This is a genomic window from Photobacterium pectinilyticum (assembly GCF_024357955.1).
GTDB classification, from domain to species: Bacteria; Pseudomonadota; Gammaproteobacteria; order Enterobacterales; family Vibrionaceae; genus Photobacterium; species Photobacterium pectinilyticum.
This window is the reverse complement of sequence record NZ_JANEYT010000014.1, coordinates 1-57,671: the sequence shown is the minus strand read 5'-3', so window position 1 is coordinate 57,671 and position 57,671 is coordinate 1. Positions and strand designations below refer to the sequence as shown.

At 45.2% G+C, this 57,671-nt stretch carries 52 protein-coding genes and 1 pseudogene; 23 read left to right on the top strand and 30 right to left on the bottom strand.

Features of this window, described 5'->3' with window-relative positions; translation table 11 throughout:
* Positions 1-47 precede the first annotated feature (47 nt).
* Complete coding sequence (locus NHN17_RS08455; protein ID WP_255041846.1) at positions 48-641, bottom strand: DNA-3-methyladenine glycosylase I; 594 nt, start codon at positions 639-641, stop codon at positions 48-50.
* Between the two features lie 366 nt (positions 642-1,007).
* On the opposite strand from NHN17_RS08455, the gene NHN17_RS08450 reads away from it, so the two are divergent.
* On the top strand, positions 1,008-1,289 hold the full coding sequence (locus NHN17_RS08450) for a hypothetical protein (protein WP_255041845.1): 282 nt from the start codon (positions 1,008-1,010) through the stop codon (positions 1,287-1,289).
* A gap of 193 nt (positions 1,290-1,482) precedes the next feature.
* On the opposite strand, the gene NHN17_RS08445 is transcribed toward NHN17_RS08450, so the two are convergent.
* The 5 genes from NHN17_RS08445 to NHN17_RS08425 form a co-directional block, all read right to left on the bottom strand.
* The gene (locus NHN17_RS08445) at positions 1,483-1,830 is read right to left on the bottom strand and encodes a hypothetical protein (protein WP_255041844.1); all 348 of its coding nucleotides are present in this window, start codon (positions 1,828-1,830) and stop codon (positions 1,483-1,485) included.
* 137 nt (positions 1,831-1,967) lie between these two features.
* The gene (locus NHN17_RS08440) at positions 1,968-3,155 is read right to left on the bottom strand and encodes a cystathionine beta-lyase (protein ID WP_255041842.1); all 1,188 of its coding nucleotides are present in this window, start codon (positions 3,153-3,155) and stop codon (positions 1,968-1,970) included.
* A 155-nt stretch (positions 3,156-3,310) separates the two neighbouring features.
* Positions 3,311-4,207 (bottom strand): protein translocase subunit SecF, encoded by an 897-nt coding sequence (gene secF, locus NHN17_RS08435; RefSeq protein WP_255041841.1) that lies wholly within the window; start codon positions 4,205-4,207, stop codon positions 3,311-3,313.
* Between the two features lies 1 nt (position 4,208).
* Positions 4,209-6,029: a protein translocase subunit SecD gene (gene secD, locus NHN17_RS08430; RefSeq protein ID WP_255041840.1), complete on the bottom strand. Its 1,821-nt coding sequence runs from the start codon at positions 6,027-6,029 to the stop codon at positions 4,209-4,211.
* 250 nt (positions 6,030-6,279) lie between these two features.
* Positions 6,280-6,813: a hypothetical protein gene (locus NHN17_RS08425; RefSeq protein WP_255041839.1), complete on the bottom strand. Its 534-nt coding sequence runs from the start codon at positions 6,811-6,813 to the stop codon at positions 6,280-6,282.
* 311 nt (positions 6,814-7,124) lie between these two features.
* Between NHN17_RS08425 and NHN17_RS08420 the strand changes: the two genes are divergently transcribed.
* On the top strand, positions 7,125-8,006 hold the full coding sequence (locus tag NHN17_RS08420) for an NAD(P)-dependent oxidoreductase (protein WP_255041838.1): 882 nt from the start codon (positions 7,125-7,127) through the stop codon (positions 8,004-8,006).
* Between the two features lie 736 nt (positions 8,007-8,742).
* On the opposite strand, the gene NHN17_RS08415 is transcribed toward NHN17_RS08420, so the two are convergent.
* The 3 genes from NHN17_RS08415 to NHN17_RS08405 form a co-directional block, all read right to left on the bottom strand.
* Positions 8,743-9,951 (bottom strand): NupC/NupG family nucleoside CNT transporter, encoded by a 1,209-nt coding sequence (locus NHN17_RS08415; RefSeq protein ID WP_255041837.1) that lies wholly within the window; start codon positions 9,949-9,951, stop codon positions 8,743-8,745.
* 588 nt (positions 9,952-10,539) lie between these two features.
* The gene (locus NHN17_RS08410; protein WP_255041836.1) at positions 10,540-12,474 is read right to left on the bottom strand and encodes a monovalent cation:proton antiporter-2 (CPA2) family protein; all 1,935 of its coding nucleotides are present in this window, start codon (positions 12,472-12,474) and stop codon (positions 10,540-10,542) included.
* 2 nt (positions 12,475-12,476) lie between these two features.
* Positions 12,477-13,097: an NAD(P)H-dependent oxidoreductase gene (locus NHN17_RS08405; RefSeq protein ID WP_255041835.1), complete on the bottom strand. Its 621-nt coding sequence runs from the start codon at positions 13,095-13,097 to the stop codon at positions 12,477-12,479.
* Positions 13,098-13,590: 493 nt separating this feature from the next.
* Between NHN17_RS08405 and NHN17_RS08400 the strand changes: the two genes are divergently transcribed.
* Positions 13,591-14,208 carry a hypothetical protein gene (locus NHN17_RS08400; protein WP_255041834.1) on the top strand — a complete coding sequence of 206 codons (618 nt, stop codon included), beginning with the start codon at positions 13,591-13,593 and terminating at the stop codon, positions 14,206-14,208.
* A gap of 98 nt (positions 14,209-14,306) precedes the next feature.
* Here NHN17_RS08400 and NHN17_RS08395 read toward each other — a convergent pair whose 3' ends face one another.
* The 4 genes from NHN17_RS08395 to NHN17_RS08380 form a co-directional block, all read right to left on the bottom strand.
* The gene (locus tag NHN17_RS08395; protein ID WP_255041833.1) at positions 14,307-15,074 is read right to left on the bottom strand and encodes an amino acid ABC transporter ATP-binding protein; all 768 of its coding nucleotides are present in this window, start codon (positions 15,072-15,074) and stop codon (positions 14,307-14,309) included.
* A gap of 19 nt (positions 15,075-15,093) precedes the next feature.
* Positions 15,094-16,191, bottom strand: coding sequence for an amino acid ABC transporter permease (locus NHN17_RS08390; protein WP_255041832.1), 1,098 nt, complete (start codon positions 16,189-16,191; stop codon positions 15,094-15,096).
* 1 nt (position 16,192) lies between these two features.
* The gene (locus NHN17_RS08385) at positions 16,193-17,467 is read right to left on the bottom strand and encodes an amino acid ABC transporter permease (protein ID WP_255041831.1); all 1,275 of its coding nucleotides are present in this window, start codon (positions 17,465-17,467) and stop codon (positions 16,193-16,195) included.
* Positions 17,468-17,732: 265 nt separating this feature from the next.
* Positions 17,733-18,722: an amino acid ABC transporter substrate-binding protein gene (locus NHN17_RS08380; RefSeq protein WP_373689552.1), complete on the bottom strand. Its 990-nt coding sequence runs from the start codon at positions 18,720-18,722 to the stop codon at positions 17,733-17,735.
* Between the two features lie 1,287 nt (positions 18,723-20,009).
* Here NHN17_RS08380 and NHN17_RS08375 point away from each other — a divergent pair.
* Together NHN17_RS08375 and NHN17_RS08370 are read left to right on the top strand one after the other, a co-directional pair.
* A complete protein-coding gene (locus tag NHN17_RS08375; protein WP_255041829.1) occupies positions 20,010-20,474 on the top strand; it encodes an SRPBCC family protein in 465 nt (154 codons plus the stop codon).
* Positions 20,475-20,598: 124 nt separating this feature from the next.
* Complete coding sequence (locus NHN17_RS08370) at positions 20,599-21,147, top strand: GNAT family N-acetyltransferase (protein ID WP_255041828.1); 549 nt, start codon at positions 20,599-20,601, stop codon at positions 21,145-21,147.
* Here NHN17_RS08370 and NHN17_RS08365 read toward each other — a convergent pair.
* Positions 21,140-21,661 (bottom strand): GNAT family N-acetyltransferase, encoded by a 522-nt coding sequence (locus NHN17_RS08365; protein WP_255041827.1) that lies wholly within the window; start codon positions 21,659-21,661, stop codon positions 21,140-21,142. The genes NHN17_RS08370 and NHN17_RS08365 overlap by 8 nt on opposite strands.
* 604 nt (positions 21,662-22,265) lie before the next feature.
* Here NHN17_RS08365 and NHN17_RS08360 point away from each other — a divergent pair.
* The gene (locus NHN17_RS08360) at positions 22,266-22,574 is read left to right on the top strand and encodes a DUF4198 domain-containing protein (protein ID WP_255041826.1); all 309 of its coding nucleotides are present in this window, start codon (positions 22,266-22,268) and stop codon (positions 22,572-22,574) included.
* A gap of 68 nt (positions 22,575-22,642) precedes the next feature.
* Here NHN17_RS08360 and NHN17_RS08355 read toward each other — a convergent pair whose 3' ends face one another.
* A complete protein-coding gene (locus tag NHN17_RS08355) occupies positions 22,643-23,194 on the bottom strand; it encodes a hypothetical protein (RefSeq protein ID WP_255041825.1) in 552 nt (183 codons plus the stop codon).
* A gap of 186 nt (positions 23,195-23,380) precedes the next feature.
* On the opposite strand from NHN17_RS08355, the gene ovoA reads away from it, so the two are divergent.
* From ovoA to NHN17_RS08330, 5 genes are all read left to right on the top strand, one after another.
* Positions 23,381-25,507 carry a 5-histidylcysteine sulfoxide synthase gene (ovoA, locus tag NHN17_RS08350; RefSeq protein ID WP_255041824.1) on the top strand — a complete coding sequence of 709 codons (2,127 nt, stop codon included), beginning with the start codon at positions 23,381-23,383 and terminating at the stop codon, positions 25,505-25,507.
* A gap of 110 nt (positions 25,508-25,617) precedes the next feature.
* Positions 25,618-25,923, top strand: coding sequence for a DUF1289 domain-containing protein (locus tag NHN17_RS08345; protein ID WP_255041823.1), 306 nt, complete (start codon positions 25,618-25,620; stop codon positions 25,921-25,923).
* A 233-nt stretch (positions 25,924-26,156) separates the two neighbouring features.
* Positions 26,157-26,393 carry a hypothetical protein gene (locus NHN17_RS08340; protein WP_255041821.1) on the top strand — a complete coding sequence of 79 codons (237 nt, stop codon included), beginning with the start codon at positions 26,157-26,159 and terminating at the stop codon, positions 26,391-26,393.
* Positions 26,394-26,497: 104 nt separating this feature from the next.
* On the top strand, positions 26,498-26,944 hold the full coding sequence (locus NHN17_RS08335; RefSeq protein WP_255041819.1) for an META domain-containing protein: 447 nt from the start codon (positions 26,498-26,500) through the stop codon (positions 26,942-26,944).
* A gap of 80 nt (positions 26,945-27,024) precedes the next feature.
* A complete protein-coding gene (locus NHN17_RS08330; protein WP_255041817.1) occupies positions 27,025-28,128 on the top strand; it encodes a hypothetical protein in 1,104 nt (367 codons plus the stop codon).
* Between the two features lie 52 nt (positions 28,129-28,180).
* On the opposite strand, the gene NHN17_RS08325 is transcribed toward NHN17_RS08330, so the two are convergent.
* On the bottom strand, positions 28,181-29,950 hold the full coding sequence (locus NHN17_RS08325) for a bifunctional lysophospholipid acyltransferase family protein/GNAT family N-acetyltransferase (RefSeq protein ID WP_255041816.1): 1,770 nt from the start codon (positions 29,948-29,950) through the stop codon (positions 28,181-28,183).
* Positions 29,951-30,326: 376 nt separating this feature from the next.
* On the opposite strand from NHN17_RS08325, the gene NHN17_RS08320 reads away from it, so the two are divergent.
* On the top strand, positions 30,327-30,803 hold the full coding sequence (locus tag NHN17_RS08320) for a CreA family protein (RefSeq protein WP_255041815.1): 477 nt from the start codon (positions 30,327-30,329) through the stop codon (positions 30,801-30,803).
* A 254-nt stretch (positions 30,804-31,057) separates the two neighbouring features.
* On the opposite strand, the gene NHN17_RS08315 is transcribed toward NHN17_RS08320, so the two are convergent.
* The 5 genes from NHN17_RS08315 to NHN17_RS08295 all read right to left on the bottom strand — a co-directional run bounded on the left by NHN17_RS08315 (position 31,058) and on the right by NHN17_RS08295 (position 36,987).
* Complete coding sequence (locus NHN17_RS08315; protein WP_255041814.1) at positions 31,058-32,224, bottom strand: ABC transporter permease; 1,167 nt, start codon at positions 32,222-32,224, stop codon at positions 31,058-31,060.
* Complete coding sequence (locus NHN17_RS08310; RefSeq protein WP_255041813.1) at positions 32,221-33,366, bottom strand: ABC transporter permease; 1,146 nt, start codon at positions 33,364-33,366, stop codon at positions 32,221-32,223. Before NHN17_RS08310 ends, NHN17_RS08315 begins: the two co-directional genes overlap by 4 nt.
* On the bottom strand, positions 33,363-34,352 hold the full coding sequence (locus NHN17_RS08305; RefSeq protein WP_255041811.1) for an HlyD family secretion protein: 990 nt from the start codon (positions 34,350-34,352) through the stop codon (positions 33,363-33,365). The genes NHN17_RS08310 and NHN17_RS08305 overlap by 4 nt, the downstream gene beginning before the upstream one ends.
* The gene (locus NHN17_RS08300; protein ID WP_255041809.1) at positions 34,349-35,797 is read right to left on the bottom strand and encodes a TolC family protein; all 1,449 of its coding nucleotides are present in this window, start codon (positions 35,795-35,797) and stop codon (positions 34,349-34,351) included. The genes NHN17_RS08305 and NHN17_RS08300 overlap by 4 nt, the downstream gene beginning before the upstream one ends.
* A gap of 176 nt (positions 35,798-35,973) precedes the next feature.
* On the bottom strand, positions 35,974-36,987 hold the full coding sequence (locus NHN17_RS08295; RefSeq protein ID WP_255041808.1) for a helix-turn-helix domain-containing protein: 1,014 nt from the start codon (positions 36,985-36,987) through the stop codon (positions 35,974-35,976).
* Positions 36,988-37,243: 256 nt separating this feature from the next.
* On the opposite strand from NHN17_RS08295, the gene NHN17_RS08290 reads away from it, so the two are divergent.
* Positions 37,244-38,479, top strand: a complete 1,236-nt coding sequence (locus tag NHN17_RS08290) for a cation:proton antiporter domain-containing protein (protein WP_255041807.1) — start codon at positions 37,244-37,246, stop codon at positions 38,477-38,479.
* Positions 38,480-38,485: 6 nt separating this feature from the next.
* On the opposite strand, the gene NHN17_RS08285 is transcribed toward NHN17_RS08290, so the two are convergent.
* Complete coding sequence (locus tag NHN17_RS08285) at positions 38,486-39,223, bottom strand: hypothetical protein (protein ID WP_255041806.1); 738 nt, start codon at positions 39,221-39,223, stop codon at positions 38,486-38,488.
* 185 nt (positions 39,224-39,408) lie between these two features.
* On the opposite strand from NHN17_RS08285, the gene NHN17_RS08280 reads away from it, so the two are divergent.
* Entirely contained in the window at positions 39,409-39,633 is a 225-nt protein-coding gene (locus tag NHN17_RS08280) for a hypothetical protein (RefSeq protein ID WP_255041805.1), read from the top strand.
* A gap of 89 nt (positions 39,634-39,722) precedes the next feature.
* On the opposite strand, the gene NHN17_RS08275 is transcribed toward NHN17_RS08280, so the two are convergent.
* The 3 genes from NHN17_RS08275 to NHN17_RS08265 form a co-directional block, all read right to left on the bottom strand.
* On the bottom strand, positions 39,723-40,187 hold the full coding sequence (locus tag NHN17_RS08275; protein WP_255041804.1) for a hypothetical protein: 465 nt from the start codon (positions 40,185-40,187) through the stop codon (positions 39,723-39,725).
* A 176-nt stretch (positions 40,188-40,363) separates the two neighbouring features.
* Entirely contained in the window at positions 40,364-40,933 is a 570-nt protein-coding gene (locus NHN17_RS08270; RefSeq protein WP_255041803.1) for a porin family protein, read from the bottom strand.
* Between the two features lie 157 nt (positions 40,934-41,090).
* Positions 41,091-42,011, bottom strand: a complete 921-nt coding sequence (locus NHN17_RS08265) for an AraC family transcriptional regulator (protein WP_255041802.1) — start codon at positions 42,009-42,011, stop codon at positions 41,091-41,093.
* A 254-nt stretch (positions 42,012-42,265) separates the two neighbouring features.
* Between NHN17_RS08265 and NHN17_RS08260 the strand changes: the two genes are divergently transcribed.
* Complete coding sequence (locus NHN17_RS08260; RefSeq protein WP_255041801.1) at positions 42,266-43,417, top strand: iron-containing alcohol dehydrogenase; 1,152 nt, start codon at positions 42,266-42,268, stop codon at positions 43,415-43,417.
* Between the two features lie 200 nt (positions 43,418-43,617).
* On the opposite strand, the pseudogene NHN17_RS08255 reads toward NHN17_RS08260, so the two are convergent.
* Positions 43,618-44,223: pseudogene (locus tag NHN17_RS08255) on the bottom strand (murein L,D-transpeptidase catalytic domain family protein); the annotation flags it as partial.
* Between the two features lie 220 nt (positions 44,224-44,443).
* Between NHN17_RS08255 and NHN17_RS08250 the strand changes: the two are divergent.
* Positions 44,444-45,076, top strand: coding sequence for a D-Ala-D-Ala carboxypeptidase family metallohydrolase (locus NHN17_RS08250; protein WP_255041799.1), 633 nt, complete (start codon positions 44,444-44,446; stop codon positions 45,074-45,076).
* 129 nt (positions 45,077-45,205) lie between these two features.
* The gene (locus NHN17_RS08245) at positions 45,206-45,859 is read left to right on the top strand and encodes a helix-turn-helix transcriptional regulator (protein ID WP_255041796.1); all 654 of its coding nucleotides are present in this window, start codon (positions 45,206-45,208) and stop codon (positions 45,857-45,859) included.
* Between the two features lie 74 nt (positions 45,860-45,933).
* Here the strand turns inward: NHN17_RS08245 and NHN17_RS08240 are convergent, their stop codons facing one another.
* Positions 45,934-46,830: a LysR family transcriptional regulator gene (locus NHN17_RS08240; RefSeq protein WP_255041795.1), complete on the bottom strand. Its 897-nt coding sequence runs from the start codon at positions 46,828-46,830 to the stop codon at positions 45,934-45,936.
* Positions 46,831-46,979: 149 nt separating this feature from the next.
* Here NHN17_RS08240 and NHN17_RS08235 point away from each other — a divergent pair, with 149 nt between their 5' ends.
* The 4 genes from NHN17_RS08235 to yidA all read left to right on the top strand — a co-directional run bounded on the left by NHN17_RS08235 (position 46,980) and on the right by yidA (position 51,486).
* The gene (locus tag NHN17_RS08235; protein ID WP_255041794.1) at positions 46,980-47,195 is read left to right on the top strand and encodes a DUF1656 domain-containing protein; all 216 of its coding nucleotides are present in this window, start codon (positions 46,980-46,982) and stop codon (positions 47,193-47,195) included.
* An 18-nt stretch (positions 47,196-47,213) separates the two neighbouring features.
* Positions 47,214-48,095, top strand: a complete 882-nt coding sequence (locus NHN17_RS08230) for an efflux RND transporter periplasmic adaptor subunit (RefSeq protein WP_255041793.1) — start codon at positions 47,214-47,216, stop codon at positions 48,093-48,095.
* 9 nt (positions 48,096-48,104) lie between these two features.
* Complete coding sequence (locus NHN17_RS08225; protein WP_255041792.1) at positions 48,105-50,297, top strand: FUSC family protein; 2,193 nt, start codon at positions 48,105-48,107, stop codon at positions 50,295-50,297.
* A gap of 376 nt (positions 50,298-50,673) precedes the next feature.
* On the top strand, positions 50,674-51,486 hold the full coding sequence (gene yidA, locus NHN17_RS08220) for a sugar-phosphatase (protein WP_255041791.1): 813 nt from the start codon (positions 50,674-50,676) through the stop codon (positions 51,484-51,486).
* Between the two features lie 775 nt (positions 51,487-52,261).
* On the opposite strand, the gene NHN17_RS08215 is transcribed toward yidA, so the two are convergent.
* Both NHN17_RS08215 and NHN17_RS08210 read right to left on the bottom strand, forming a co-directional pair.
* Complete coding sequence (locus NHN17_RS08215) at positions 52,262-52,978, bottom strand: hypothetical protein (RefSeq protein WP_255041790.1); 717 nt, start codon at positions 52,976-52,978, stop codon at positions 52,262-52,264.
* Between the two features lie 569 nt (positions 52,979-53,547).
* Positions 53,548-54,525, bottom strand: a complete 978-nt coding sequence (locus tag NHN17_RS08210; protein ID WP_255041788.1) for a SphA family protein — start codon at positions 54,523-54,525, stop codon at positions 53,548-53,550.
* 136 nt (positions 54,526-54,661) lie between these two features.
* On the opposite strand from NHN17_RS08210, the gene NHN17_RS08205 reads away from it, so the two are divergent.
* Complete coding sequence (locus NHN17_RS08205; protein WP_255041786.1) at positions 54,662-55,597, top strand: CorA family divalent cation transporter; 936 nt, start codon at positions 54,662-54,664, stop codon at positions 55,595-55,597.
* Entirely contained in the window at positions 55,597-56,139 is a 543-nt protein-coding gene (locus tag NHN17_RS08200) for a mechanosensitive ion channel domain-containing protein (protein ID WP_255041784.1), read from the top strand. Before NHN17_RS08205 ends, NHN17_RS08200 begins: the two co-directional genes overlap by 1 nt.
* Positions 56,140-56,194: 55 nt before the next feature.
* On the opposite strand, the gene gltS is transcribed toward NHN17_RS08200, so the two are convergent.
* Positions 56,195-57,421, bottom strand: a complete 1,227-nt coding sequence (gene gltS / locus NHN17_RS08195) for a sodium/glutamate symporter (RefSeq protein ID WP_255041888.1) — start codon at positions 57,419-57,421, stop codon at positions 56,195-56,197.
* Positions 57,422-57,671 lie beyond the last annotated feature (250 nt).

Genomic DNA, 57,671 nt, shown 5'->3' with positions numbered 1-57,671 from the left:
GAATATACTACGAGTCATCCCACTGACAAACCAGTTCATTAGCCCTATTACTTCGATAGGTCTGACTTATTCATTACCTCTGAATGGTAATAACAAGTCACTAAATGATCATTGACCATTCCAACGGCTTGCATGAAAGCATAACAAGTCGTCTCACCCACAAACTTAAAACCTTTCTTTTTGAGAAAGCGACTCATTTCTTTGGAGGTTTCAGTGAAAGCCGGAATATCGGCCATGGTTTGCCAGTGATTAATAACTGGCTGGTGATCGACAAATTGCCACAATGCATTTGCTAAACTGCCATACTCATAAATTAGCCGCTGGGCAGCCCGGGCGTTATTAAATACCGAGCTAATTTTCCCTCGGTGCTTGATGATATCGTAGCTGGCAATAATCGCCTCTATGTGATCATCCTCATATGAAGCTAACTTTTCGATATCATAATTGTCGAAAGCAGCCCTGTATGCTTCTCGGCGTTTTAAAATGGTGTACCAGCTCAGCCCAGCTTGTGCACCTTCAAGTGTCAGGAACTCGAATAAATATGTATCTGATTTATTTACCCGCCCCCACTCTTGGTCATGATATTCCCGTTCAATAGGCTGCTTCATAGCCCATGCACATACACTCTTTTCCACAGCCATTCCTTACATTTTGTTAAATTTTTAATAGTAAAATTTAGTTACAACAATGATATTTCGCCAACTATCTGAACATGAAAGCAATTTGTCACGAGCACCCCAAAAGGGGTAGTTTTGGTCGTTAACCCCCTTGCTAATATTCTCCTGGGGAATTATTCTGACAACACTTACTGATGAGTTTATCGACTATTAAGGGTTGATGTGACCGGAAAAGTGAATTTAATTCTCATACATACATGTAATTTTCAATTTTATGAAACCAGCATCACATAAACCTAGATGAGCTGTGTAATTCAAATTGAAAACTAACAACTTAGTTCCATAATGGGGAAGTCAATACACAGCTATTGATTAGGGAAAAGGACTTTTATGAGAAATATCGCCGATTTTATCGAGCAACTAGAAAAAGGAGATAACCCATTTAATGTTTGGGTTTACTCCAGTAAAGGTCAATATAGTCAGTTTGGCAAGCAAGGTAATAAGATTTCAACCCCGGCTCTTCAGCGTGCGTTGAACAAGTACCTACAAATTGTGGTAGAAATGAATAATGAATCGGATGACGATGCATTTTTATTACTGCCCGAGGTGCATGCCGCCGTGCCTGTTTCGTTCCGAGACGGCCAAGTACAATTACTGACAAGACAAAACTAAATAAGCCATAGCATTTTGTGACTAACGATTAAGAACGATACCTGGCTAGGTCAATCTTCAACACAAAGTGATAGTGACTTAACCAAAAACAGACCTTTACGGTCTGTTTTTTTATGGCTTTACAGCAGCCACATCCGCTTTCTGTCATACCAATCTGGATAAGTAGTTGATCGAGTATTTATGTAGGTTGGTATCACTCATAACTGTATCTAAAACTCTGATAAGGATTGATAAAGGATGTCTGCATTAGCACTCGTCTACCAGACTGACAGGCTTTGTTACCTTCATCCCAGCCTTGGTTAAATTTTGTGTCACTACCATCCAGGGTTTCATCCTTACCAAAAACTTTCCCATAATTGCCGGTAATGCCCAGCGCACTGTCACAACCTTGGTTATAGCCATAATGGTAGAGACTGTCGTAAGGCACATCGTAAACATAATCATCTGGAAAAAGCTGATAGTTTTCCAGATCTGAGCTTGAACAACCCAGCATTGTCATTGGAAATATGACAATAGCAGCCCAATACCCTGTCTTTTTCATAACGACCCCTCTAGTATGGCGTTTAGTAAATAGTAGCTAAAACCTACACACACTGATGCTCAGAAAGATAATTAATTCAGATAAAAGCCAGCATTGCTGGCCTTATCATTAGAACAGGTTAAGTGCGGATTAGCTGATTACTTGTTCAATACCGCATTCAAACGCTCAAATCCGCGTTCTAGATCAGCGATCAGATCGTCTGCCGACTCCAAGCCAATATGCAATCGCAATAACGGGCCTGCAAAATCTTTCTTGGCAACCGTGCGTAGCGAATTAATATTTTCGTTCGCGAGGATCAAGCTCTCAAAGCCACCCCAAGAGTAGCCCATGCTGAAATGCTCCATACCATCGAGCAATGCCGTCAGCGCCTCGGAATTACCGCGGTTCAACACAACAGAAAACAGACCGTTACACCCTTTAAAGTCACGCTTAAAAAATTCGTGCCCTTCACAGCTTTCAAAAGCCGGATGGCGCACATGATCAACTTCTTCGCGCTCTGCCAACCACTGTGCAACTTTAAGGCTATTCTGCTCATGCTGCTTCAAACGTACGCCTAGAGTACGAAGTCCTCGCATGGCAAGGTAGATATCATCCGCAGAGGTACATTGACCAAGCAGGTAACTGTTTTCTTGTAACTGTGCCCAACAGCGTTCATTAGCGACTGCAGTCCCCAGCATGACATCAGAATGCCCCACAATATATTTGGTTGCAGCCTGAATCGAGATATCAACACCATGATCAAAAGGCTGGAAGTTAATTGGTGACGCCCACGTATTATCTAGCATCACAACCAAATCATATTCATGGGCAATACGAGACAAAGTCGGAACATCTTGAACTTCCATGGTGATTGAACAAGGTGACTCAAGGAACAATACTGTTGTATTCGGCTTGATAAGGTCACGGATCCCCTCACCAATCATTGGATCGTAATACGTGGTTTCCACGCCCATCTTATCGAGGATTTTATCACAGAAATCACGGGTCGGTTCGTAAACACCGTCGACCATCAAGATGTGATCTCCTGCTTTAACGAACGACAGAATAGCGCTGGTAATCGCTGCCGTCCCACAAGGGTACACGGCACAGCCTACACCGCCTTCTAACTCAACCATGGCATCTTGAAAAGCAAAGTGAGTGTTGGTACCGCGGCGGCCATAAAACAGGGCTTGGTTCTTTCTGTTAGCCGTTGCCTGCTTCATCTCTTTCACCGACTCAAACACTATGGTCGAAGCTCGGCTAACAGGTGGATTAACCAGCGACTGTGTCCACTTTGCAGAACGCCCAGCAGTAACGATCTTGGTCTCTAATGATTTCTTTCCCATGTTGTGTCTCTTTCCTTTCATTCTCGGCGCTAGTCTCCATTCATTTGACGTTATCACAGTTGGACGCTAAATGGGTAGCCATGAAAAAAAGACAACAAAAAAGGGCACGAAGGCCCTTTTAACTCTATAAAGCAGCCGTATATACAGCTGCCGCCTTATGGCTCTTGTGAAACAGGCTGCAACTTATAGTGTGAAGAATCCAGCTTAAATAACTCAGGTAGCGCTGTGCCCACAGAGACTGAAGACCAAGTCCCCGTCAGAATGCCGATAAACATCGCGATGGCAAACCCTTCAAGAGGACCGCCACCCAATAACCATAAAGAGCCAACTGTCAGCAAAGTCGTACCGGATGTGATCATCGTACGGGAAATCGTCGCCGCTATCGCTTCATTGTTGATATCTTCAATCACTTGATTCGGTTTCGAAATCAACAACTCGCGAATACGGTCTGCAATGATGATTGAGTCATTCAGCGAGTAACCCAAAATAGCCATCACAGCTGCCAGCACCGTCAAATTGAATTCCATCTGAGTCAGTGCAAAGAAACCCAGAACAAAAATTACGTCGTGCGCCAGAGCAAAGACTGAACCCGACGCCAAACGCCATTCAAAACGGTAACTCAGGTAACCGAGAATACACAGCACAGCGACCAACAGTGCCAATCCACCCTGCTCTGCCAATTCCTGCCCCACTTGTGGACCTACAATGCTGGTATTTAGCACCTGTACTTGTGAATCAATAGTATGCAGTGCAGCGGCAATATCCGGCGCTTCACCGTGCTGTGGAATCGCATAGCGTAATACCCAGCGTCCCGGCTCACCGGCCGCAATCACGCTGACATCCTGACCCAGTTTATCGTCCAGCAGTTGATCGATTTCATGGCTAGTTAACGCACTGTTGGTTTGAACTTCAGTGACAATACCACCGGTAAAATCTAATCCCCAGTTCAAACCTTTGACCGAAATAGCCACTATGGAACCAATCAGTAAAATAATAGAAATGACACTCGTAACGTGACGCCATTTTGTTGCATTTGTCATAGTGATAAACATATTAAATTCGCACCTCACGACGAGCATCACGACCCCACACCACATTAATAATGGCGCGAGAAGCAAAAATACCGGTAAACATACTGGTCATCAGTCCCAGCCCCAATGTCAAGGCGAACCCTTGAATAGGACCATTACCAATTGCATAGAGAACAACCGCTGTGATCATGGTGGTAAAGTTAGCATCGAAAATCGTACTGAAGGCACTGCTAAAGCCCCGGTCGATTGCTTGAGCTAAACTACGGCCTTCTCTTAGCTTGTCGCGAATACGTTCGAAAATAAGTACGTTAGTATCTACCGCCATACCGACAGTCAACACCAAGCCAGCAATCCCCGGCAGTGTCAGTACCGCCCCAGGGATCATAGCAAGCAGACCAAACAGCATCACCATATTGGAGACCAGTGCGACATTCGCTACCCAGCCAAGGCGTCGGTACCACAAAGCCATAAAGATCAATGTCAGACCCAAACCCAATGCCAATGCCGCAAAACCATTTTGAATATTCTCTGCCCCCAGTGTTGGACCAATCGTGCGCTCTTCAACAATTGTCACAGGTGCTGTTAGTGAACCTGCACGCAGTAACAGCGCCAACTCTTGCGCATCTTGCATTGAGCCAGCGCCGGTAATTCTAAAGCGATTACCCAATTGGCTTTGGATCGTCGCCACACTGATGATCTTGTTCTCTTGTACCGCATTGCCTTCGCTGTTCCGGCTGTACTCGCTAAAAGCGGTGGCCATTGGCTTGCCGATGTTCTGGCGTGAAAAGTCAGACATAATCTTGCCGCCAGCACTATCAAGGTTGATGTTCACTTCGGCCATACCCATCTCACCAAAACTGGCACGAGCATCAACGATATGGTCACCACTCAAAATAGGCTTACGCGCTACGCGTACAGGCTGTCCATCCTCATCATTGATGATCATTGTGCTACCACTACCCAGTTCTCGAACCGGATAGAAAGCCAAGCTGGCTGTTGCACCGATAACACTTTTGGCTGCCGCGGGGTCTTGAACACCAGGCAGTTCGATTCGAATCCGGTTTTCACCTTGGCGCTGCACCAAGGCTTCGGTGATCCCCAGCTCTTCAATTCGGCTACGCATGGTTTGCAAGTTTTGTTGAACCGTTAGGTTACGAAGCTGTGTTTGCTCATCCGCTCTCAGAGCCAACTTAACGCCATGGCCAGCATCATTGGTTACTTGCCATTGAGGGTAGTTATTACGGATAAACTGGCGAACTTTACCATTGGCTTCGCCATTAGGTAGACGCACGGCCAAGGTATCTGAAGCCACTGCTTCAATTCGGGTATTTCGAATGCCTTGCGTGCGAAACTCCTGACGCAATTCATCTTGAAGCAATTCGCCCTGTGCTTGATACACCTGATTCATATCTACATCTAACAAGAATTGAACACCGCCACGAAGGTCCAAACCAAGCTTGATAGGCGCAAAGCCCATATCCTGCAACCATGCAGGTGCTGCAGGTGTCATGGCCAATGTTAATTGCGAATCACTTTTAGGTCCCATTTTCTCCGACAGAACTTTACGGGCTTGGGTTTGCTGTGAATCGTCGGCAAGCACAACCAACGTACTATCTGGCTGCTGATCAATACGCTTAACTGCAATATCATACTGCTTCAATGTGTTTTGCAGTTGAACAACATCAGGCACGGGCACGCCTTTGGCAGAAACTTGCACGGCAGCATCTTCACCGTACCACGTCGGGATTGCACTGAGCATCATCACCACCAAGGTGACGAGAAGGACAACATATTTCCAAGCGGGGTAATGGTTCAACAAACGTTGAGGGGCTTTCTTTCTCATATTTTTTACCACTGTTTTTGTTGCACCCCCATGTCGACAGAGGCACAACTCACTGCTGTTTCAATCAAATTGAAAACAGTCTGAATCGCCCTACTCGTTAAACACTTTGTAGCCATGAGCTAAAGACGCGCAGTATCAATACACAAGTAGCAATACCTAAAGCGAAGCAATACTCAGAGCAAAGTAATAACAAGCAAGGTTTTATAGTCCTACTTTTACAAGGCAGGAATAGATCGATGACAGGCTATGTCTATGAGAGGCGGTGGTGGTAAACCGTATAGAGCAAGTTAGATTCCTTCCAACCGGAAATCCGGCCTGAAGGGGGGGAAGTGTTCAGGGCCCAATCTAGCGCTGGCTGCATATCGACGCGGTAGTCCTTGGCAAAACTCGGGACAGGTTCGATAGGCAACTCAATCGCCAATTGATAAGCAGGTTCAACCTCTTCTGGATCATGGCGCAACAAGCTGGCAAAACGATTAGAACTAACAATAGCGAGGTCAAGACTGCGGTCATGCTTGGAGTGTTGATTGTTATTCGATTGGGAGCTGCTGTGAACGTCTATCGCATCAACGAAGTCAGTCTGATCCAATTTAAACAGCGCATTGAGCTCTGTTTGAGAAGCCTGAAGATGTAAGTTCTGGCTTGCTGTAGCAAAAAAGCGATCAAAAGAAGCGGACTGAGCCAATTGTTGTGAAAAGAGCATCGGCATATAACGAGTGAAAGCACTGTCGACACCGCTATAAACATTATGCTGTAGTCCTGCTGTCACACTTGATACAGGCATGACTGAGCCTGCATGGCTAGGCCATACAAATCCCAAACACACTATCAACATCAAAACTCTCAGCACAGAAACTAGCATAAAACAGCCATTACAGAATAACTTTCCGCATCATAGGGTCCGAGCCAGTGATTCACAAGAAAAGAATGCGTTTGCCTACATTTTTTTAGTTATTTTTTGACAAGCTCATCTGTGCTATATATCGAAGCAAATCATTAGGCCGTGTTAACCTATTGCCAAGATAGTTAAAAACCACATATTCACTATCCATTTTTACCGTTACTCAGTAGCGCTTATGTTAAGGGAAGCAAATCATGACATCACATAAAATTGCATTTATCGGACTGGGCACCATGGGCTTCCCGATGGCTGGCCACCTCGCCAATGCTGGCCACCATGTGACCGTATACAACCGTACCACAGCCAAAGCAGAAAAATGGGTCGAGACTTATGCTGGCAGCTACGCCCTAACGCCTGCTGAGGCGGCTGAAGGGGCTGACTTTGTCTTTACCTGCGTTGGTAATGATGATGATTTACGCCAAGTATACTGTGGTGATGATGGCATCCTTGCATCAGCAAAACCGGGAGCGGTGCTCATTGATAACACCACCGCCTCTGCAGAGGTTGCTAAAGAAATTGCTGAAAAAGCCGTGGATTGCCAGCTTAACTTCCTTGATGCGCCAGTTTCCGGTGGTGAGGCTGGCGCTGTAAATGGTTGTCTTACCGTCATGGTTGGCGGAGATAGCAAGGTATTTGAACAAGCAAAACCTATTATGGGTAGTTTTGCTAAAGCCACCACCTTGATGGGTGGGATCGGCTACGGCCAAGTGACCAAAATGGCTAACCAGCTTTGTATTACCGGTATTCTGCAAGGGTTATCAGAAGCGATTACATTAGCGAAATCTGCAGGGCTTGATATCGAGCAGATGACAGAAGTACTCAAGCACGGTGCAGCAGGATCTTGGCAATTGGAAAATCGCGCTCAAACCATGGCAGAAGATACATTCGACTTCGGCTTTGCCATTGACTGGATGCGTAAAGACCTGAGTATCTGCTTTGAAACCGCGGAGAAACTTGGGGTTGAACTTCCTATCGCCAAACAAGTTGACCAAAAATATGCTGAACTACAAGCCCGTGGCTACCAGCGTGCCGATACCTCCGTGCTTATCAAACAGTTCGATAACGATAAGCGCTAATACACAGCAAATACTTTTCTTGATGAACGTTTTCAAGTGATTTATTCCCCAGTTTCTAGGGCATAAATACCAACAAAAGCATAGGCTACTAACCAGCCTCTGCTTAGGGACTCAGATGTGCAGGCTGATTGGGTCCCTAGCATGGCAACAGATACAAGACGACAGGGGATATGATTAAGGGCAAATACAACCAGTTTTAACTTGGGAAAATGGAAATAGATTTCATCAACTCATCGATATAAATATATTATCCAACTATAGCGAAAAAAATTTAAAGTTACCAATTAACAATAAATAATACTTAATACGCATATTTATTGTTAATTGAAATTCCGCTGTTAATATTAACATCAACAATATACATCAACTCTAACCACATGATTAAAGCTTATGCTTACTTGTCTATGAAAAGACCACATATCCACATATTCAGCGTAACATCAACATTTCTTCTTTTTGCTTTTTGTTGTTACCAATTGCTCGCTAATGAAAGGATGACTTTTGGGTTAGGGTTAATTTTCGTTGGCATCATGGTCACCTTGTTCAGCCAAGCTTCTTCTTATCGCCAGAAGTACTTAAGCCGTGACTAAACTAAGACTCAATCACCTAAGGTAGTTTTGGTATATGACCCAAAAAAACCTCTTTCAATGAAAGAGGTTTTTATAACGATAACTCGTCATTTATACCAACCTACATAAATATTTGATCAACTACTTATCCAGGTTGGTATTAGTCTTTAAAGGCTAATGAAAATCCCCGCCAAAGCAGCACTCATCAAGTTGGCTAGTGTTGCAGCTAATACTGCTTTAATACCCAGGTTCGCAACATCACCACGACGCTCTGGGGCCATTACACCAATAGAGCCAATCTGAATAGCGATTGAACCTATGTTGGCAAAACCACACAGGGCAAAAGTAATAATCACCTGGCTGTTCTGAGATAATGTTTCTTTGATGCTGACGAAATCGAGGAAAGCAACAAACTCATTCAGAATCATTTTCTGGCCAATGAACGCACCAGCCTGAAGCATTTCAGACGCAGGCACACCAATGACGAACGCTAGCGGTGCGAATAGGTATCCAAGCATACCTTGCAAGGTTAGGTGCTCGAAGCCTACCCAAGAACCTACGGTTTCTAGACCCGCGTTAGCCATTGCAATCACGCTAACAAAAGCAATCAACATAGTACCGATAGCCACAGCCACTTTCATACCGTTCATGGCCCCTGCAGCTAGAGCATCAATCGCATTACTGTGATCACTTTTCGCCATTTCAATATCAGTTTGCTCAACCGCGACACTCTGCTCTGGTACCAGCAATTTAGCCATCATCAAGCTACCTGGCGCAGCCATAAAGCTTGCAGCAATTAGGTACTTCAGATCCACACCCAAACCTGCGTAACCGCCGAGAACACTGCCGGCAACCGATGCCATACCACCTGTCATTACTGCGAACAGTTCTGAGCGTGTCATTTGAGGCAGGAATGGTTTCACCAACAGTGGGGATTCACCTTGTGATAGGAAAATATTACCTGTAGCAACCAAAGATTCAGCACGGCTTGTACCCAACGCACGCTGAATACCACCACCGATCACTTTGATGATCCATTGCATCACGCCAAGGTAATAGAGAAGGGAAATAAGAGCACTAATAAAAATAACAAGCGGAAGGACGCGAACAGCAAAGATAAAACCGGAAGTCGCTAGATCACCAAACAGGAACTTGATCCCTTCATCGGCAAAACCCAATACGCTAGCAACACCATTACTCATTGCTCCCAGCAGCTTTTGCCCAATAGGAATATACAAGACCAAAGCGGCAAAGCAGGCCTGTAACAACAATGCCCCACCAACCGTGCGCCAATTGATTGCACTACGGTTTTCAGAAAGCGCGTACGCGCACAATACCAGTACCAAAATACCGGCCAAACTAATTAACAACTGCATTATTTCGTCCTGTTGCTTTGACTATGTGTTGGAAAGTCGAAAAATGAAGGTGTTACTGTCTGCAATACCAATGGGGACATCGCCTTCGGAGAGAAAGCTAAACATGGAAGGTCCTGAACAAGATTGCTCAAAAAATGTGGAATTGCCCGTCCATTTGTAAAACATACAAATCACCTAATTAACAAGCTAAGTAATGCCGGTCCAACTCCGTGGGTCATTCACATGTCCATGGTGACAGCTTGTTAATACCAAACTAAGTAATAGTCTCGCTGATAATTCGAGTTATGACTTTGTTAGGTATAGGTGGCTGAACGCTATGGTTCTGGCCGGAAGCGGAGTATATAGAGATATAAATCACATTAAAAACCCGAAAGGGTGTTTTTTTTGTGAACTCGGCTTGATTGAGCAAAAACTCGTCAAACGTAAGAAAAGATTTCCAACTGTCAATTTCGTATATAGAAAAGCAAACGATTACTAATTTTTTGACGCTGTATTTCTGCTTTTTATTCTGGTAATTGCTTAAAAGCGCAGCCAAGAAATAGGTTTACTCAGCTACGCCTAGGTTCAAACTTGTCATCTCAATAGAGATTAATCTTGCTCTTTTTGCATTTTCGCGATGATATTGATGTAGTCTTTTGGTGGCGGTGTCCACCCCCGCTCGGATGAAGCATGCTTATGATGCCGGTCTGTTTTCATTTCGTTGCTGAGTACTTCCTCTAGTTGTATAAACAGATCACGATACGTTGCATTGAATTTGCTTTCCTCAGTATTGTCCTTCCAAGCTTGGTACAGCACTTCTTTACTTCTGGCTTCCGTCTCAACAAAGGTTTGCCGCAACTTCTCGGCTCTAAATGGGTGAACTCCCAAATCTTTCAGAGCTTGAGTCCCCATCGTCAATGCGGAGTGGTAGGTTTCACTGATAATAAAGTCAGCACCGGCAAAGCGAAGTGCGTAGTGATGGCCCCGATCATAAGCCCTCGCTAAAATACGAACATGGGGGTAGCTATGCTTCACATACTCTGTAAGCTCTACCGCACGCTCTTGATCATCAATGGCAATCACCAACAGTTTTGCCTCTTCAATACCAGCGGTATGCAGTAAATCAGGGCGCGTCGCATCCCCATAATAGCTTTTGATTTTGATGGCCCGCATATTATCTATCTGGCCAGCTTCATGATCGAGAACAACGGTTTTGATCCCGTTAGCGACCAACAAACGGTTAATAATTTGCCCAAAACGACCAATCCCTGCGATGATCACCGTCCCGGTTTCATCAATTTTATCCGCTTCTCGCTCATTGCTCTGCTCTACAAATTTCGGCACTACCACTTTATCGAAGAAAATGAACAAGCCTGGAGTCAGGAGCATGGAAATGGCGACGACCAGGGACAATATCTGTGCAATGCCTGCAGGCAGTACATGGTTTTGCATTGAATAACTCAGTAACACAAATCCAAATTCACCCGCCTGAGCCAAGCTCAATGTCAGCAAATAGCGATCACTTCCCTTTACTTTAAAAATCAACGCGAGGGAAAATAGCACCGCTGCTTTAATCAGCATAACCCCCAAGGTAATACCCAGCACCAAACCCACATTGCTCATCAACACCGAAAAGTCTATGCCAGCACCGACGGTAATAAAAAACAAACCGAGCAACAGCCCCTTGAACGGTTCTATGTTCGACTCAAGTTCATGGCGAAATTCACTGTTTGCCAACACAACGCCAGCCAAGAAGGTGCCCAATGCAGGAGACAACCCGACCAAACTCATCAAAGCTGCGATACCAATAACAAGCATCAGCGCGGAAGCTGTGAAGATCTCTCTGAGACCCGCACTAGCAACAAAACGGAATAATGGCCGGCTAAGGAAGTGCCCTCCCACTACCACAGCACAAATAGCACCGACAACAACCAACGCATAACCCCAACCAGGCAGCCCTTCAACGAGACTTAGCTCCTCATGATGTTCAGCCGCTTTATGCACCAATTGCTGAGCTTTTTCCACCAGTTCAGGCAGTGCCAACAAGGGGATCAAAGCCAGCATAGGAATAACCGCAATATCTTGGAACAACAAGACAGAGAAAGCATTCCTACCTCCTTCGGTTTTGGCTAACCCTTTTTCGTTGAAGGTCTGCAAGACAATCGCGGTTGATGACAGAGAGAAGATCAAACCTATCGCCAACGCCATAGTCCAGCCTAGCCCAAAGAACATCGCTATCGCCATCACAATCAAGGTCGTTAATCCGACTTGTAGCCCCCCCAAACCCATTAATCGATGGCGCATGTCCCATAACATTCTGGGTTCTAATTCCAACCCGACCAGAAACAGCATCATAACTACACCAAACTCGGCAAAATGCTGAATGGCCAAGGTTTCTTCACCCACCAAGCCCACCACAGGACCGATGACGACACCAGCAATCAGGTAACCTAATACCGAGCCCAGGCCAAGACGTTTAGCAATAGGAACGGCAACCACGGCCGCACACAGGTAAATAAATGCCTGAATAAAATAGATGGTCATGCCTACCCCTCCCTAATCAGCACATCGAGGTGGTCGTTGAGCTTGGTTACCGCACCTGCCTGCTCAAAGTCAATCCGGTCATCCCGCAATGCCAGCAGCAATCGCTGCCAGCCTTCAATATGCTTCCCTACCCGCTTTTCCTCTGCAGCCGTCCGAGCACCGAACAATGCATAGGGTGCAATATAGTGCATGCCTGTTAACACTGCGGTTTGTTCCAGAGGATGCAGTAACTCGCGGAGGGTGTAGTGGTTGAAGCCATCTTCGCAGTAAGCATTTGCTGGCCCACCAGCGGTGAGCGCACACAAAAATTTCTTACCCTGCAGTGCGGTTCCGTCCTCACCGTAGGCAAAACCATATTCCAATACCAAATCCTGCCACTCTTTTAAAATTGCGGGAGTTGAATACCAATACATAGGAAACATGAACACCACAATGTCATGCTCTCGGAGTCGCTGCTGCTCCCGATCGATATTGATATGGAAGGTTGGGTATTCTTGGTAGAGATCAACCGCTGTCACGCCACCGATACCCTGGGAGGATCGGAATAAAGGCCAATTTATCTCAGAACGATTAATAGATGGATGGGCGAAAAGAATAAGTACTTTGTTCTTGGTCCCTGACATAAAGCTCCACACTCCGGGAATCATAACGACAAGCGACGGATAAGCCGTGTCCCACAAAAATGTCACAAAGTCGCGATAAGACAATAGCCTAGCCGCGATACCTCTTTGGCATTAAGTGTAGACTGACAAATAAAAAAAGGGCGCCTGGAAGAGCGCCCAAAAGGAAGTTGTGTGCTAATTGCTTACATCGTTTCCAAGCTCGGTATCCAAGGAAAGGGCGCGATGCCCTAGGGGAGGTATAGATACCTTGCTTGTTGCCCGAAACGTATAATTAATAAAGCAATGGATATGCCAACTTTTCAAATTAAGACTGTTTTATTTAAATGTAAGGAATTTCGACCTCTTGGGCTTGAAATATGGCGGTTTGGGCTAGTAATCACCATTTTTATTGGAGTACATTTCCACTACAATGCATTGATTTTTAGCCGTTAAGTGATTGCTAAGCGTGCACGGCGCACCATATTAGAGCAGAAGGAAGCCCAAGGCCCTGGTTATGAAAGGACGTTCATCAAGTACCTCATGGAAAGCGTTATCCCGAAAAGTCATTAATGAAAAATCATCTACCTTTAGGAGCACAGCAATATGGCTTCTATTGGCCTTGCTTCCACTTAGCCAAAGCACCGCTAATTCACCCCTAATTCCCCAGCAACTCCTCAACCATACAGATACTTACGGCAACATCTCACTACGCAACTCTGCCGAGATCGCGTTACCGGATCCCTTGGTTGTTAAGGGAGACCTTAATCTCGAAAACAGCCAGATACGCCAGCTTCCCAATACTCTAGCGGTAAAGGGAAACTTGAACCTTGCGTATAGCCACATCGAATATTTACCCGCTCAAATCCGCATTGGTGGCTACCTTAACCTTGCCCACTCGAATATTGCCGCGATCAATGAAGGATTACAGGTACATGGCGATCTCAGCCTGATGGGCACAACACTGACTAAGCTCCCTGCACACCTTTATGTTGGCGGCGATCTTTACCTCGCCAACTCAAGCATAACCGAACTGCCTGAATTCCTTGTTGTGAAAGGAAATGTTCACCTTGGTGGTATAGCGATTAACCGTACCCCAGAGCATGCTCAAATTGAAGGGTTCATATTCCAGTAGCGCCACAAACTAAAAAAAAGGCGCCCAGTCGGACGCCAAAGGAGGTTGAAACAGAAGTTACCGGTTATCACATGTATTGCTTGTAATGAATAGTTTGATTAATGAATAATTTGCTGCAAGAACGCTTGAGTTCGATCAAACTGCGGAGCACTAAAAAAGGCTTCTGGCTCGTTCTGCTCAATGATTTCACCTGCATCCATAAATATCACCCTATCTGCCACCTCTCGGGCAAAACCCATCTCATGGGTAACGCAGATCATTGTCATACCCTCTGAGGCCAACTCCACCATGACATCGAGCACTTCCCTTACCATCTCAGGGTCCAACGCCGACGTGGGTTCATCGAATAACATCACCTGTGGTTGCATAGTCAAAGATCGGGCTATCGCAACACGCTGTTGCTGTCCACCCGATAACTGTCCAGGAAACTTGTGTGCTTGGTCTGCGATTCTTACACGCTTTAGGTATTCCATCGCGAGAGCTTCCGCCTCTTGCTGAGGCATTTTCTTCACCCAAATCGGTGATAGCGTGCAGTTTTCCAGCACAGTCAAATGTGGAAACAGATTAAAATGCTGAAAACACATCCCGACTTCCCGACGCACCAGTTCTATGTTCTTCAGATCGTCGGTAAGCTCTGTCCCCGCCACCATAATTTGGCCACGCTGGTGATCTTCTAGATGGTTAATACACCGAATCATCGTTGACTTACCCGAACCGGATGGCCCACAAATGACAATTTTTTCACCTTTTTTCACATTTAAATCAATATCTTTTAGAACATGAAATTCACCGTACCACTTATTAACTTTCTGCAGGCGGATCACAGAGTCTTCCGGCACTGACTGATAAACGGTTTTTGTAAACATATAAACTTCCTTGTACAAGTTAATGTCGGTGTTCCGTGTTTAGCTTACCTTCCAGGTAAATACTGTATCGAGACATACCGAAACACATAATCCAAAACACCAAAGCTGCAAAAACGAAACTCTCGGTAGAAAAGCCAAGCCATGCCGGATCACTGTTTGCCGACTGGGCAATGCCAAGGACATCAAACATACCGATAATCAAAACCAGACTGGTATCTTTCAACAGGGCAATAAAGGTATTCACGATAGAAGGAATACTGATCTTCAGTGCCTGCGGCAAAATGATCAGCCTCATCGATTTCCAATAACTCAGGCCAAGCGCTTCAGCCGCCTCGAACTGCCCTTTTGGTATCGATTGCAAGCCCCCGCGAATCGCTTCAGCCATATATGCGGCATTAAACAACACCACACCAATCAATGCCCTTACTAGTTTGTCTATTTCTGTCCCGCCAGATAAGAACAGCGGCAACATGACCGATGCCATGAACAATACGGTGATCAAAGGAACACCACGCCAAAACTCGATATAAACCGTACTAAAGCTGCGCACAATTGGCATCTGTGATCGGCGACCAAGTGCTAACACAACGCCAAGCGGTAATGAGACCACAATACCAGTTAGGGCAATGACTAAAGTAATGAGCAAGCCGCCCCATAAGTGTGTTTCAACCACAGGTATACCAACCACACCTCCGTACAACAAAGCCACAGACAAAACGGGAAGCACGGATACAGAGACCACCAGTAGCCATTTTTTGACTGAGCCCTTGCCCAACAACATCCCAGCAATGATACCTAGCAGTCCCAGCATAAATGTCACTGGTCGCCATATCTCTTCGCTCGGATAAAACCCAAACATAAACTGTTGGAATCGAGCCTGAACAAATACCCAGCATGCGCCATCGCGACTACAATCTTCACGGCTAACCCCAACCCAGTCGGCATCAAGAAGTGCCCATTGGATAATGCTCGCCAATGCGATAAATGTACCACCGGCAATAACACCTGTGATAAGGGTATTTAATGCTGAAGAGAACAAATTCTCCCTAAGCCATGCCGAAATGCCGATCATCTTCGATGGCGGTGCTTCAGACGGCGAAAAATGAAAAACTTTCATATTATCTCTCCACCAAGGCCATTTTACGGTTATAGATATTCATCAACAGTGAAGTTAACAAGCTAAACGTCAGGTAAACCGCCATGGTCATCGTGATGATCTCAATCGCCTGCCCGGTTTGGTTCAGCGTTGTCCCGGCAAATACCGAAACGAGATCGGGATAACCAATCGCCATTGCTAATGAAGAGTTCTTCACCAAGTTCAAATACTGGCTGGTAAGGGGAGGAATGATGACTCTCATTGCCTGTGGGATCACCACCAACTTGAGCACTTTCGTTGATGGTAAACCCAATGCACTTGCAGCTTCAGTTTGCCCCTTATTAACCGCCATGATCCCAGAGCGAACAATTTCTGCGATAAAAGCTGCAGTATAAATAGACAGCGCAATAAGCAAAGCAAACAATTCAGGCATGACATCAATGCCGCCTCGGAAGTTGAAACCTTTCAACTCAGGATATTCAATGCCGATTGGCTTGCCGGCAAAGAAAAAAGCCAGCACTGGCAGTACTACCATGACTAATGCACTTAATCGCCATGCAGGAAGAGGGTGCCCCGTATTGTACTGCCTTCGATGGCTCGCGATGTGTATCGCCACCACACCCAACAAGCCCGCGATCACTGATATACCAACCCACACTGCACCAGAATGGAACTCCAGTGCAGGAAAGAACAAACCGCGAACATTTAAAAAGACAGAATCGGCGAAAGATAAACTATTGCGCGGTGAAGGCAATGCTTGCAAAACGACGGTGTACCAAAACAAGATCTGCAATAACAATGGAATGTTACGAAAAACTTCAATGTAAACAGCGGCAACCCGACTCAGTAGCCAATTTTTCGACAGGCGCGCTATCCCAATTATAAAGCCCAGTACCGTAGCCAAGGCAACTCCCAGCGCAGCAACCAAAGCGGTATTGAGTAAACCAACTATGAAAGTCGCACCATATGTATGAGTCTCATCATATGAGATCAACGACATCCCAATTCCAAAGCCCGCCGTTTGCCCCAAAAAGTCAAACCCGGTAGCAATCCCTCGTTGCTCCAGATTCACTAGCGCGTTATTGATAGCGCCATACCCCAAAAAGCCCATCCCAGCTAATAACAGTATCTGAAAGAAAATGGCTCTCGCTGTCGGGTTATACAGCAGCCGCTTTAATCCAGAGGTTAATGGAACTTGCGAGGGTTCATCAGCAGATGGAGCAGCAGCACCTCTATGACGGGCGGTCTTTGGCTCAGGACCAAGCCGCGAATCCAACTCTAAATCACTAATAGACATCAATGCACCTTTACCACTCAGTTAAATCCATGTGCAATAACAAATGAAAAGAGGCCAGATACCCAGCCTGACCTGGCCCCCTCTCTCCTGCCAACTTATACCAACCTAAATAAGTATTTGATCAGTTTTACTGGTTAAAATCGCTGCTATCTATGTTAGAGATTTTGTAATTAGAGCAACTAGTTACTGCAATCTCTGCCTTGATAACAACCATTTTTCCTGCGTAATACATAGATCAATTACTTATCCAGGTTGGTATTAATAACTATCGAACTGGAGGTGCATACATGATGCCGCCATCATTCCATAATGCATTCAAACCTCGAGCAATTTTCAATGGTGACCCTGTACCCACTGTTCGCTCAAAGCTATCACTGTAATTCCCGACTTGCTTTAGAACTTGATACGACCAATCATCTGTTAGCCCCAAACCTTGGCCTTTCGGCCCATCAACACCCAATAAGCGCAAAACATTAGGATCGGTCGACGTTTTCATGCTATCGACATTGGCTTGTTCAATGCCATACTCTTCAGCATTCACCATTACATTCAATGTCCACTTTGCGATATTGAACCACTGGTCGTCACCTTGAGCGACAACAGGCCCTAATGGCTCTTTAGAAATCACTTCAGGTAGTACGACGGCTGACGTTGGGTCTGCAAGCTTGATACGTAGTGAGTAGAGTTGAGACTGATCGGAAGTCAGCACATCACAACGGCCTGCTTCAAAGCCCTTAACTGTTTGATCGGATGTATCAAACACAACTGGCTTGAACTCCATGCCATGCACTCGGAAATAGTCCGCCAAGTTCAATTCAGTTGTTGTGCCTGACTGGATACACACCGAGGCACCATCAAGTTCTTTAGCCGAACCGATACCTAGCTCTTTGCTGACCATAAATCCTTGGCCATCATAATAATTAACACCAACGAAATTGATCCCAAGAGCACTGTCACGCTGCATCGTCCATGTTGTATTTCGAGACAGAATATCGATTTCACCAGACTGAAGTGCGGTAAAACGCTCTTTCGCCGTCAGTGGCACAAACTGTACCTTACTGGCATCTTTTAACACTGCCGCAGCCACCGCACGACAATACTCAACATCGATACCTTCCCAGTTACCTTTCGCATCGGTACTAGAAAAGCCTGGTAGACCTGTACTCACTCCACACTTTAAAACTCCTGCTTCTTTCACCTTTTTCAACGTTGCCCCAGAAGAATCTGACGCCGCTGTAACACTACCCGAAACCATTAGCGCTGAAGCTAATAAAGAAATCGACACACCATTTATAACTTTCTTCATATTGGACATCCTGTCTACCATTAGAGATAAGCTTTTGTTTTACTTTCCAATCTCATTATTGCAACAGGTATGCCAACATAACCCTAAAGGATTAAATCGGCACCTAAATAGAAAATATCACTAACAATAAAATTTTTATGACAGATATAGCTATAAAATCAGGAAACAAAGGATTAGATACCAACAATCAACAAACCACGGAAGGCACGCTCAGTATTAGGGCGCAATCGCTTCAAAACAGCCCCCCAATTTGGGGAGGGATTTGCACCAAAACTACTCAAGCAATATTGATATACTCGCTAACGAGTACAACAAATACTCTTTCGTTCAAAAATAATGAGATATAAAGATCAATGAGGAAATATTTGATTTAGAAGTAGCGCTCTAAAAAAGTAATCGTTTGCGTAAAGGTTTAAATGAATAATTGACGAAAAGAAGATTTAGTAAGGAAGGGGATATATGCCAGAAACACTGGATCACTTGTGCCTCTGGCTGTACTTCTACTTTAACCTATTACAATCAAGTAATTAGCGCGATTGCGCAGCAACGGAATTACTTAGACTTTGCTTTCAGGTTATTTGTTTGTGCCTGGTGGTAAAACCACTGACGGCGATTTCTATTTGACATAATACACCTCTCATTTTCCTAAACGAGTAAGGTTGATATTTCTCTTTAATAATACCGTTCTTACTCATCCCAATCGTTTTACTTTAAACTAAATCCTGTGACATCCTTATGACAATTTAGTAAAAGAAAAACGTCAATTCTCTATATGTTCCAATATCTGAATTGCCTATTCTTTAAGGCTAATTTGATATCAACATTGGAGTAACAGAGAATTTAAAGAACTGTGATATAGCTAGAGGAGAGTGACTTGACCTTAAATAATGGTTTAAGGAGCCTTGAATGGAATTCTACCTCTGTTTTGCAATCAACAGCGTTCAATATAAGAGGGTACCAAACCTTTTGCAATAGTCTTTGGCATTTTTTTTGTGATAAACATCATTATTTTTCACCCTCATATACCTTCTCTTTAGATATTCTAATCCAGCACATTGATTTATCTAAGTTAAATCTAAAATCTCAATGAAATTCCCCAATCGTAAATTTAGCAGAAACAAGAAATCTATATACCTATCAATAACAAGAAACCGCCAACAACAAAACAAAAACCTCATATTGACAAGTTCGCAACATGGAATAAAATGGCACAATAGTCCATGCGGGGTAATAACCATGGGTATACACACTATAACTCTTGATAAAAAAGTAAAAGTTCCAAAGAAAATTCTATTTAGATTACTTACCGACCACGATAACCTCGGCCGTTTTTTTGATAGCCAATATAGCTTGATCAAACCAGGCAAGCCTGAATGTAATGGGATCGGTGCTATCAGAGAGGTGTCGACTGGTTTATTTACTTTTCAAGAGCAAGTGATTGATTACAAAGAAAATGAGCATTTACACTACAAAATCATACAAGGTGTACCAATCAATGAGCACGGAGGGTGGATAAAATTCAATAGCTTAAATGCTCACAATAGTATGATCCATTACCGCATCATGTTCACACCCAAAGTCAAAGGGACTGGCTGGATAATGAAGTACCTTTTTGAAAAGCGAATAAAGCGGGCTCTCGACAGTATAGCGAGCTATGGTGAGAACAACTGGCAGCCAGAAAACAGTATTTCCTCCAAGTAACCGATTTATCACATGAATGTGCTAATTGTTTAATATATTTCCTCTAATTTGATCTGGTCGCTATCCAAGATAGCCTTTTAAGGTTTAACTAAGACTATCTAAGTACCAAGCTAAGAGGATCACTATGCAACACCAGCCACTATTAACGACTCAGCGATTACTACTCCGACCGTTGCAACTTTCTGATGCTAAAAGGGTGCAAGAACTTGCGGGTGACGAGCAGATAGCCAATGGTACAATCAATATACCCCACCCTTACACTGACGGTGTTGCTGGACAATGGATTGGCAGGCACTTAGCCGGTTGGCACCAAGGACAATCAGCCATCTATGCCATTACTCTCAAACCAACCCAACAACTCATCGGTTGCGTTGGCCTACACAACATACAAGATGGTAAAGCACAGCTTGGCTATTGGATTGGTGTGCCTTACTGGGGGTTAGGATATTGTACCGAAGCGGCTGATCGCATCGTTGAATTCGGTTTTAAGCGCTTGAATCTTGAAACTATTTATGGCCAGCATTTCAGCCGCGAGAATAACTCCGGAAAGGTAATGCAGAAGATTGGCATGAAACATGTGATGACCAGGAACCACGGGATCAGGGTAAACATGATCACAGAAAACATGGAGTACTATGAGATGAAGTGCCCTCAAGCACTTTCTGTCAGTTAACCGTTGGCGCCTCTCTGCCCAACGACTCCCTCAGCCTTGCCATTTGGTACACATCAACATATTCACCATTACGCAAGGCATAGTTTCTCGATGTCCCCTCAATTACAAAGCCAAGTTTCTCATAGAGCGCAATGGCGGATAAATTATCTGTATACACTGTTAGCTCGATACGAGTCACCCCGATCCAGTTCTCAGCAAGGTCGATCAACGCTGTAAGCAGTTGAGTTCCCACCCCTCTACCTTGGTAATCATCATGTACTGCCATACCAAACCCTGCAACATGTCGGCGTCGGGGGTTTTGCTCAACAGCAAAACCGGCCTGCCCAACAACTTTGCCATCGATTTCAGCAAGGAGGCTGTATACATTTGCAGGTAAGTTTTCCAGCCGTTGCTGCCACATTTCCAGTGACGGATGAGGTAACTGTAATGTACCGCTATAAGCATTTCGCCCAGCGTAAATATCTCGAATCGCAGGAATATCTTCCTTCTCAACATGCCTGATTTTGATCGACATTGGCTTCCTCCTTGTTTCTCCCCCCTTAATCAATCATGTAATAAAATGAAAAACAACAACTTATCAAAGATACAAACAAAATACTTACCGTAACCTATTGCTAAATATCTGACTTATAGCTTTTATGATGTACTTACACTTCAGTTTATTTATAAATTTCAGTTATTTCGAGTTTATTTTATAATCAAATTATTTATCTGATCCTTTTCATTTCTCTATAAGTATAAAGAGAGTGGTTAGCGTATTGATTTTCCAAAAATTATGAACTTATATTCTATTTTAATATAAATATCATAAACATAGACCAAAGCAGCATGAAATTTGTGCCATTTAATGGGATCCAATAGCTATACTGAAATTGAGGTAGATGGGCTAATTCGCACTAGCAACCCAAATTAACTTATGCGACAAGCTACATTTAATGCTCATGGGAAAAAAAGTTTAACTGTTAACACACTGATTTTTAGTCGATAAGAAAAAAAATAATAATCTGATGAAAGATACGATTTAAAGGCAGGTCTTATAGGTTGAACGTGAACTTAGTAACACTCATAAGTACACAAACAACAATATGGCCGAAGCCATAGATAACGAGGTGAAGATTATGTCTAGCTTAAAAGTACTAACTGCAACCGCTGTGATTGTAATGTCTTCTTCAGCCTTTGCTGATATCCGTGTGGCAGATACCCACAACGGTGCATGGGTAACCGTAACTGAGAATGGTCAGCCAGCGGCAAACGCGTCTGTCTCTGTTGCCAATGTCCCTCAACAACGTCAGAGCTACAAAACTGATGCAAACGGACGAGTTTTCATTCCATTAACATTAGAAAACTCTCGTTCTATCAAATACAAAGCAACTACTGAGGGTGGTAAACAATCTTCTCGTTTCGCTTTCCACTCTACTAATAAATAGTTGAAGAGACCCTAATATGCAAAGGCCCTCTTCGGAGGGCTTTTACTTTTGTGACCATCCACACAAAACTATCGGTAATCCTTCCGGTTAAGATCCCTTGCTAAGACAAGTGCTAAACCTAGAACTTGAAGGAATAATGCCAAGTTCCTCAGCCGGGATATGGCTTTCATCTTGCCAGCATTATCATTAATCAACTCTTGGTTAACCAGATATAAGTCATTAATTTTCTCACGCTGCCCTGTTTGCACCTCATTGAGTGCTTCCATCAGAGTTGGGATACTCTCAATGGACAGTTCAACAGGTATATCTGGAAGCCAATAACCAATATCATGTTCAATTTGCGCCGCTACCTCACCAGGCAACGAAGACTGCATCATTTCGGCCGCATTCAAGATCACCAACACATGCTCTCGCTTACGCTCGACAGTTTCAACTTGCTGCCAAATCAATTGGATCAGTTTTTCATTACCTTGCTGGCGCTGGACGATATCATTCGACAGCCTTGCTAAATCATCAATATAAAAATTCGTCAGCAAAGCCGAAACAATATTGAGAATCAAACCAATTGCGACCAGTGTCCAAGTCGGTACATGCCATTTTTTAGAAGAAGCCTGTTTCATCAAACCATCCATGCTACCGACAAATATACTCATAATTATGGCAAAAAATTTTCACTTTTATGTCGATAAAGTAACACCAAGTATTCTCACTAAGACAGTCATTTATATTAACTTCATGGCTGGCGGTTTCTTTGACTATCTTTAATTTTAAGCGGTCTAAAAATAACTGAAAAGGAATGCGATTCAATGGATAAGGTTCCAATGTATGCTACCCGTACAGTCCCTCTGACTGGTCACGACCCCGAACAAAAACGCCAAGCACTCAAACTCGCTTTTAATCACACTTGGGAGCTTTATGAATCTCTTTTTAGTGTGATCAATAATGACAAGGCTTATTTTGTCAAAGCCGAACCTTTGCGCCACCCATTGGTTTTCTACTTCGGTCACACAGCCACCTTTTACATCAACAAGCTCAAGTTAGGTAAATACATTGAACATCGAATCAATCCTAATTTCGAATCCATGTTCGCTATTGGCGTCGATGAGATGTCATGGGATGATCTTGATGACACCCATTATCAATGGCCTAGTGTCACTGAGGTCAAACAATACCGAGACAGTGTAAAAGCTCTTGTTAATCAAGTAATAGATGAACTCCAACTGACTCTGCCAATCAACGAAGAAGACCCCGCTTGGATCATCTTGATGGGAATTGAACACGAGCGAATCCACCTTGAAACCTCATCTGTCATCATTCGACAATTACCCCTTGTCGATGTTACCCCTTCTCCCCTCTGGCCAGCCTGCACTGATACCAGCAATGCGCCGGAAAACTGTTTGCTCAGTGTGGCAGGTAGCCACGTGACGCTTGGTAAGAATGATGATGAAACCACCTATGGTTGGGATAACGAGTACGGCACCCAAACCTACCAAGTTGCAGACTTCAAGGCATCCAAATATCTTGTCTCGAACCAAGAGTTTCTCGCCTTCGTCAAAGCAGACGGTTATCGTCACTCGCGCTACTGGGATGATGAAGGTAAAGCATGGCTAGCCTATACCCAAGCGAAGATGCCCCGTTTTTGGCGAGAAAGAGACGGACAATGGTACCAACGAAATTTAACAGATGAAGTGCCACTCCCGTTGAACTGGCCTGTCGAAGTTAACCAGCTTGAGGCCAAAGCTTTTTGTAACTGGAAAGCAGAACTGGCTCAAAGCCCTATCCGCCTGCTCACCGAAGCGGAGTGGTACTTGCTACGACAGAACATTGAAAGTGACTCCCCACATTGGGGTGAGGCTCCTGGCAATATTGAGCTGGGTTATTATGCCTCTTCCTGTCCTGTCGATCGTTTTGAACACGAGGGGTTTTGCGACATCATTGGCAACGTCTGGCAATGGACAGAAACGAGTATCGATGGTTTCCAGGGCTTCAAGGTCCATCCTTTGTACGATGATTTTTCTACCCCCACATTTGATGGCAAACATAACCTAATAAAAGGCGGTTCGTGGATTTCCACAGGAAATGAATCGATCAAAGCTTCGCGATATGCCTTTCGTCGCCATTTTTACCAGCATGCGGGCTTCAGGTACGTTGAGTCCCAGCAGGCACCCGAAACAATGGCGAGTTTAAATATTTATGAAACCGACGAGTTGATTTCACAATATCTTGAGTTTCATTACGGAGCAGAATATTTTGCCGTACCGAACTTCTGTATCCATGGTGTTCAAACTTGCTTGCAAGAAATCCAGCTCTCTCAGCACCAAAGGGCACTCGACATTGGCTGCTCGGTGGGTCGTGCTTCTTTTGAGCTCGCAAAAACATTTGACCATGTCGATGGCATCGATTTCTCGGCGCGCTTTATTCAGCAAGCCTACTCGCTCACCGAGCAAGGGGAAAAACGTTATACCATCAAAACAGAAGGTGACTTAGTCGAGTTCAAATGTGTCACCTTAAGTGATATGGGTTATCAAAATATCGCCAACAAAATCCACTTTGTTCAAGGGGATGCATGTAACCTCAAGCCACAATTCACTCAGTATGACTTGATCTACGCGTCAAACCTGATTGACCGATTAGCAAACCCTCAGCAATTTCTCGGTACCATCCACCAAAGGTTAAATCCCGGTGGATACCTTGTCATAACGTCCCCCTACACCTGGTTGGAAGAATATACTGACAAAGCCCACTGGCTTGGCGGGGTCAAAGTCAACGGGGAAAACTTCACCACCCTTGATGGCTTAACGGAAACCCTTTTTCCCCATTTTGAACTCATCGCAGTGAAGGAAATCCCGTTTGTGATCAGAGAGACCAAACGTAAGTTCCAACACTCACTCTCGGAGATGACCATTTGGCGAAAACGAGAGGGGAACCATTAAGCGCCCCTTTCATACCCCAGCAGCTTCAGAGGGCGTTGGGGTATATACCCAAATCACGGGGGGATATGTTATGTTGTGCGCACCCAGCAAACAACGAAGTAGTATCAGCAGTGAAAACCCCTTGCGTGGCAAAATGTAAGAATAATGAAGGTATCTGTAGCGGATGCCACCGAACGATGACTGAGTTAACAGCGTGGCATACCATGAGTGATCCAGAACAAGAACAGAAGATAGCAGAGATCCAAGGGCAGCAATCCACGCATACCTGCAACCAGTGCGGCCAGCCGGCATACTGTGAGATCAGCGCGGGAAAAACGACTTGCTGGTGCTTCGAGCTTACCAAGCGTGATACGTCAGGGTTGCCGCCAGGCTCTTGCTTATGCCGCCACTGCTTAGAAAAGCTTCCGCTTCTCTAACGCTTTCAGCTACTCCCTTTCGCAGGCATGCACCAAACTATCAATAACCTTTAAAACAATAACATAGCTGTTAACTTGCTTTTATTGAACAGCGTATTATAATTCACCCCATCAAAATCAGGCTCACAGAGATGACTGCTTTAAGAATATTATTCGTTTTATTTTTTGTTTCATTGCCACCGCTCGCATTCGCAAGCAACATAAATGTGCAGCCCGACAATGAACAAATATGCATGAGAGAAATGGAAACCTTACTCGGAAAGCAGCAGATACTATTCAGTGATAGCCAAGCAACTCCTGATGTACGCAGAATGGCAGAAAGAGCCATAGACACGAGCCGTGAGGCCTTTGCCCAGCACGGCAGTTACTGTGACGCACAGCGAGCACTACAACATTTTGATGAGGATAAAGAGAGTGGATTCCATGACCAGCAAGGCGAAGTCAACTTTTTTGGTCGGGGTCACTATTGATATTTCAAGATAACTGATTGGTAGTGCTACTATAATTCAAAACAACTCTTTAACGATATCGTTGATTAAAGTCCTTAATACGGCAAACCTTTGAGGTAATGTATATGAAAAAGTGGCTATTTATCTTGGTACCCTTGTTATTTGCTCTAACGGGTTGTGATACGAATTCAAAGCAAGGTTTTTCAGCTAAGAACCTACAACAGAGCTGGGTACTGACCAAGGTTGACGGTAAAGACATTACCATTACAGAACCCCGCACCGTACCGGGTATGGCTATCGACGCTGACCTGAAAGTCTCAGGATTTGGTGGGTGTAACCGGTTCTTTGGTCAAATTGAATTAGCGGATCAAAACCGAATTCGCCTTGCAGGTATGGGCTCAACTAAAATGGCCTGCATTCAAGATGATCAGGCGACGGTTGAAGCGGTAATGACCCAGTCTCTTCAAGAGTGGAATAATGTAGCGTTGGAAAATGATATTCTGACCCTAACGTCAGAACAGCATATTTTGACGTTCACACCTGAAGAAGTGGCCGACGAAGATAGCCAATAAACCTTTGTTCATTACCTCCCTTATCGCGCAGCTGTTTCTTGGCTGCGCGTGGTTTTGCATAAACTGTATTATGTCTAGTTATGAAAATTAATAAGCGACAAGCAAAAACCCTCAATGAGGCGATAACTCAGTGGGAGAAAAATGAGCAGATCAATGCTGATACCGCCAAGTCACTACGTAATAGCTACGAAGTAGCTGGCTTTGACTGGAAATTACTGGCTGTCTACTCATTTTGGATTGCCATTACCTGCTTTATTATCTCTATTGGCATATTGCTGGCAGATGACTACCTAATGGCTTTATTGGCCACCCTGATTGATACGCCAGCCAGTGTTCTGTCTGTCATCAGTGCAATTTTAGCCGCTGCATCATTTTCCTTCGGCATTAAACGTCGGCGTCGCTATCCAGAGAAGTACTTCAGCAATGAAGCCATGTATTTCTTTGGCGTGCTTTGGACTGCGGTATCGGTTGGGTTCTTGAGAGAAACCGCATGGTTCAGCGAAGTCCATGACGCAATCTATTTACTGATTTTGACTCTGGTATACGGTGGGATCGGGTTCCGCTTATCCAGCATGCTGGTTTGGATTTTCGCCCTGCTGAGTTTTGCCGGATGGGGACTGGAGCAGTCGAGTTATTTTGCCGAGCCATCGGGTTACTTCTTGGGCCTAAATATGGCATGGCGCCTTGTCGTTATCGGCTTGCTGGTGCTGGCTACCGCTTGGTGGTTCGGGCGTAAACAGTCCGCAGCAACAGAAGCCGCTGGCGTCCAGGTAAAAACAATATCGCCAGTTAACAAATTTGCTTATCTGCAAGATCCTACACGATTCATTGGATTGTTTTATCTGATGTTCGCGTTATGGCTAGTTTCATTTATTGGTAATCACACCAGTGCATCGACTTGGTCGAAGGTATCTCAAGTCACCTTCTTTCCATGGGCAGTGCTATCTGGGTTGGTATGCATAGGGTTGCTTTACCACGGTATCAAACATGCCGATAAGCTCACACGAAGTTTCGGTATCACCTTCTTGCTAATCAATCTCTACACCCGTTACTTTGAGTATTTCTGGGATGCTATGCATAAAACTGTTTTTTTCGCCATACTGGCGCTGAGTTTCTGGCTGATAGGCACCAAAGCTGAAAAGTTATGGCAACTAAGCCATATAAAGGAAAACGAAGACACATAATCTTCAGTGACTTGGCAGGAGGAAACATTCGCAACGTCCCCCTGCCTAAATCCTACCGCTCTACTTCAGATTGCGCTAAATATGTCTGTACTTCAGACTTACCCATATACTTACCGAGTGTTTTAGCAGGGACTGCGCGTAAATCCACCACAATCAAACCATCAAGCGCATCATTGAAATCGGCATCGACGTTAAAGCACACCAACTTGCCGTTTAGACCAAGGTACTGCCTCAACAGCACCGGAACGCCTTTACCTCCCTCAAGACGAGAGATCACCTTGGATAGCAGTTGAATATCTGCCAACGATGACAACATCTCGGTTTTCCAAAATAATGGGGCTTTCTGTACTAAAGGGTTACTCGCAGAGACCAATTCAGCACTTTCTATATCATAGTGATGTACAGCCATACTCTCGACCAATAAATGCCGAGCTTCTGAGCTGTAATCATTGCTAATACTCACAGGCCCAAATAAATGGGTGTAACGAGGATGTCGATAAACAAATGTCGCGATGCCTTTCCAAAGCAACATCAAAGCACTCAGGCTTTTTTGATAGTCTGCCGCAATGACCGAACGCCCCAACTCTATGGCACTCCCCTGCTGGCGAATAAACCGTTCATCATAATTGAACAAAGTTCGGGAATACAATCCATCGATCCCTTCAGAGTCCAATATCCTATCCACCAAGCCTAAACGGTAGGCACCAACTAAGCATTGTCGGTCACGATCCCAGACAAACAGATGATGGTAGTAATGGTCAAACTCATCAACATCCGTCGCTTTTCCTGTCCCTTCCCCTACTGCACGAAAGTTTACTTCCCGCAATCTGCCGAGCTCGGCCATAACCGCAGGGATACGCGCAGCCAACGTACAATAAACATCAAACTGTCCAGAGGAAAGCAGGTGTTCTCCCCTATCAAGTTGGCTAATTTCATGGGTCAGTATATCTGGAGCAACAGGTGCGACGATAGGCTCAGCATCAGAATCAAATACTGGGATCTTCGGCTTTTTTGCGTTTTTCAGCTGACTACCCAACAAATATGTATTGAGCCTTAAATAATTAACCAGCTTCTTGCTGTCCTCGAACCCTTTGATCTCTTTGAAACTGATTGCTTCACCAATAGCGAGATTAATTTGCCTGTCACGCTTATTGAGCAGTTCACGGCCAAGCATCAATGTTCTCAGCAACGGGTGAATTCTGCCAGCCATATAAAACTTTCGGCTGTTCTTGCCATCAATATAGACAGGGACCGTCGTCGCCTTACTTTTGCTGATCAAACGGCTAACAGAATGGCTCCAATCTTTATCGGTAATACTGCGGGTTTTATGGTCGTACGCTGAAACTTCACCAGCCGGAAACATTAGCAGCAACCCACCATTGGCTAGATGCCGGTTCGCTTCACGCAAGGCTTTAACGTTGGCTTTTACCGCTTGTGGGCCTTCGAAGACATCGACCCCGATAAACAGCTCATCTAACTCAGAAACCGTTTTCAGGTAATGGTTTGCCAAAATCTTAATGTCTTTGCGCACCGACCTTAGCAACTCGGCCAGTATGACACCTTCTACACAACCTAATGGGTGATTAGCCACAACAACGGTCGCCCCAAGTGCTGGAACTTGGGCAAGCGAGCCTTGCTTAACCGAGTATTGGATACCTAGTGTATCCAAAGCGTAGCGGAGAAAAGCACCCACACCGCCACCAACAGGACGAGCAGCGTAAAACTGATCCAGTTTTTTTAACCCCGTCGCCCACTCAGTGACGTGCTCCCCCACACCGAATGGCGTTTTACGAGGGAGTCGAAAAGGACTTGTCACTTCCATGTATGTTTTTACCTGTTTAATCATTCAACCAATGAATGAAAATTATGAAACAGCCAGATGACCGATTCGTGGCACTTTTACGGCAAAATAATGAGTGAAATGCGACGATATGATGAAGCACTAAGTCGCATACTGTTGAAACAGGAATCGGTACTTTATACCAACCTACATAAATATTTGATCAGTCTTGCTGGTTAAAACCGCTGTTCTCTGCGTTAGATATTATGTAATTAGAGCCACTAGTTACTGCAATATCTGCCTTGATAACAACGATTTTTCCAATGCAACTGCTTATCCAGGTTGGTATTAGTGGATAGTAATTATAAATTAGCGCCAAGTTGCTGCTATCATGGTAAAAAATGATGGAGAAATAATAATGAAATCCAAATTACTGCTTGCTGGACTGCTTGCTGCCTCTACGGTGTTAAGCGGTTGCTCTGGGGACGAAGTCGGAGATGTCTCGCTGGGTATGTTCACCTTAAAGGATATAAAAATCGGCCATTTAAAAGATGATGTAGTAACAGGTGTCACATGCCATATCGCCTCTGTCGAAGCCAATTTAAGCCTTGCCGATCCAAGTGACAGTTCCATATCCTGCCGTCAAACGGGTGACATTACCCCAGAGATGATCGCACAAATTGACAAGTCTAAGTCAGGTGAAGTGGTCTTTAAGAAGTCCAAAAGCATCTTCTTCAAAACGATGAAGGTAAGACGCATCTATGATGCTGATAGCCAGACGCTACTGTATCTGTCATATACCACCAAAGAGACAGAAGGTAGCTTCAAGCATAGCCTATCGACCGTTCCACTCTATGGAACAAAAGCTTACCAGGCTCCCGCTGTCGCTGAATAAATTAGTATCGCGTTAAAGGTGAAGATAGTGCCTGTTCCCCCTCAATACTACTCTTCACCATTCAACATATTATTTTGAGAAACCAAGCAACTAAACGCACGCAAGACACGGTTAAAATTAATAATGATGGCAATACCATCTATCGCCATGATGACTTTATTTACACCTCACTGATTATGGCTCAGGTTCTGCCATGACAACATTACTCTCTACAAAACAAAAAGTGCGACTCTTCAAAGTCGCACTTTTTTGTCCTACCGTTTAATGGTTAGCTTATTATTCCGCTTAACTTTTAACATCAACCTTGCTGCAATTACCCCATAAACAACAGCCTGTAACCATAATTGCCCCCATAGGGACAACACTTGGTCAAAGTCGGCACCCATTTGGTTTATTCGCAGAAAAGCATTAATAGCTGGGGTTGATGGTGCTAATTGCGCCAGCAGTAATATAGGTTCAGGGATAATTTCAACAGGCCAAATAAATCCGGCCGAAAAAACCAATGGGAGTGAGCTTAGCAAAACCACAACAGTCGCCAACTCTCGCCTTGGGATCAGCTGCCCTAGAATCATCCCCAGAAAAATCACGCTTAACAAAAATGGCATCGTAATCAAAGCCAAATCCGTGATCGAAGCTAATCGACTGATGTGGTAATAGCTAAAACTGAACCCAAAGTAATACATAACTAAAGGCAGATAGATAAGGGTGAAGACGATACCACGAACAAGTACTACTCGCCTTGCTGGAAAATGTACCCAGTAGCCACTTTGGCCTGCTCGCAGGTATTCATTTTGCCCGCCCCCCAAAAGACCAACTGCAATCAGTAGTGTCTGGTGAAGGATCAATACAAATACCGCCGGTACCACATAGTTCACATAACCCATTGTCGGATTAAATACTGGCTGGGCATTGAGCTTAATCGCCGTGTAATGCTCAGCGGCCAATGCCATATCGCTACCCGCCATGACCATCCGGGCCACTTTTACCGTTGCGCCCAATGTACCTGCAGCCGTTGCGATCCCTTCAGCTATTGTGCCATAGACCAAAAAGTAAGCGGCATCACCACCGTAGGCCAAGGTTGGACTTTTGCCAAGCAAAACATCACGCTGGAAATTTTTAGGGATCACCAACAGCCCTTGCACCGAACCTTGATCCACCAGCGCTTTGGCGACATCAATCGACTCTGCCCGAGCGGAAATCATCACCTGTGGTGTCGCATCGACCATACGCTCAAGTTTGCGCCCTAATTCCGACTGATCTAAGTTGACGACAACTATCTGCTGCTCTCGTGGCAATTGGTTGGTATAGGGTAACGGATAAAGAAACGAGTAAATCAGTACCCCGCCAAACACAGTAAATAGAATCGATGGGTTGGTAAAAATAGCCTTTAGTTCAAACTTAAACAATGAACGCCAGCTCATACTCCCCCCTCATGCTTTGCACTTAATATATTTACTCGCCAAGCGGCCCCTATCCAAGTGATCAGAAAGGCTAGCAAGCACAGCAGCTGCGGCATCGCCTGTAGAGCTGTCATACCATGGTTTACCTGATGTAGTTGAACATCCAAATAATGACTCGCGGGCAGCATTGCCCGCCATACAAGCGCAAAAGTAGGCATGTCTGTTGCGGGGAAGGTCACCCCGACAAAGGCAAAAGCCGGAGCGGTAAAACCTGCCGCCAAACTCATCGCTTTGGTTGCATCAAGGGTGAACAAGTAGAACATGCTGGCCACACCTTGGCACGCCAGAACCATCAACAACTGGGCAAGTATCAAAATCCACCATTGCCCATGCATTGGCCAATCCAACACTCCATACAAGGCAACAAGGAAAATAAGCCCTTGGATAAAGAACAGCAGTGTGTAGGGGATGAGTTTGCTCATTAAGTGACTTTTAGGCGTTACACCTAACCAAGCGTTAATCCCTCCACGCCGCTGTTCCGCCGACAAAGCCATAATCGTGGTGATCACTATCGCGATTTGCCAAATAGCCGGAATAGTCGCCGACACCAGGAATTGACCATAATGACTATTTACGTTGTACAGCGGGGTGATCTGGTTTCTAACCGGAACGGCCTGTCCTAGCGCTTGCTGAGGAACACGGCTACCAGAGACCATATTTCTCATGGTATCGATTTGCGCGTTAAGGGTTCCCTGGGCCTGCATCACAGCGGAGTTCACCAATTTAGCAATCAGCACAAACTGGCTGTTATAAAACACAGTTGCCGTCGGTGATTTCCCTAACTTAGTGTCTTGCTCCAAATGGGTTGGGATCACCACCAGCGCATAAATATCTCCACCTCGAAGAGCATGGCTTCCCTCTGCAACCGAAGCATAGGTATTAGAAACCGCCAGAGTTGGGTTAGCATCGTAATAACGTACCAGCTGCCGCGAAATTTGACTGTGGTCTAAATCAACCACACCAACGGATAAGTCTCTTGCGATACCCGCCGAGAAGATGCCCCAAATTATTGCGAACAGCATCAGGGGCAGCCATGTTGCCATTGACAACAGCCAGCGCTCATTGCGGATCAGTCGCCATTCACGAGTGAATTGCATCATCATTCGCTTACAATCACACTCATACCAACACGAAGCCCAGCCACTGGTTCTATAGGGCGTGCTTCTACTTCAAACGTACGCATATCAAAACCCTGAGCAGCATCCGTTGTACGCCATGTAGCAAAGTCGCCCATCACGGCAACGTGAGTCACCTTAAAGGTGTATGCCTGATCGCCCAACGCCGGTACTCTCGCTTTAAATTCGGTTCCTTGCTGGTAGTGTCTTAGATTGTCTTCGCGAACATTGAACAGTGCCCAGGCATCGTCCATATCTACGACACTGACTACCGGAAAACCTTGAGGAGCAAGCTCACCTTCGTGCAAAAGCACTTGGCTGACTTCACCATCAAACCAACTGGAAATCTGGGTATCTGCCGCGTAGGCTTCGACTTCAGCCACCGCCCCTGCTGCCATACGAACCTTTTCTGCTGCAGCACGCTTGGTCTCTTCCCGCGCCCCTTCTTTGGCCATGGCGAACATTTGGTAGGCCGCTTGCTCGGTATAGCGCGCCGCTTGCCACTGGGTGTACGCTTCATCACGTTTTTGCTCTGCCATTACCCCTTCTCTATAGAGGTTATCCACACGGCGATAGGTCTTTTGCATCAATGTTGCAGCCGCTTTCGCTTTTTGCCATTGATCTCGTGCAGCCGCAACTTCCTGCTCTCGAGCCCCTTTTTCTGCCTGTTGTGACATCGCATCTGCAGCTTGCTCACCAGCACGGGCCTGCTCAAGCTTGGCATCAATTTCCGGACTCAATAGGGTAAACACTAAATCTCCTTTAGCAACCCTATCGCCTTTACGTACAAGGACTTGATCAATACGACCCGGCACTTTGGAAGAGATATTATAATACTGGGCCTCAATTTGGCCCTGCATACGAACAGGCGCAGGTTGATAAGCCAGCCAAAACTGATAACCCAGCCAGCCCACCACCGCGATGGCTGACACTGCAGCGGCGATCACTTTCGTACTTGATTTGCCGTTTTTCATGACTGAACCTCTAACCCTTGATATTGCTGATATTGTTTAAAGCTGTTGATTTCACTGCTGACCGCTAACAACCGGGCCAGAGAAATGACATATTGATAAGCGGCAGCTGCACGCTGAGTTTTCACTCCAGCCAGATACAACTCGGCGTCAACAACACCCAATGAGGTTGACAAGCCTTGGCTAAAAGCTTTTTCACGCAAGCTGACATTCTCTTTGGCCAATTCCAAGCTCGACGCTAAACCGTTGTATTCCTCTAAAGACTGCAGCGCCTCCCGGTAGGTTTTCTCTACCAGCACCGTGAGATCTTGCTCTGCCTGTGCACGAAGGTAGTTTACTTGGGTTACAGCACTGTGTGCCGCTTTCACTTTGCCTGAGCGGCCAGAGCTATCGAGCAGCGGAATATTCACCCCCACACCAACGGCCCAATCCGGTTCTGTTTTGGCTGCTAGCGTATCGTCTTCATAGAGGTTGTAGTTACCGTAAAGGTACACTTCCGGGTAATACTTACCCTTTTCCGCCGCCATCAAACCCTGGGCCTGTTTCTTTTTGGCATCAAGAAGTTGCAGGCCGGGGTAGCCTGCTAGTGTCTTATCGATAAACGCAGACATAGGTGGAAGAGATTCGTTCACAAACAGTGAAGAGATCGGTACTGCAGGCGTATCGACTTTCAACAGTTTGGTCAGGGCAACTTGGGCAATTTCCATGTCCCGCTGAGCTTTCTGACGCTCAACCCGGGCTTTATCATAAGATGCCTGCGCCTGCAGGCGCTCAACTTCGGCTATTTGGCCTTGTTGCTCTAATTTATTTGCACGCACGAAATGCTTTTTCAGGCCATTTTCGACCTCGATACGCGTTTCCAGAACCTGCTGAGCCAAAGCAACGCCAAAATAGAATTTAGAAAGGTCTTCAAAGGTCGCTTGCTGCTTCATGGCAAGCAGTTGGGTCGCTTCTTCAGTTTGGCCTTTCGCGATATCCTGTGCCGCGGTGATACGTCCCCCCGTGAAAATCGGCCACACTGCACGAATAGAGCTGGTGAATACCTCTCGATTAGTCAACTGTGATGTGAAAAGTTGGTCAAAAATCGGAAGGCCAGAAACAACATCACCAATAGGCATGCTCTCAATCAAGTCTGAAGGCTTAATTTCTACCGGCTTATCAAGCCGAGTATATTTCGCCGTGGCGCTGATTGATGGCAAATACAGGTCCTTCGCGGCATCCTGCATGTTTTGGCTACGCGCAATATTGGCTCGCTCAGCAGCAAGGCCATCATTTTGGCTGACCACGGCCTGCCAAGCATCAAGGAAGCTAACCGGATGTTGAGCCGGAGAGGCAGTCGCAACAGGGATGGAAGCGTTATGTGGGTCATTAACAATAATGTCATTGGCATTCGCAGATGCCGGTACAACCATCATCGCCCAACAGGTGAGCGCTGGCGTTAATCTCATTGTGAAAATACCTATATGCCTGTTTATTTGGCTTGATTTGCCAATTTTAGAGCAATAGCTCTAAAAATCAATAAATGTGGTGCAAGTCACGCAAGGTTAGGTACTCATATATAAAAAAGAACCTATATGAATTGACGTAAGAGCAAGTTTATACGTTCTACAGCTGCTGATAATGGCTAAGGGTCCCTATCCAAACTCAGAATAACTTTCTGGTACACCTTTGGGGTGAGACCACTAATACGCTTAAAAGAGCGGGAAAAATGCGCGATGTTTGAATAGCCCAGTTGGCTTGCAATATGCGTCAGTGATAAATCTTCGGCCATCATATCTACCGCAACGGTGTAAAGGAGGTTATCTTTGAGCCGTCGGAAGCTGGTTCGCTCCTCGGTTAATCTCCGCTGTAAGGTTCGCGGACTCATACTGAGTAACTCAGCCGCTTCTTCTAGCGTCAGGTTACGTTCCCTAACGTAAGGCAGTAAAGAGGTAAAAACCCGATCGGTAAAATTTGCATGCCAGCGAATTAAAGGCGCTTTGGCCTCTGAGTCTTTAGCTGTGATACGCAGTTGTTGTGCCAATACATCGTCGTCAATTAACCATTCAATCCTTTCATTACCAACGAAATACTGGATTGAATTACCCAAAATGGAGCTGTATATATCCGAGTCATTGGATTGAATCTTAATTTGACTCGGCAACCAGTCACTATGGGTAAGCACACGAATAAATTCGACCGCATATAATACAGCCCACACTTCAGACCATAAGAAGTGCGCGCTTTCATCAGCACGGCGCTTGCACCAATACCAGGTTCTGCCATGGCTTGACTCCAGACCAACATTAACCACAGTCGAATCATGTTGAAACACAGTTTGCGTCAGCTCCAAGGCATCTTTCACTGTTTTACAGTCGGCAAACTCACCGATCAGGCGGGGGATGGCTTTTCGGCGGATCGCGGTTCGTAATATTTCCCCGAACTGAGTAAGCCCCAACTGGTTAGCCAATAGATATATCAGCTTTTTCATCGGCTCTTGAGGCAGAAACTCTTGGTCTAAATCAAACAGATCCGGAGGCAGCCCGGAATCTTTGATTACTTTATGGGGGTCATGATTATATTCATAGAAAATCTCTACGATTAAACGAGCATAGCCAGACTTAATCAAAGGGACAATGGGATCTTTGCCACTGATCATACGCTTGAACTCAACATCTTTACCATAAACATTAAGGGTAGAGCGTAGCCTCGATATGGCAAATTCGAACTAACGTGAACACGCTAACTCTGAGGAAGATTAGAACTATTTAAACGCAAAAAACTCATCATTACAGCCGGTGTGACCAGGTCCCCTTCTCACTACACAGACTTATACCAATCTGGATAAGTCGTTGATCAAATATTTATGTAGGTTGGTATTAATGCAACCAGACGCTTAGGCGCAACAAAGCAACTTGGGCCAAACTTATACCCAAGTCACTTCACGTTCAGGGTTTACCTCATATGGCTGTACCGGTATGCCGATTGATTTAGCACCGATCATCTTCGAGCTATGTGTGATTATTATCAGCGCAGCGATCCTCGGTACGCTCTTTTTGTATGCCTGCCAACCGATAATTCTGGCTTATATCGCCGCTGGGGTAGTTATTGGCCCCTACGGCTTCAACCTGATCCCTAATACCGAACACATCACCCAGTTCGGCAATATTGGTGTGATTTTGTTGCTGTTCCTTATCGGTTTGAACTTACAGCCCAACAAGCTACTTAGCCTATTTAAAGAAAGTGCCATTATCACCCTTGGCACCTGCGCTTTCTTTTTTACCGTTACGCTTCTGTTTTGCTTAGCTATTCAATTATCGATACTGGATGCGGTGATCAGTGCGGCAGCATTGATGTTTTCCAGTACTGTCATTGGCTTGAAATTAATCCCGACGACAACGCTTCACCATCAACGAATGGGGGAAGTGATCACCAGTATTTTGCTAGTACAAGACGTCATAGCAATCAGTGTAATCATCTTTCTCAATATGGACGGTGGCAATGCCATGTTGGTCGGTTTCCTGCTGATGCTGGGTAAGTTCGTCGCAATATGCACTCTCGCGTTTATCGGTGTACGCTACATTATATTGCCTCTTTTTCAGCGATTTGACGTCATTCAGGAATACAGTTTCCTAACAACCTTGGCGTGGTGTTTCTTCTGTGCTGAATTAAGCCATCAGGTTGGGTTATCTTATGAAAGTGGTGCGTTTATCGCGGGGATCTCGATTGCCACCAGCCGAGTCTCACAAGCGATTTCTGTACACTTAAAGCCACTGCGTGAGTTCTTTTTGATCTTGTTCTTTTTCGCCATTGGCGCAAGGATGAACTTCAGTGAGTGGAATATCTATACCTTCTTTGGACTGGCGTTTGGCGGTTTGCTGGTTGTGATCAAGTATTGGGGATTTTCTATTGCCTTAAAGCTCGCTAAAGAAAAGCCCACGATGCAATATGAGCTAAGTGCAAGACTCAGCCAAGCCAGTGAGTTTTCCTTCCTGGTTGCCTATGCGGCAATGATAAGTGGGGTGTTATCGATGGAAGCGACCCTATTTATTCAAATGGCAACAATTACAACTTTTATCATCTCAACCTATTGGGTGGTAAACCGCTTCCCGACACCTATATCGACGATCAAAAAACTCCGCAAGGATTAATGCCCCCTACGTTGCTCCACTTGCCACAACCCGCCACCCCGTAAATGGTTGGCTGGCCTGCAGCAGGATTTCATCATTGCTGACACTAATACGTACCATCGTTAAGCGCTCAAACCCTCTCTGAGCCGCTTTGTTGTTCAACCAACTATCCACACTCTTAATCTTTGCCTTGAGTGCTCGCTTAAAATTACGATGATCAAGTAAGATAAACTCTCGCTGGGTTGAAAAATCAGCTTGATTGATTAAGGTAAATAACTGGTCATCAAGTGTTTGCCTGTCTAATAGCTTAAGTCCTGACAATACATCCAAGGTTTCATCACCAACGGTAACTTGGGTGAAGACGTAATTCTGGCGACGCAAACCGGACAGCACGGCGTTGTAGTTAGCCAGTGACATCTCAAGGCTATACTCCACTTTATCAACAACACCGTCAGCCATAAATGCGGTCAGCATTCCCCCTTCGGTATGAAACAAGTTCGCTTCATCAAAACAAAATGCGGCATTCTCTTGTTCACTGTCTTCTGCTATACCAGTTTGATAAAGGGCTGAACAATCAAAACTGTCAGGGAGTGAGCGGACATAGTCCACAGAGTCACCAAACTCGAACTCTTGCAGCAGAGCCGTCGCATGGGTAACTGGTGAAAGCAACGTTGATATCACACTGAAGACAAACAAATAAGATGGTAATTTGGAGCAGGAAAGCAATTGAAAATAGGTGTGGGTACTCGAGAAAGCAAAAGGCATGATCAACACTCCATGTAAGCCACGATTATATATCAACCTGTAGGATTTAGAAGGCAGGACTTTGTCGATATACCCAAGAGACCCTAAAAATCTTGATTAGTTAGAAACACTGGGATGATAAGCAAAAACATTATGAGATTACGCTGGGTGATTTAGGCGCGCCGCTAAAATTGATCGAAGAGCCGATGACCTTGGTACCTTTTTCTGATCTCAACCAATGGCTGGAAGATCTCGAACATGTGATTGGTGATCAGGCATACCTCAGCAAGATGGCGATTTCAAGACAGCAACTGCAACGCCGTCTCCATAAATTTGGTTGGAGCTTCAGTTCGATTACCAATTATGTTCTGTGTAACCAAGCCATAAAACATATGCAGGCTGATCTGAGTGTTAAAGAAATTGCGGAGTGACTTCATGTCGCAATATTTAGAGCACCTTTACTCAGGCATAAGCACTTAGTTAAGCGGCGTTTGGGTAGATTCGTGAACAAAATATAACACTAGGTTTGACGGGAACAATTCAAAGTGAAGCGCTGATCGGGGGTAATATGATGGCGCATAACAAACTCTGCTCGAGTATCACTTTCGAATTGAGGTTGAAAGAATATTCGATAGCCAAGCAGATCACGTCTTGCATCACTATCAAACGGGTTAACATTGTTTTTATCTACCACGATATCTCTGGTGAGATTAATAGGCCTCAATACATAGTCTAAACCGTTATGGAAGAAGCTGTAGTTTACTGCCAGCTTGAACTCCAATTGTACTTGATTGTTTTCTGAACGCCTTAGCCACTCTTCTGAATGAATCGTGCCATCAGGCATAAATTTATACGAGGTGGTCTCCAACATGTTTTCCGGAGTGTCTGGCCGTTTGCATAACCAAGTGCCTCCTTCCAGTTGAGTTGCAAAAGTCGGCGCTGCCAACATACTACTTAGCATTAACCCTATGATCTGTAGCTTCATCCTTGAATCCTAACTTATATAATTCTAATACAATTAGTTATAGCAGTATCTATAACAACAAGACAGTGAATTTATGTTTAACCTATTTAGCTGCACAACGGCGATTTGAATATGAAAAAGGGAAAGCAATCGCTTTCCCTTTGGGTATTCGTTCTATCGTTTTATCAAGTCATCAACTAGAAGCGGTAGTCAACTGACCAAACAACTTGCTGGGTATAATCAATCTGATTTAAGCCTTCTTTGTAGTCTTGATCTAAATAGCGGTAAGTCAAATCAGTTGAAAGATTATTGCTCAACTTATATTGCGCACCTACCTGTCCGCCCCAGACAAAGTCTGTCGAGCTATTACTCCCAAAATCAGTTTTAATCTTGTTATCAGCATAACCCATAGTCACACCGGCAAATAAGTTCACCTTCTCTTGAACGGGAATCAAGTAGTCATATGAGGCTAAGTACATATTCTGCGTAAGCTTATTTTCAAAGCCTAAAGCACCATTATACTTATCCTCAAAGTAGCTGTAAGTTGCGGTAAAGCGATGCTGGTCATTAACGATAGCACCACCACGGAATTGGTAAGTTACATCTTCAGCATTTTTACTTGGGTGAGCAAGAATAAAGTCTTGCTCAACTTTATCATTCTGGTAACCAATACCACCACCAACAAACCACTCGGTGGTATTTGCAAGCGCAGGTGTAGCAGCAAGAGTGGCGAGAATAAGAGCCGACGCTACAGCATACTTTTTCATGTGTGATTTCCTTTATTCAATATTATTGGCAGCTGTGCTTGCTGCCGTTTTGATAATGCACACTGTACACAATAAAGCTGAACGCAACCTTAAAATAAAAAACAACGTTTTATTTGGTGATTTTAAATTTCAAAACACATGAAAATACTTAACGCGGTTAGAATGACCCTATATGAGAAACCCGGCTTGGTGGCACGCCAAAGTAACGCTTGAATTCTCGGCTGAACTGGGTTGGACTCTCGTAACCCACCTTCAAGGCAGCGACATTTGCCGGCATGCCATCTTGCGACATCATGGTTTTGGCCTTATTCAGACGGATTTTTTTGATGTACTGCAAAGGCGGATCCGTAACAACTTGTTTGAAGGCTCGATGAAAGGCAGACACGCTCATACCTGCCATGTCTGCCAGATCATTGATTGCCAACTTTTCATCGTAATGTGACTGTACGTGAGATATCACCTTTGTCACCCGTGATAGTGCACTATCTTGTTTACAGTATTGCGCCAACAAATGCCCTTGATCACTTTTGAGCAAGTGGAAATAAAACTCACGCAGTAACTGCTTGCCTAACACGCGAGCATCCAACGGATCTTTCAGGCACCCCAGAAGACGGCAAATACAACCTCTAATATCAGGTGTAATTTGAGTCACCGCCACCCCACGACCGTTATCTTGTGATTTTGGTATCTCGCTATGTTGGTGATGCTCAAGAGTATCGACAAGTTCTTGGATAATGGTCAGATCAAAATCTATATCCAATCCAATTAACGGTGCCTCCGGCGAGGCAAACGTCTCACAGGCAATGGGATAAGGTGTTGCTACAATCAGGCAATGGTTTGAGTCATAATCAAATCGGTAATCATTAAGATGACCCACTTTATTACCCTGTAAAATCACCACCACGCCTTGCTGGTACATTTGGGGCGTCATCTTATGGTACTGATTTATCCGAAATAGCCGGATCCCCGGCACATCCAACTCAACAATTCCAGATTCCGTTACTAAGCCATAGAGATGACAGAGTTCTTCGCCTTTTTCGACACACTTTCTGGAAACTAATCCTGCTGAAGACCCCACGACACTTACCCCGCCTTTTATACTTAATCGTTGCCTATAACCACAAATCAAAGCACAAGTACCCATGAAATACTAGCGCTTAACGATTCAGCTCAATAAAACACACCATAAGATAATAGCTGTCACCCTTCGAACAAAAAAGTAGGTTTAGGCAAGTATTAAACAGTTTTGAGCATGACAATTTTCAAAGCATTGGCATAGACTAGTTTCATTATATTGCTATAAACAATCACAGCACACACTGGAGATACCTCATGGACAAGTTTACTTACCAGAACCCTACCCGTATTCACTTTGGTGAAGGCCAAATTGCGGCCATTACCAACGATATCCCTCAAGATAAAAAAGTCCTGGTGATTTACGGCGGCGGGTCGATTAAGAAAAACGGTGTATATGAGCAAGTAGAAGCAGCCTTGAGCGAACATAACTGGGGGGAATTTGCCGGTGTTGAGCCTAACCCACAATATGACACCCTGATGAAAGCAGTAAAAAAAATCAAAGACGAAGGTTTTGACTACCTGCTTGCTGTTGGTGGTGGCTCGGTGGTCGATGGCACGAAATTTATCGCAGCCGCCGCAGCTTACCAGGGCGAAGACCCATGGAATATTTTGGCCCAACAACACCCTGTCGAAAGCGCGCTGCCACTAGGTTGCGTATTGACGCTCCCTGCAACAGGCTCAGAAAGTAACATGGGCGCCGTGGTTTCCCGCGGAAAAGACAAATTGGCTTTCATGACACCAAAAGTTCAGCCTTTGTTTGCCGTGCTGGATCCGACGACGACACTTAGCCTGTCTCCACGCCAGGTCGCCAACGGGGTCGTTGATGCGTATGTCCATGTGATGGAGCAATATCTCACTTTCCCAGCGAATGCTAAAGTACAAGACCGCTTTGCCGAAGGCCTACTACTTAATCTTATCGAAGAAGGACCTAAAGCGCTTGCTACGCCTGACGATATCGATGTGCGTGCCAACATTATGTGGACCGCAACACAAGCATTGAACGGTTTGATTGGTGTCGGTGTCCCACAAGACTGGACCACTCATATGATCGGTCACGAGCTAACGGGTAACTACGGTATCGACCATGCACGCACGCTAAGCATTGTGCTCCCAGCCGTCATGCGAGAACGCCGTGAAGACAAAGAAGGCAAATTGCTACAGTACGCAGAACGCGTATTTGGCATTACTGAGGGGTCAACTGATGAGCGTATCGAACAAGCGATTAGCCACACCATTGCTTTCTTCAAACAAATGGAAGTACCGACCAGCTTGAGCGACATAGAACTAGGTACAGCAGATATCGATACTCTGGTAACAAGCCTAGAGAGACACGGTATGAAAGCGCTCGGCGAGCGTGGCAATATCACCATCAGTGACAGCCGTGCCATTTTAGAAGCCGCTCTGTAAGAGAGTGCCAGAACGGAAATAAAAGAAAGAAAATAGTCTGTCTTGCTGTCGTTAAGCCGATGAACTAATCATCGGCTTTTCTTCCATGCGGAAACAGTCTATCGACTTATCACAATACGATTATCGCTTTCCACAGGCTCATGATAAGTATTGGATGCCAACAGGGATGGTGACGAGTCCTGTCTAATCATCTCTTCATTGGCAGCGAGGATGATGCTACCACCTTTGATTAAATCGATAATTTCTCGGTTTTTTTCAGGTGGCAGTGCTGGGCAGCCCCAACTCCAGCCAATGAAATTATTCGACGCCAGAAAATCAGGAGATGCATAGTTTGCACCGTGGATCACGATATAACGCCGGCGGGCATTATCATTTATCCCCTCAGACAAACCATCAAGACGGAGTGAATAGCCGTATTTCCCATAGTACGTCTCAGCAGTTTTAAACACCCCCAATGAGGTCTGCTTCGAATTTACCGTATTGGAAAAGCGTTCAGCATACGCTCCTCCGCTTTCAATACCATGGGTAGTGTAGGTATGATACTTCAGCGTCTTATCAGCCAAATCAACAACATAAAACCTTTTCTCATTTGAAGGGCGACGAAAGTCAATAATCACCAAATTGGGATTCGCACCAGTGCCTTTGGTCATATAAGCTTCGACACCTTGTTTAAGCAATGCATAGTCAATGACTCCATCCAAAGAGGCCATTGAATACACCTCGCTGGCAAGTTTCTCGATATGCTCCTCTACAGTACCAGCCTGTGCAAAGGAAGAAAAAAGCAAAAATAGAAGTATTTTTTTGATCATGGCTATTAATATAAAGCGATTTTTTTACGATAAGGTTACCTTCATAATTTTAACAGATTAAATGCTAATGTTTTTTTTATCTCACCAATTCAGACAGATTTTCATAAATAATTACAAATAAAGGCTTAAGAAACGACTCAACCCCTATCAGGTAGATATTCTACACTTAAACGATCTTGTCGATGTATATCCTATGGATAGTGGTATGGAGTAAAAGATGAAGTGGATTATATTGTCGTTATTCTTAGCTTTTTCGAACACCATAAAAGCAGAAGCTGTTGATCTATCGAAACTTTATGAAGTTCATACCGAATTTGACTACAGCGACTTAGTCATCGAAGTGCAGGGGTTCAAGGTACCAACCCTTGCTGCATTCCGAGGCTGGGTATTAATGAACGGTAAACAGGCCGATATTCAGAAAGGACACGAATATTTCCTCGATAAAGGGGTAAAAGAAGGCATACCTCTCCACCTCGTGCTTTTACAGGGGACGGATTGGCGGCTGAGCAATACTAATGTTTTCAATCTTCCTGACGAGAAGGTCTGGAAGAACATGGCACGCACTCTTCTTTTCATTCAAGAGCATGTAATGCCCAAAACAGGCTTGCTTATTCCTGTCTCTGGCGACCGAAGTAAAGAGTACAACCAACATGCAGGAGGAGCCCCTCGCAGCTCTCACCTCGACTTTTGTGCACTTGATCTCGTCCCCATACGGAATATCTCTCGGGCTGAACTACATAAAATCCTCAAAAGTGTATACAACTCGGTTGGTAAGAAAAATAAGATGGGTCTTGGCCTCTACAGTGGTGTGCGCTTTCATATCGACACCTGTGGCTACCGACAGTGGTAGCTTGTATAAACATGGCTTTTGATAAACGAATCAAAAAGGGGGATTTATCCTACTTTCTTTCCTTGATCGGAGTGATAAAATGCGTGGGTGAATATAGATCATAATACATACTTATCCGTTCTGATTCACATGCTAGAGAACAGCCCTTATCCGGCAGGATTGAAGTCTAAGGATGGCATTTTTGCCTTTGCCAACAAAGCTTACCGTGACTTAGTCAATGCACCTTCAGATATAGCGGGCCTCACTGATCGTGATCTACCATGTGATACAGCCCAATTTGCATCTGAATTTGTACGGCAAGACATACATGCATTAACAGAAAAAAAGATAGTGACAACTATTGATGTGCACAAGTACGCACATGGGTTTGATGCTTACACTTTTGAAAAGCGACCAGTCATCATTAATGACGAACCTTGGGGAATCCAGTTCAGCGCGACCAACTTAAGGAAATTGGTAAACTTGGCTTCTTTTGCTGAAATTATGGCACTAAACAGTACCCAAACTTCTTTCAGCACCATAAAGCCCGAGCGCATGCAGTTAACACCTTCCCAGGAAATTGTGCTGTTTTGGCTGCTGCGTGGACGACAAACCAAGCAGATTGCCCATTTGATTCACCGAACCCCAAAAGCAGTGGAAAAACAAATCGCCAACTTGATCGCGCGTTTTTCTGACATAGGTGTGACTAACCGTGCATCATTGATAGAGTATGCCCGTTGTAACGGTTGGCTTTCTGTCATCCCTGAACAACTATTCAAAACACCGGCATCGATCATTGTTTAATGTTGCATTGGCAATTCGGAAATTAAAAGCCAGCAGCTGACCTCTGCTGGCTTAGCGACAACATTACGTTCGATTTAGTCATCAGTATGGGGCGCCAAAGCCTGACATACAAAAGCCTGTAATGCCGTTAGCCGCGCCGTATTACGCAGCGAGGGCTGATACAGCATATACAAATCAATGGCTGGTAATGAGTAGTCTTGCAGTATCGGCAGGATAGATCCTTCTGCCAGCGCGTCACTGACCTGAAAGATTGGTTGCAAGGTAATACCCGCCCCTTCCAACGCAGCTGCCAGCCTTGCCTGCCCACTGTTCATGGTAATGCGAGAAGTCACTTTAGGTGCACTGATTTTCTGGCCATCAAAGAAGCGCCACTTAAGAGGGTCTTGTGAGAGGTTACTCTGCAAGCATTGGTGACGATCAAGCTCATCCGGGTGTTGCGGAGTGCCATACTGCTGCAAATAGGCCGGTGAAGCACAGGCGATAATTGGATAACTGCATAACTTGGTTGCGACCAAATAATCATAACCTTCTAACTGCTCACGAAAGATAACATCGTAACCCTCCTTCTTCATATCCGGCGGGCTATTTTCCAGGGTAAGATCAATTTCGAGCTTTGGGTATTGTTGCTGAAACTGGGCAAGTATTGGTGCCAAAGCCTTAATCCCGAAATTCACCCCCGCTGCGATTTTCAGGCTTCCAGTCGGCTCACTCATGTTGCGGTAGATATCTTCCTGAGCCGCTTTCAACTCCGCCAGCACGATCAGGCACCGCTGATAATACTGTTCACCCGCAGCCGTCAAACTCTGAAATCGAGTAGATTTTGTCAATAGCTTTGCACCAATTGCTGACTCTAACCCCCTGACATGCTTACCCACCATTTGAGCACTGATCCCGCGCTCCTCTGCAACTGCAGCAAATGAACCTAGCTCTACTGCTCGGACAAAAATTTCGATACTGGTTAAGCGATCCAACAGCTTGCTCCATTATTACCAATTATATGATTCTATTTTAACCAACATTCGAAACCAAGGGTTTCTAGTAAATTCCTTCTCGGTGAGTTTATCGGAAGCAACTTTATTCATAGAATCTGTTATTCGCTACTAACATCGAGAGAAACACTGTGCCTTTTGCCGCTCCCAAAGAGGTCGCTTTTGGCGATCTTTACCTTCCCCCGCTGCTGGTCGCTGCATTACTGGGGTTGGTTTGTGCCTCCCTTACTGTGCATTTGCTTAATCGGCTGCGCTGGTTTCGCCATGTCGCTAGCCCACCGTTGGTAGAGCTCTCATTGACGATCATCTACACCGTTATTGTCGGTACCTATGTTTTTCCTTCTTAATTGAACCCGGAGCCTACTTTGATTAAACGTTTCAGCATCACAACCTGCTTACTCCTTTTAGCTGTTACCGCTATAGGCTGGAAATACCAACAATATTTACACAACCCATGGACTCGAGATGGTCAAATCCGCGCCCAGATCATTCAGGTGACCCCTCGTGTCACCGGCCCGATCATTAATCTGCCTATTAGTGACAACAGCGAAGTGAAAGCGGGTGATGTGTTGTTCGAAATCGATCCCCGTACATACAAAGCAGCGCTGGCAAAATCAAAGGCTAGTTTGGTACAAGCACAAGCCCAACTAAATAAAGCTCAGGATGAAGCCAAGCGAGGCCATTCACTCTCTCGCCGCCAGCCCGGTTCCATCTCACAGCTAACGCTTAGCCAGCTCAACAATGCCGTTGAATCCGCCCAAGCAGGTGTGATGGTAGCCAAAGCTGCCCGTGAAGAAGCCGAACTCAATCTCGGGTTTACCAAGGTAACCGCACCGGTGGACGGCTTTATTACCAACCTCACACTACGAGTGGGCAGCCAAGTCGTTGCGAATCAACCGGTCGTCGCCCTGGTGGATAAAAACAGCTTCTGGATCGAAGGCTTCTTCAAGGAAACAGACATCCAGGATGTCACCCCCGGAGAACAAGCGGTTGTCACCTTGATGGCATACCGTAACCAGCCGTTACAGGGGCGCGTCGATAGCATTGGTTACGGAATCGCCCACCAAGATGGCAGTACTGGCGTCTCCTTGCTTCCTAATGTGAACCCTAACTTTCAATGGATCCGTCTTGCCCAGCGTATTCCCGTCAGAATTACGCTCGACGATTTGCCTGAAACTATCCAGCTTCGCGTCGGGGCGACCGCATCCGTCATGATCAACAAATCTCAACCACAAGATACCCAGTAAGGATCCGCTATGCTCAATCAGCGCTGTATCTTGCCTCTTAAAGTGGCTATTGCCCTAACCTTGGCCATTGTCAGCGCGCTTTGGCTGGGTTGGGATCGACCTTATTGGGCTGGATTTGCCGTTGTTGTCATGGCTGCAACCGAAACCTCTGGGCATTCTCTGAAAAAAGGGCGCCACCGCCTTGTCGGTACGTTACTTGGGGTAGTGGCCGCTTTGATGCTAGTTGGGGTCTTTACCCAGCAACCTTTGCCACTCCTGCTTTGCTACAGCCTTTTTGCTGCACTTTGTGTCTATCTGCAAGGTAATCCCAAAAATGGCTATATCTGGACTATTTGCTTGGCTGTCTGCTCATTGGTTATAGTCATGGGACAGCTATTACCAGAGCTTACCTTCTCCATGGCGGTGCTACGGGTACAGGAAACCGTGCTGGGGATCCTCAGCTTTACCCTTGTCTTCAGCCTGCTTTGGCCAAGCTCCAGCCGCTCAGTCGTTATCTCAACCCTGCGGTTGTACTTTGAAAATCAAGACAAACAACTGCAAGTCGCCAACGGTGAGCTTTTCGAGCATGGCACCTTCACCAAAGAGCTCAACCTGGGTGATAGCCTGAGGCAATTAACACGCTTAGAAGATCTTATCTATGCCGCCAGCGCTGACAGCTACCATGTCGCCCAGGATTACCCACAATGGCAAACCTTGCTTGACCAGCTAAACCAGTGGGCGCTGTTATGTGGCCACTTGGCCGAACTCAGCGAGCAGAGTAAAGGCGAGTTGGAACCGGAACAATGTGCAGAAATAGCATCTTTACTGGAGAGGCTAAGCCTCAGGGTAAATAACGCCTTGGGCATGCTGGAAGCATCGTCGCCAACTGAACAAGAAAGCGTTCTAGTTACCCCAAAGAAGGTGTCATTGATTACCCCGAGGCAGTCAGGTATGACTGTAAAAGGTACTCATGATCTTCATGGCACAACTCTGATGCTGGGCTCACTTCTTACACAAATTGACCAGCTGCACTATGACATTGTGGCAACACTTGGCGCAGTAACGGGCACGGGCTACGCCAATGCAGAGGAAGCAGGACAAACTAAGTCAAAACAAGCAAAACCTGCCAAGGCGCCATATCAGACTGTCTGGGCATTTCGCCCAGACAGCGCCATCGCGGCATTGAAGGTCTTCCTGGTGAACTGGATCTGCATTGCCTTGTGGATTTATGTCCCGATGCCTGGCGGCGCAATGATTGTAATGCTCGGTGCCCTACTCAGCAGCATTGTATTGTCGCTGCCGTTTGCAAACGTCAAGAACCTGCTTTTTTCCATGTTCGCCTGGTCATTGTTTGTCCTGGCCCAATATGTATTGCTGATGCCGATGATGACCGAAGTGTGGCAGCTTGCGGCGTTTTATTTCATCAATGCATTTGGCATTTGGTATGTGCTCAACCAACCTCAACAAGTGCTTCAACGCTTGATAGGTACCCAGTTATTGATAATGATGACCAGCGGTGCGATGCAACTGACACCAGTCTACGATATTCAGCAAGCCTTGCTTCAGTTGCTGCTGCTTGCCATCGTCATGCTAGTCGTATTTTGGGTAAACCATACTGTTTTCTCTGGCACCCCCGAGTCAACGTTTTTACGAGAGATGCAACGGCTGCGTATGGGGCTAAGGTCCAACTTGCAACCATTGAGCCATAAACCATACAAGCGCTTCCAATTCCTGCAAGATCCGTTGCGCTCGGTGGCAATGGCCGAACGAGCCATGGGAAGAATTAACTGGGCCAAATATCCGGATCTCGAATCTGCGAAGGTCAATGCACTAATCACCAGTGCATACAAAGCCTGCCTGCTTCTGAGGGCTTTCGAGGATAGTTATCAAAACTGGCTTCAGTCATCGCATCAACAAGCGCTGGAAATGTATATTTCAAAAATCTTGAAATCACTGGCGACTATTCTGGAGGAACCGACTACCAGCGAGGCGCTTACCGCTCATCAACAACAGCTCGATAATGTACTAGGCGAACTGCAACACTACCTGATCGGTCTGGATAATGAATCCGTTTTGCAATTTTCTCACAGCAAGGATGATATTGATGCCAGCTACCGACTGCTAACGTCATTGAAGCTACTCATCGTGTCGTTAAACTCCCTGAGCCTTAATGTGCATAACAGCGAAATTCACCATCTTCGCCTACAGCCATTTGCTATATAGCGACAGCCATAAAAAACGCCACCCGATCTTCCTATGATGTAATGATTTGGTGGCGTAATGGTTGGGTAACGCTTCATGTTTGAGCTAAAACGAAAGCTGTATACCCAAGCGAATTAATTGAATCGACCGAACTAACAAGGTGCGGGGGTCTCCTGCGCTTGATAGCTTACATATCGCCGGATTATTTCTTCACTGACTCCAATGCTATCGCCAAAATACGTAGTGCTGAAGTCGAGTGTTTTAACCTCGCCATTGCGATTGACTCACATCAACCTCAGCTCGAAATGTCACAACAAGATCACCAAAGAATGTCGAGTTAATCACAAAAATTGATTACTATGCAGGTTCTAAAATTTCTCCCTGATTGGACGAATCCATGTATAAATTGGTTGCCCTTGATATGGATGGCACATTGCTTAACTCGCAGAAAGCCATTTCTCCTCGAACCAAACAAGCTATTCAGGCAGCACGCGACAACGGTGTGCAAGTGGTACTGGCCTCAGGCCGTCCGCTAGAAGGCATGACCAAATACCTCGATGAGCTGGGTATGACCGGCGAAAGTGATTATGTCCTTAGCTACAACGCCTCTTTAGTACAACGTGTAGAAAGCAAAACAGTGATCCGCAAGCAAATCATGACTGGCCGTGATGCGAAAAATATTGCTAGCCTAGCCAATGATTTGGGCTCCTTTGTTCACGCTTTTACTCCAGAGCGTGGCCTGATCACTCCAGAGAACAACAAATACACCGAGCATGAATCTGAGATCAATGGTGTACCGACCACGGTGATGGACTTTTCTGAGCTTACTGATGATGAAGAAGTGATCAAAGTGATGATGGTTGCCGATCCTGACGTACTGACTGCGGCCATCAACCAACTGCCTGAGAGCCTATACACTCAGTACACGGTGGTGCAAAGTGCCCCATTCTTCCTTGAGCTGATGAACCCAAATAGCAATAAAGGTACTGGCGTTGCCATGCTTGCCGAGCATTTGAGCCTAGACGCTAGCGAAGTGATTTGCATGGGTGATGCCGGTAACGATCACCACATGATCAAATATGCAGGCCTTGGTGTTGCAATGGGCAATGCCACCGACGATATCAAAGCAATTGCCAACCACGTTACCGACACCAACGACAACGACGGTGTGGCAAAAGTAATTGAAGAGTTTGTACTAAATAACGCCTAACTGTCTCAGTGTGAAGTTAAAGGTAGCCAACTGCCTTTAACTTCAGCGACCACCTTGTACATGCCTTAGAAAACGAATTACCTTTTCTGGGAGCGCTTGGTTTTTATCAGCCACAGAATTAAGCGGTAAACCCACCGCCCTACCTTCCCCAACCAGCTACGGGGATATTGGCTATATGCCATAAGAAAGAGTCCTGACACTAAAATCACTGACCGGACATACCACAGTTCAGTATACGCTTTTCTATTAATCGAGCTTGTCGATTCAACAGTAAAGTCAATCAGCCATAGAATCAGCTGGGAAGAAAACAGTATTGTCCCCCAGAAAAAGGCATGTTTCTTCTTAATTACCATCGTTTTTCCTATATGACGCCTCGCTAAGGCAAACAAGAAAGGCCGATGACTCGGCCTTTCTTTTTACACACCACTACTTATCGGCAAGGGCTATTCATCCCATAAGATAGGCACTGGCATTCCAGTCCTGCGCAGTGATAGGAGAGCTTCACCGATAGCGGTGACTCAGCCTTATCCAGGTAATCTGCAGGCAAGCGAACTTTCAGTGTGCTCTTTCAAGGCAACACCTTTTGTACCGAAATCGGGAAGGTAACATTTGTAAAAACGCAAGCTGGACTTGCAAGCACAATTATTCGATGCGGTTCTGTTATTTAGTAAGACAGGAAAATGTTATGTGCAAATAATTGCTCATGATGATGGGAACGTGCTATGCCTTTCATCAACGGTAAGAAAGGCATAGGGGGGTTATGTGTCTACACAACTCACTTCGAGTTGTCATCAACAGCGTTTTGGATTAGTCGGTCTCGCTCATTGGTGGCACGGGTACGAATTTCATGCATCACATAGGTTTGCTGATCACGCGTCCACGCCTGGCCGGAGTCAGGATCAAACTGGCGCGGCATCTCTAGGCCCTGAGGCAAAAAGGCATCAATGCCAGCCTCACGCGCGGTATCAACTGTACGCAAGCTGTGTTCAAAAAAAGCAACCACCGCAGTTTTACCCAAATTAGAGACACTTCCAGCCATTAATACCGCCTTCTCAGCGACTCCCTGGGTACAGAGGTACTTTGTATTGCCCTTCCCAGAAAGCCGCGGGTAAATAGCATTGAGATCATGAACAGGAATCCGGCTACCAATTGCCTCAGCGACTTCCCATTGGGCATAAACCGGCACAGCATTCTGGCGATACAGCAACACCACTGAGTCAGCAATCGCTTCATTCATCGGCCCTGGATGCTGGTTGCCATTAAGGGAAATACGATTGCCAAACGCAAAGGCAAGAATACTCTCTACCTGTGTGACAGGTACTGATTCAGCGTGCCAGTTGAGTAAAGAATCCATGAAGAACTGCGCCGTTTGTGTGGCAACAGCCATATTATTCAACTGTTTGTTAAGCCTGTCGGCAATTGCTTGCTGCAATTGCTCATCACTCAGCGACTCGATAGGATCGAACGTCGGCTGATACATCATTGCTGCCATAACCACATCAACTTAATAAAAATAATTGAAAGCACCTAAGTCAGTATTGCAGCGTAGTCGTGGAAAAAGCATACATAACGGCCATAGGCAATAATATCATTTTGCTACAGCCTACTGGTGTAACTTTACAGCGGGATGTAACAAGAAAGCTTATCCCGTCCGGTGGGATGGGTTTTATACCCAAGCGACTTCAAGATGCAGGTTCAGCGAGAATTTATAAGCTTATAGACAAGGCATTGTTTTGAAGATCTAGCGGCTCTAAATCAAGAAACAATAACGCAGTAAAGAAGCTTAGAAAACTCGCCCTTCGGTAGGGTGTCAGCCCATTCACTCCTTCGTTGAAGCTTTTTGAAAGGGAATGCCATTCCTGCAAACCTTCGCCTTGGATTGAAGACGCTGACAACCCTCTGAATCCTGCACCTAGAGGTAACTTGGGTATATTACTCACAGCTTAGTGATTGCCAATGATTTTGGGACGCTAATACATAATGTGTCTTAGATCTGATACACAATTTCGATGGAATACAATATACGGCATAGAAATGTCCGTAAGGGGGGTAAATAGAGCCCTAAAACTGAACTGAAAGCTTCAATGAAATCAGATCACCTTCTGGGCGGTTTCGTACTTCCAGCTCATTGATCCACTCTAACTCTGCACGAACAGGTCGACCTGACCACTTTGACTGGTAGCTAAGTACAGGCCCTAGTCCGACAGCTTTTGCCTTAAAGTCGCCAAGTACCGCCCCACCTCCAGAGTCAGCGCTGATCTGTTGATACCAGTAGCCAGATAAGCCAATTCCCGTAAACCCCCACAGTAGAGGAATATATTGAATCACCGTAGAGCCAATGTGCACCTGAGCCCCTGTCTGATAATCGGTATCATCATTCTTACTATTCCAATCAACCCCAGCAGACACCGTAAACTCCTGCCCGGTTGTCGGCTCAATATATTGCAGCCAAGCTACAGGCGAAAAGCTCCAGTAGTTCTTACCGACATTGGCCAGTTTATCAACCTCAAAATCTCCCGTCGGAGCGTAAATATTGAAATGAAACTCAGATTGCCAATACTCAGATATAGAGTAAGCCAGCATCAGCGGTGTAATCATAATATCGCCAAGACCACTGTTTTTGTCTCGCTTACGACCACCAGCATCATTGGAGCTGCGAACAGAAACCTCTACTGAGCGATAAGGTAAAGAAATAGCCATTGCATACTGCCAACCGCCAGCCAGTTCTATACCTGGATTCCAGGCAAAGTTCAAAGATGACACCTGACTTTTGACATCCAAATCAGTGACCAACAAACCGGCCAGCGGTACAGAGAGTCCGCCCTGAGTATTGCCATCGTACTCACTCAGATCCACATATGCATTGATTGAGTGACTAGGTGGGATTTTATTCATCCTTGATGATCCGCTACCAATCTGATAGTGACCGCTCACTCCTTCTTCTGCGAATGTATGTGCAGTAACAAATACACCCAGCATCATAGTTACCAGAAAAAGGCCATCTGTCAGAGACTCTCGAACCGTCGCTTTAACGTACATAATATATGTCCATCTCTTCCCAATAGATTGAAATATAGATGAGTATCAGATAAAACGAGGCTAATTAATTACAACAACGAAAGTCGTGTAAGCTTCACCAAGGAACCAAAACTATAAAGAACGAAAAGGGATGTATATGAACGGATTTATAATTTCCTGTTGGGATTTTACATCAGGCGTTGCTATAGAAAGTTCGCTTGAAGCTAATAAGCTGCTCCCTGCAAACTGGTACCACTGCCAACGAGATGCAGAAGGGTTAAGGAGTTGGCTGTTAGACAACCTTATCCCCGAAGCAATTGTCGACTCACTGCTCACTGATGACACTCGTCCCCGGTTTGAAAAATACAGTGACGATTGTTTCCTCATTATCTTACGCGGTATCAATCTTAACGAAGGTTCAGAGCCCGATGATATGTTAAGCCTGCGCATACTCTGGTATAAGGGCTCTTTAATCTCAACAAGAAAAGTCCCTTCGCGAGCAGTTGCCAATATTGTACGTAAGCTAGAGCAAGGAGAAGGGCCGAATACTCTAACGGACTTATTGCAGGCAATCGCAAATAGTGTCAACAGCATTATTTCAGACTTTCTCTCACCCGTTGAAGATAGGCTCAATGAAATGGACGAGAATGTCCATACTGATAGAGCTGTATTGAGTTCAATAAACTCTCGTTTACTGCGCTTGCGCCGATACCTTAAGCCTCAGCGCTATGTGCTAGAAGATCTGATCGAAGCCGACATCCCAGTATTAAAAGGGTACAAAAACCATTTTAAAAACTGTTTAGATACCATAATGAGAATGAACGAATCTATCGATTTCTATATCGATCAAATCAATCTCTACTTTGCCACGATTAATCAACAACAAGCCGAAACGATGAACCGAAATACCTATTTATTTTCTGTCATTGCTGGCATATTCCTACCTGCTGGTTTTTTTACGGGCTTACTTGGTGTCAACATAGGTGGAATACCCGGCGTTGAAAACCCGCTAGCATTCACTTTGTTCTGTCTTGGATTGATCGTTATCGTGGCTGTTGAAGTCATTGTCCTCAAAAAATTAAGGTACATTTAATGTTTGATTTTTTACTGTCTAACTTGTTACTTAAACAATTTGTGCTGGGTATTCTACTAATCATTGGCTATATCACTTTTAAGCATATTGGTCGAAAATGGATTGAGACACTGGCAATAAACAAGCGGGTATCTCTAAAAAGAACCCAGTTTGTAGTGAAAACATTTACTGCCATTTCTTTCTTGCTCTTTGGAGCTATATTTGTCATTACTCTCGATCTCGGCTTTGGCGATATATCGTTATTTTTGTCCTCGATCTTTGCTGTACTGGGTGTCGCGCTGTTTGCCCAATGGTCAATATTAAGCAACCTCACGGCCAGTGTGCTGATATTTTTCGTATTCCCTTATCGAATTGGCGATAATATCAAAGTGGCAGACAAGGACGAAGATATCAGTGGCATTATTATCGATATCACTATGTTTCACGTCATACTCCGCCATGAAAATGGCAACATTATCACCTACCCCAACAATTTGATCCTGCAAAAGGGAGTAACAAAGTTGATAGTAAAACATGAACTCAATCCAGCAGACGACAAATAGGCCGGAGAGTATGACTCCGGCTTACTTGTTCAGCTATTCTTCTTGAAAGGAATTGTTAAAAATTCGCTAAGAAGTACGGGATCATCAGAGCATTAACCAAGTCGATAAAGAACGCACACACTAAAGGCACAATAATAAAGGCAAGGTGGGAATTACCGTAGCGCTGGGAGACTGCAGACATATTGGCCATGGCCGTTGGTGTAGAGCCTAGCGAAATCCCACCGAAACCAGAGCAAATCACCGCTGCATCGTAGTTTTTTCCCATTGCCGGGAACACCACAAAAATATTGATCAACACTGCGACGATGAACTGCGCGGTAAGAATGGCAAAAATAGGCCCAGCCAGATCAATTAGCGTCCATAACTGCATGCTCATCAGCGACATCGCCAAGAAAGTACCTAACGCGATATCAGCAATCAGGGCGACTGCAGGCTTCCTTGCTGGCCAATCAGTTCCTGTGATACGGCGAATATTGATCCGATACACCAAGTTGGTCATGACAATACCGGCGAACAAACAGGTCACGAACAGCGGTAATTGCAAGCCCATCTCCGCGATTGACTCATTGAGTATATAACCCAAAATGACACAAACATGAATAGAGAAAACGGCATCAAGGAAATCAAAACCGGAAATATGGCCATTGGACTTATCATCCGCTACCCCTACATCGAGCGCTTCTTTTTTCTCTGGCTTCAAATCGTGTCTGGTGATCAAAAACTTGGCGATAGGGCCACCCATCAAGCTGGCCAAAATCAAGCCAAAGGTGGCGCATGCCACCCCGATTTCCATCGCGTTACTGATACCATAACCTTCTGCAATACGTGGCGCCCAAGCTATAGCTGTACCATGTCCACCAATAAGGGAAACACTACCGCCGAGCATACCTACAGGGCTATCAAGGCCGAAGGCACTGGCCACGCCGATACCTGTTAGGTTCTGGACAACCATATAACCGACGGTGATAGCGAGCAGGATAACGAGAGGCAAGCCCCCCTTGAGAAGATCTTTCAAACTGGCGTTAATACCAATGGTGGTAAAGAAATACACCAGCAGCACATCTCGTGCGACGAGATCAAACTCAATAGCAATGTCAGACACACTGTAAACAATTGCAATCAGTACAGAAAATAGAATGCCACCCGTCACTGGTTCAGGAATACTGAACTCTTTTAGTGGCTTGAATACATTATTAAGCTGACGGCCTACAAACAGCACCAAGATCCCAATGGTGACGGCAAAAAAGGAATCAAACCTCAAAATACCGTTTACCCAATCCATTTCCATCTAGTTATATCCTTAACGTTCCAAATGCTGCATTAACCGTAGCAAAAGATTGTTAAAAATAGCGCTATAAAGCTCAACAAAAGTGGATTTGCTCGCAAGAATCAGTGTTATGGGCATTGAGACATTAAAAAAGCCAACAATAATGTTCGCTGGCTTTCTCAATCGTCAACGCTATGTTCCCTTAAGTTGTTGCTACACTTAAAGTAGGCAGCAACTGGAGGGAATTTTTATGCTCCAAGCTCAC

Coding starts and splice junctions, on each gene's coding strand:
- NHN17_RS08385 (WP_255041831.1), bottom strand. CDS start 17,467: ATGTCTATTAGTGATTTAGAGTTGGATTCGCGGCTTGGTCCTGAGCCA.
- NHN17_RS08335 (WP_255041819.1), top strand. CDS start 26,498: ATGAAAAAGTGGCTATTTATCTTGGTACCCTTGTTATTTGCTCTAACG.
- NHN17_RS08305 (WP_255041811.1), bottom strand. CDS start 34,352: ATGAAAAACGGCAAATCAAGTACGAAAGTGATCGCCGCTGCAGTGTCA.
- NHN17_RS08440 (WP_255041842.1), bottom strand. CDS start 3,155: ATGGGAAAGAAATCATTAGAGACCAAGATCGTTACTGCTGGGCGTTCT.
- NHN17_RS08205 (WP_255041786.1), top strand. CDS start 54,662: ATGAACGGATTTATAATTTCCTGTTGGGATTTTACATCAGGCGTTGCT.
- NHN17_RS08250 (WP_255041799.1), top strand. CDS start 44,444: ATGAAGTGGATTATATTGTCGTTATTCTTAGCTTTTTCGAACACCATA.
- NHN17_RS08300 (WP_255041809.1), bottom strand. CDS start 35,797: ATGAGATTAACGCCAGCGCTCACCTGTTGGGCGATGATGGTTGTACCG.
- NHN17_RS08420 (WP_255041838.1), top strand. CDS start 7,125: ATGACATCACATAAAATTGCATTTATCGGACTGGGCACCATGGGCTTC.
- NHN17_RS08375 (WP_255041829.1), top strand. CDS start 20,010: ATGGGTATACACACTATAACTCTTGATAAAAAAGTAAAAGTTCCAAAG.
- NHN17_RS08245 (WP_255041796.1), top strand. CDS start 45,206: ATGCTAGAGAACAGCCCTTATCCGGCAGGATTGAAGTCTAAGGATGGC.
- NHN17_RS08330 (WP_255041817.1), top strand. CDS start 27,025: ATGAAAATTAATAAGCGACAAGCAAAAACCCTCAATGAGGCGATAACT.
- NHN17_RS08455 (WP_255041846.1), bottom strand. CDS start 641: ATGGCTGTGGAAAAGAGTGTATGTGCATGGGCTATGAAGCAGCCTATT.
- NHN17_RS08405 (WP_255041835.1), bottom strand. CDS start 13,097: ATGTCAGGGACCAAGAACAAAGTACTTATTCTTTTCGCCCATCCATCT.
- NHN17_RS08400 (WP_255041834.1), top strand. CDS start 13,591: ATGAAAGGACGTTCATCAAGTACCTCATGGAAAGCGTTATCCCGAAAA.
- gltS (WP_255041888.1), bottom strand. CDS start 57,421: ATGGATTGGGTAAACGGTATTTTGAGGTTTGATTCCTTTTTTGCCGTC.
- NHN17_RS08260 (WP_255041801.1), top strand. CDS start 42,266: ATGGACAAGTTTACTTACCAGAACCCTACCCGTATTCACTTTGGTGAA.
- NHN17_RS08280 (WP_255041805.1), top strand. CDS start 39,409: ATGACCTTGGTACCTTTTTCTGATCTCAACCAATGGCTGGAAGATCTC.
- NHN17_RS08315 (WP_255041814.1), bottom strand. CDS start 32,224: ATGAGCTGGCGTTCATTGTTTAAGTTTGAACTAAAGGCTATTTTTACC.
- NHN17_RS08340 (WP_255041821.1), top strand. CDS start 26,157: ATGAGAGAAATGGAAACCTTACTCGGAAAGCAGCAGATACTATTCAGT.
- NHN17_RS08275 (WP_255041804.1), bottom strand. CDS start 40,187: ATGAAGCTACAGATCATAGGGTTAATGCTAAGTAGTATGTTGGCAGCG.
- NHN17_RS08200 (WP_255041784.1), top strand. CDS start 55,597: ATGTTTGATTTTTTACTGTCTAACTTGTTACTTAAACAATTTGTGCTG.
- NHN17_RS08210 (WP_255041788.1), bottom strand. CDS start 54,525: ATGTACGTTAAAGCGACGGTTCGAGAGTCTCTGACAGATGGCCTTTTT.
- NHN17_RS08295 (WP_255041808.1), bottom strand. CDS start 36,987: ATGATCAGTGGCAAAGATCCCATTGTCCCTTTGATTAAGTCTGGCTAT.
- NHN17_RS08225 (WP_255041792.1), top strand. CDS start 48,105: ATGCTCAATCAGCGCTGTATCTTGCCTCTTAAAGTGGCTATTGCCCTA.
- NHN17_RS08285 (WP_255041806.1), bottom strand. CDS start 39,223: ATGCCTTTTGCTTTCTCGAGTACCCACACCTATTTTCAATTGCTTTCC.
- NHN17_RS08450 (WP_255041845.1), top strand. CDS start 1,008: ATGAGAAATATCGCCGATTTTATCGAGCAACTAGAAAAAGGAGATAAC.
- NHN17_RS08390 (WP_255041832.1), bottom strand. CDS start 16,191: ATGAAAGTTTTTCATTTTTCGCCGTCTGAAGCACCGCCATCGAAGATG.
- NHN17_RS08425 (WP_255041839.1), bottom strand. CDS start 6,813: ATGCCTGTATCAAGTGTGACAGCAGGACTACAGCATAATGTTTATAGC.
- NHN17_RS08445 (WP_255041844.1), bottom strand. CDS start 1,830: ATGAAAAAGACAGGGTATTGGGCTGCTATTGTCATATTTCCAATGACA.
- NHN17_RS08320 (WP_255041815.1), top strand. CDS start 30,327: ATGAAATCCAAATTACTGCTTGCTGGACTGCTTGCTGCCTCTACGGTG.
- NHN17_RS08215 (WP_255041790.1), bottom strand. CDS start 52,978: ATGGCAGCAATGATGTATCAGCCGACGTTCGATCCTATCGAGTCGCTG.
- NHN17_RS08355 (WP_255041825.1), bottom strand. CDS start 23,194: ATGAAACAGGCTTCTTCTAAAAAATGGCATGTACCGACTTGGACACTG.
- secF (WP_255041841.1), bottom strand. CDS start 4,207: ATGTTTATCACTATGACAAATGCAACAAAATGGCGTCACGTTACGAGT.
- NHN17_RS08360 (WP_255041826.1), top strand. CDS start 22,266: ATGTCTAGCTTAAAAGTACTAACTGCAACCGCTGTGATTGTAATGTCT.
- NHN17_RS08395 (WP_255041833.1), bottom strand. CDS start 15,074: ATGTTTACAAAAACCGTTTATCAGTCAGTGCCGGAAGACTCTGTGATC.
- NHN17_RS08310 (WP_255041813.1), bottom strand. CDS start 33,366: ATGATGATGCAATTCACTCGTGAATGGCGACTGATCCGCAATGAGCGC.
- NHN17_RS08380 (WP_373689552.1), bottom strand. CDS start 18,722: ATGGTTTCGGGTAGTGTTACAGCGGCGTCAGATTCTTCTGGGGCAACG.
- NHN17_RS08365 (WP_255041827.1), bottom strand. CDS start 21,661: ATGTCGATCAAAATCAGGCATGTTGAGAAGGAAGATATTCCTGCGATT.
- NHN17_RS08325 (WP_255041816.1), bottom strand. CDS start 29,950: ATGGAAGTGACAAGTCCTTTTCGACTCCCTCGTAAAACGCCATTCGGT.
- secD (WP_255041840.1), bottom strand. CDS start 6,029: ATGAGAAAGAAAGCCCCTCAACGTTTGTTGAACCATTACCCCGCTTGG.
- yidA (WP_255041791.1), top strand. CDS start 50,674: ATGTATAAATTGGTTGCCCTTGATATGGATGGCACATTGCTTAACTCG.
- NHN17_RS08270 (WP_255041803.1), bottom strand. CDS start 40,933: ATGAAAAAGTATGCTGTAGCGTCGGCTCTTATTCTCGCCACTCTTGCT.
- NHN17_RS08370 (WP_255041828.1), top strand. CDS start 20,599: ATGCAACACCAGCCACTATTAACGACTCAGCGATTACTACTCCGACCG.
- NHN17_RS08410 (WP_255041836.1), bottom strand. CDS start 12,474: ATGACCATCTATTTTATTCAGGCATTTATTTACCTGTGTGCGGCCGTG.
- ovoA (WP_255041824.1), top strand. CDS start 23,381: ATGGATAAGGTTCCAATGTATGCTACCCGTACAGTCCCTCTGACTGGT.
- NHN17_RS08415 (WP_255041837.1), bottom strand. CDS start 9,951: ATGCAGTTGTTAATTAGTTTGGCCGGTATTTTGGTACTGGTATTGTGC.